Source organism: Candidatus Igneacidithiobacillus taiwanensis, assembly GCF_031962545.1.
Classification (GTDB): Bacteria; Pseudomonadota; Gammaproteobacteria; order Acidithiobacillales; family Acidithiobacillaceae; genus Igneacidithiobacillus; species Igneacidithiobacillus taiwanensis.
Genome location: NZ_JAVRKK010000004.1, coordinates 1 through 55,163, shown reverse-complemented (window position 1 = coordinate 55,163; position 55,163 = coordinate 1). Strand labels below are relative to the sequence as shown.

The 55,163-nt window shown below is 60.6% G+C and carries 56 protein-coding genes and 3 tRNA genes; 40 read left to right on the top strand and 19 right to left on the bottom strand.

Annotated features, from left to right (window positions below):
• Positions 1-143: 143 nt before the first annotated feature.
• Positions 144-217 (top strand) — tRNA-Gly (locus RTI30_RS01470).
• Between the two features lie 14 nt (positions 218-231).
• Here the strand turns inward: RTI30_RS01470 and ubiD are convergent.
• Genes ubiD through RTI30_RS01455 form a run of 3 tightly spaced genes read right to left on the bottom strand, consistent with a single transcriptional unit; the run spans position 232 to position 3,235 of the window.
• Positions 232-1,704 (bottom strand): 4-hydroxy-3-polyprenylbenzoate decarboxylase, encoded by a 1,473-nt coding sequence (ubiD, locus tag RTI30_RS01465; RefSeq protein WP_312261514.1) that lies wholly within the window; start codon positions 1,702-1,704, stop codon positions 232-234.
• On the bottom strand, positions 1,701-2,471 hold the full coding sequence (locus RTI30_RS01460; protein WP_312261513.1) for a tRNA threonylcarbamoyladenosine dehydratase: 771 nt from the start codon (positions 2,469-2,471) through the stop codon (positions 1,701-1,703). Before RTI30_RS01460 ends, ubiD begins: the two co-directional genes overlap by 4 nt.
• A complete protein-coding gene (locus RTI30_RS01455; protein ID WP_312261512.1) occupies positions 2,453-3,235 on the bottom strand; it encodes a TatD family hydrolase in 783 nt (260 codons plus the stop codon). The genes RTI30_RS01460 and RTI30_RS01455 overlap by 19 nt, the downstream gene beginning before the upstream one ends.
• Positions 3,236-3,288: 53 nt before the next feature.
• Here RTI30_RS01455 and RTI30_RS01450 point away from each other — a divergent pair, with 53 nt between their 5' ends.
• The 4 genes from RTI30_RS01450 (at position 3,289) to RTI30_RS01435 (ending at position 6,759) form a co-directional block, all read left to right on the top strand.
• Complete coding sequence (locus tag RTI30_RS01450) at positions 3,289-3,915, top strand: TetR/AcrR family transcriptional regulator (RefSeq protein ID WP_312261510.1); 627 nt, start codon at positions 3,289-3,291, stop codon at positions 3,913-3,915.
• A gap of 72 nt (positions 3,916-3,987) precedes the next feature.
• Positions 3,988-4,716 (top strand): dienelactone hydrolase family protein, encoded by a 729-nt coding sequence (locus RTI30_RS01445; protein ID WP_312261509.1) that lies wholly within the window; start codon positions 3,988-3,990, stop codon positions 4,714-4,716.
• Complete coding sequence (locus RTI30_RS01440) at positions 4,713-5,783, top strand: NADH:flavin oxidoreductase/NADH oxidase (protein WP_312261508.1); 1,071 nt, start codon at positions 4,713-4,715, stop codon at positions 5,781-5,783. The genes RTI30_RS01445 and RTI30_RS01440 overlap by 4 nt, the downstream gene beginning before the upstream one ends.
• A gap of 67 nt (positions 5,784-5,850) precedes the next feature.
• The gene (locus tag RTI30_RS01435) at positions 5,851-6,759 is read left to right on the top strand and encodes a DMT family transporter (RefSeq protein WP_312261506.1); all 909 of its coding nucleotides are present in this window, start codon (positions 5,851-5,853) and stop codon (positions 6,757-6,759) included.
• On the opposite strand, the gene RTI30_RS01430 is transcribed toward RTI30_RS01435, so the two are convergent.
• On the bottom strand, positions 6,680-7,354 hold the full coding sequence (locus RTI30_RS01430) for a nucleotidyltransferase (protein WP_312261504.1): 675 nt from the start codon (positions 7,352-7,354) through the stop codon (positions 6,680-6,682). The two genes, RTI30_RS01435 and RTI30_RS01430, sit on opposite strands and share 80 nt — an antisense overlap.
• A gap of 52 nt (positions 7,355-7,406) precedes the next feature.
• Here RTI30_RS01430 and RTI30_RS01425 point away from each other — a divergent pair.
• The 3 genes from RTI30_RS01425 to RTI30_RS01415 all read left to right on the top strand — a co-directional run bounded on the left by RTI30_RS01425 (position 7,407) and on the right by RTI30_RS01415 (position 8,997).
• Positions 7,407-7,491, top strand: a tRNA-Leu gene (locus tag RTI30_RS01425).
• A 118-nt stretch (positions 7,492-7,609) separates the two neighbouring features.
• On the top strand, positions 7,610-7,756 hold the full coding sequence (locus RTI30_RS01420) for a hypothetical protein (protein ID WP_312283315.1): 147 nt from the start codon (positions 7,610-7,612) through the stop codon (positions 7,754-7,756).
• Between the two features lie 797 nt (positions 7,757-8,553).
• On the top strand, positions 8,554-8,997 hold the full coding sequence (locus RTI30_RS01415; RefSeq protein ID WP_312261503.1) for a YaiI/YqxD family protein: 444 nt from the start codon (positions 8,554-8,556) through the stop codon (positions 8,995-8,997).
• A gap of 69 nt (positions 8,998-9,066) precedes the next feature.
• Here RTI30_RS01415 and RTI30_RS01410 read toward each other — a convergent pair whose 3' ends face one another.
• Complete coding sequence (locus tag RTI30_RS01410; protein ID WP_312261501.1) at positions 9,067-9,942, bottom strand: restriction endonuclease; 876 nt, start codon at positions 9,940-9,942, stop codon at positions 9,067-9,069.
• 199 nt (positions 9,943-10,141) lie between these two features.
• Between RTI30_RS01410 and RTI30_RS01405 the strand changes: the two genes are divergently transcribed.
• The 4 genes from RTI30_RS01405 to ilvA are packed head-to-tail and all read left to right on the top strand — an operon-like array spanning position 10,142 to position 13,242.
• On the top strand, positions 10,142-10,351 hold the full coding sequence (locus RTI30_RS01405; RefSeq protein ID WP_312261499.1) for a (2Fe-2S)-binding protein: 210 nt from the start codon (positions 10,142-10,144) through the stop codon (positions 10,349-10,351).
• On the top strand, positions 10,348-11,304 hold the full coding sequence (locus RTI30_RS01400; protein ID WP_312261498.1) for an alpha/beta fold hydrolase: 957 nt from the start codon (positions 10,348-10,350) through the stop codon (positions 11,302-11,304). The genes RTI30_RS01405 and RTI30_RS01400 overlap by 4 nt, the downstream gene beginning before the upstream one ends.
• On the top strand, positions 11,291-11,677 hold the full coding sequence (locus RTI30_RS01395) for a winged helix-turn-helix domain-containing protein (RefSeq protein WP_312261496.1): 387 nt from the start codon (positions 11,291-11,293) through the stop codon (positions 11,675-11,677). The genes RTI30_RS01400 and RTI30_RS01395 overlap by 14 nt, the downstream gene beginning before the upstream one ends.
• Positions 11,674-13,242 carry a threonine ammonia-lyase, biosynthetic gene (ilvA, locus tag RTI30_RS01390; RefSeq protein ID WP_312261516.1) on the top strand — a complete coding sequence of 523 codons (1,569 nt, stop codon included), beginning with the start codon at positions 11,674-11,676 and terminating at the stop codon, positions 13,240-13,242. Before RTI30_RS01395 ends, ilvA begins: the two co-directional genes overlap by 4 nt.
• On the opposite strand, the gene RTI30_RS01385 is transcribed toward ilvA, so the two are convergent.
• The 11 genes from RTI30_RS01385 to secB all read right to left on the bottom strand — a co-directional run bounded on the left by RTI30_RS01385 (position 13,213) and on the right by secB (position 21,578).
• Positions 13,213-13,623: a group III truncated hemoglobin gene (locus RTI30_RS01385; RefSeq protein WP_312261495.1), complete on the bottom strand. Its 411-nt coding sequence runs from the start codon at positions 13,621-13,623 to the stop codon at positions 13,213-13,215. The two genes, ilvA and RTI30_RS01385, sit on opposite strands and share 30 nt — an antisense overlap.
• Positions 13,624-13,692: 69 nt before the next feature.
• Entirely contained in the window at positions 13,693-14,343 is a 651-nt protein-coding gene (locus RTI30_RS01380) for a uracil-DNA glycosylase family protein (RefSeq protein WP_312261494.1), read from the bottom strand.
• Between the two features lie 551 nt (positions 14,344-14,894).
• Complete coding sequence (locus tag RTI30_RS01375; protein ID WP_312283314.1) at positions 14,895-15,221, bottom strand: type II toxin-antitoxin system PemK/MazF family toxin; 327 nt, start codon at positions 15,219-15,221, stop codon at positions 14,895-14,897.
• Positions 15,218-15,442: an antitoxin MazE family protein gene (locus tag RTI30_RS01370; protein ID WP_312261490.1), complete on the bottom strand. Its 225-nt coding sequence runs from the start codon at positions 15,440-15,442 to the stop codon at positions 15,218-15,220. The genes RTI30_RS01375 and RTI30_RS01370 overlap by 4 nt, the downstream gene beginning before the upstream one ends.
• Positions 15,443-15,490: 48 nt before the next feature.
• A complete protein-coding gene (locus RTI30_RS01365; RefSeq protein ID WP_312261489.1) occupies positions 15,491-16,150 on the bottom strand; it encodes a hypothetical protein in 660 nt (219 codons plus the stop codon).
• A gap of 76 nt (positions 16,151-16,226) precedes the next feature.
• Complete coding sequence (locus tag RTI30_RS01360; protein ID WP_312261487.1) at positions 16,227-16,778, bottom strand: hypothetical protein; 552 nt, start codon at positions 16,776-16,778, stop codon at positions 16,227-16,229.
• Positions 16,779-17,114: 336 nt separating this feature from the next.
• Positions 17,115-17,205 (bottom strand) — tRNA-Ser (locus RTI30_RS01355).
• Positions 17,206-17,280: 75 nt separating this feature from the next.
• Positions 17,281-18,687, bottom strand: a complete 1,407-nt coding sequence (locus tag RTI30_RS01350) for a sigma-54 dependent transcriptional regulator (protein ID WP_312261485.1) — start codon at positions 18,685-18,687, stop codon at positions 17,281-17,283.
• Entirely contained in the window at positions 18,680-20,143 is a 1,464-nt protein-coding gene (locus RTI30_RS01345) for an ATP-binding protein (RefSeq protein ID WP_312261484.1), read from the bottom strand. The genes RTI30_RS01350 and RTI30_RS01345 overlap by 8 nt, the downstream gene beginning before the upstream one ends.
• A complete protein-coding gene (locus RTI30_RS01340) occupies positions 20,144-21,124 on the bottom strand; it encodes an NAD(P)H-dependent glycerol-3-phosphate dehydrogenase (protein WP_312261482.1) in 981 nt (326 codons plus the stop codon).
• Between the two features lies 1 nt (position 21,125).
• Entirely contained in the window at positions 21,126-21,578 is a 453-nt protein-coding gene (gene secB / locus RTI30_RS01335; RefSeq protein ID WP_312261480.1) for a protein-export chaperone SecB, read from the bottom strand.
• Between the two features lie 185 nt (positions 21,579-21,763).
• On the opposite strand from secB, the gene RTI30_RS01330 reads away from it, so the two are divergent.
• From RTI30_RS01330 to RTI30_RS01295, 8 genes are read left to right on the top strand one after another with little or no spacing between them, the layout of a single operon-like run.
• Positions 21,764-22,126 carry a DsrE family protein gene (locus RTI30_RS01330; protein WP_312261478.1) on the top strand — a complete coding sequence of 121 codons (363 nt, stop codon included), beginning with the start codon at positions 21,764-21,766 and terminating at the stop codon, positions 22,124-22,126.
• A gap of 2 nt (positions 22,127-22,128) precedes the next feature.
• Positions 22,129-22,989: a symmetrical bis(5'-nucleosyl)-tetraphosphatase gene (locus RTI30_RS01325; RefSeq protein WP_312261515.1), complete on the top strand. Its 861-nt coding sequence runs from the start codon at positions 22,129-22,131 to the stop codon at positions 22,987-22,989.
• Positions 22,982-23,803: a hypothetical protein gene (locus RTI30_RS01320; protein ID WP_312261476.1), complete on the top strand. Its 822-nt coding sequence runs from the start codon at positions 22,982-22,984 to the stop codon at positions 23,801-23,803. The genes RTI30_RS01325 and RTI30_RS01320 overlap by 8 nt, the downstream gene beginning before the upstream one ends.
• The gene (gene recQ / locus RTI30_RS01315) at positions 23,781-25,361 is read left to right on the top strand and encodes a DNA helicase RecQ (protein ID WP_312261474.1); all 1,581 of its coding nucleotides are present in this window, start codon (positions 23,781-23,783) and stop codon (positions 25,359-25,361) included. The genes RTI30_RS01320 and recQ overlap by 23 nt, the downstream gene beginning before the upstream one ends.
• Positions 25,362-25,371: 10 nt before the next feature.
• Positions 25,372-25,689, top strand: coding sequence for an iron donor protein CyaY (gene cyaY, locus RTI30_RS01310; protein WP_312261473.1), 318 nt, complete (start codon positions 25,372-25,374; stop codon positions 25,687-25,689).
• 2 nt (positions 25,690-25,691) lie between these two features.
• On the top strand, positions 25,692-26,150 hold the full coding sequence (locus tag RTI30_RS01305) for an EVE domain-containing protein (protein WP_312261471.1): 459 nt from the start codon (positions 25,692-25,694) through the stop codon (positions 26,148-26,150).
• The gene (locus RTI30_RS01300; RefSeq protein WP_312261469.1) at positions 26,143-26,808 is read left to right on the top strand and encodes a glutathione S-transferase; all 666 of its coding nucleotides are present in this window, start codon (positions 26,143-26,145) and stop codon (positions 26,806-26,808) included. Before RTI30_RS01305 ends, RTI30_RS01300 begins: the two co-directional genes overlap by 8 nt.
• Positions 26,809-26,821: 13 nt before the next feature.
• Entirely contained in the window at positions 26,822-27,160 is a 339-nt protein-coding gene (locus RTI30_RS01295; RefSeq protein ID WP_312261467.1) for a hypothetical protein, read from the top strand.
• An 82-nt stretch (positions 27,161-27,242) separates the two neighbouring features.
• Here RTI30_RS01295 and lptG read toward each other — a convergent pair whose 3' ends face one another.
• A complete protein-coding gene (gene lptG, locus RTI30_RS01290) occupies positions 27,243-28,313 on the bottom strand; it encodes an LPS export ABC transporter permease LptG (protein ID WP_312261465.1) in 1,071 nt (356 codons plus the stop codon).
• A complete protein-coding gene (gene lptF / locus RTI30_RS01285; RefSeq protein ID WP_312261463.1) occupies positions 28,310-29,446 on the bottom strand; it encodes an LPS export ABC transporter permease LptF in 1,137 nt (378 codons plus the stop codon). The genes lptG and lptF overlap by 4 nt, the downstream gene beginning before the upstream one ends.
• Positions 29,447-29,535: 89 nt before the next feature.
• On the opposite strand from lptF, the gene RTI30_RS01280 reads away from it, so the two are divergent.
• The 16 genes from RTI30_RS01280 to RTI30_RS01205 all read left to right on the top strand — a co-directional run bounded on the left by RTI30_RS01280 (position 29,536) and on the right by RTI30_RS01205 (position 47,881).
• Positions 29,536-31,038, top strand: a complete 1,503-nt coding sequence (locus RTI30_RS01280) for a leucyl aminopeptidase (protein WP_312261462.1) — start codon at positions 29,536-29,538, stop codon at positions 31,036-31,038.
• A gap of 9 nt (positions 31,039-31,047) precedes the next feature.
• Positions 31,048-31,479, top strand: coding sequence for a DNA polymerase III subunit chi (locus RTI30_RS01275; protein WP_312261460.1), 432 nt, complete (start codon positions 31,048-31,050; stop codon positions 31,477-31,479).
• A gap of 11 nt (positions 31,480-31,490) precedes the next feature.
• Positions 31,491-32,342, top strand: a complete 852-nt coding sequence (locus RTI30_RS01270) for a hypothetical protein (protein WP_312261458.1) — start codon at positions 31,491-31,493, stop codon at positions 32,340-32,342.
• Positions 32,343-32,352: 10 nt separating this feature from the next.
• Positions 32,353-35,187 carry a valine--tRNA ligase gene (locus tag RTI30_RS01265; RefSeq protein WP_312261456.1) on the top strand — a complete coding sequence of 945 codons (2,835 nt, stop codon included), beginning with the start codon at positions 32,353-32,355 and terminating at the stop codon, positions 35,185-35,187.
• Positions 35,184-36,563 carry a Na+/H+ antiporter NhaA gene (gene nhaA / locus RTI30_RS01260; protein ID WP_312261454.1) on the top strand — a complete coding sequence of 460 codons (1,380 nt, stop codon included), beginning with the start codon at positions 35,184-35,186 and terminating at the stop codon, positions 36,561-36,563. The genes RTI30_RS01265 and nhaA overlap by 4 nt, the downstream gene beginning before the upstream one ends.
• Positions 36,550-37,377: a carboxylating nicotinate-nucleotide diphosphorylase gene (gene nadC / locus RTI30_RS01255; RefSeq protein WP_312261452.1), complete on the top strand. Its 828-nt coding sequence runs from the start codon at positions 36,550-36,552 to the stop codon at positions 37,375-37,377. The genes nhaA and nadC overlap by 14 nt, the downstream gene beginning before the upstream one ends.
• 79 nt (positions 37,378-37,456) lie before the next feature.
• On the top strand, positions 37,457-38,881 hold the full coding sequence (gene pcnB, locus RTI30_RS01250) for a polynucleotide adenylyltransferase PcnB (RefSeq protein ID WP_312261450.1): 1,425 nt from the start codon (positions 37,457-37,459) through the stop codon (positions 38,879-38,881).
• 4 nt (positions 38,882-38,885) lie between these two features.
• A complete protein-coding gene (locus RTI30_RS01245) occupies positions 38,886-40,169 on the top strand; it encodes a CCA tRNA nucleotidyltransferase (RefSeq protein ID WP_312261448.1) in 1,284 nt (427 codons plus the stop codon).
• Positions 40,139-40,687 (top strand): 2-amino-4-hydroxy-6-hydroxymethyldihydropteridine diphosphokinase, encoded by a 549-nt coding sequence (gene folK, locus RTI30_RS01240; RefSeq protein WP_312274617.1) that lies wholly within the window; start codon positions 40,139-40,141, stop codon positions 40,685-40,687. Before RTI30_RS01245 ends, folK begins: the two co-directional genes overlap by 31 nt.
• Positions 40,681-41,274 carry a deoxynucleoside kinase gene (locus tag RTI30_RS01235; RefSeq protein WP_312261444.1) on the top strand — a complete coding sequence of 198 codons (594 nt, stop codon included), beginning with the start codon at positions 40,681-40,683 and terminating at the stop codon, positions 41,272-41,274. Before folK ends, RTI30_RS01235 begins: the two co-directional genes overlap by 7 nt.
• Positions 41,271-42,056 (top strand): 3-methyl-2-oxobutanoate hydroxymethyltransferase, encoded by a 786-nt coding sequence (panB, locus tag RTI30_RS01230; protein ID WP_312261442.1) that lies wholly within the window; start codon positions 41,271-41,273, stop codon positions 42,054-42,056. Before RTI30_RS01235 ends, panB begins: the two co-directional genes overlap by 4 nt.
• Entirely contained in the window at positions 42,053-42,889 is an 837-nt protein-coding gene (gene panC / locus RTI30_RS01225) for a pantoate--beta-alanine ligase (protein WP_312261440.1), read from the top strand. The genes panB and panC overlap by 4 nt, the downstream gene beginning before the upstream one ends.
• On the top strand, positions 42,886-46,713 hold the full coding sequence (locus RTI30_RS01220) for a DUF3683 domain-containing protein (protein WP_312261438.1): 3,828 nt from the start codon (positions 42,886-42,888) through the stop codon (positions 46,711-46,713). The genes panC and RTI30_RS01220 overlap by 4 nt, the downstream gene beginning before the upstream one ends.
• A gap of 15 nt (positions 46,714-46,728) precedes the next feature.
• The gene (locus RTI30_RS01215; protein WP_312261437.1) at positions 46,729-46,896 is read left to right on the top strand and encodes a hypothetical protein; all 168 of its coding nucleotides are present in this window, start codon (positions 46,729-46,731) and stop codon (positions 46,894-46,896) included.
• Positions 46,897-46,903: 7 nt separating this feature from the next.
• Positions 46,904-47,260 (top strand): Smr/MutS family protein, encoded by a 357-nt coding sequence (locus tag RTI30_RS01210; RefSeq protein WP_312261436.1) that lies wholly within the window; start codon positions 46,904-46,906, stop codon positions 47,258-47,260.
• A 9-nt stretch (positions 47,261-47,269) separates the two neighbouring features.
• Positions 47,270-47,881 carry a class II aldolase/adducin family protein gene (locus tag RTI30_RS01205; RefSeq protein WP_312261435.1) on the top strand — a complete coding sequence of 204 codons (612 nt, stop codon included), beginning with the start codon at positions 47,270-47,272 and terminating at the stop codon, positions 47,879-47,881.
• Positions 47,882-47,883: 2 nt separating this feature from the next.
• Here RTI30_RS01205 and RTI30_RS01200 read toward each other — a convergent pair whose 3' ends face one another.
• Positions 47,884-48,156, bottom strand: coding sequence for a hypothetical protein (locus RTI30_RS01200; protein WP_312261433.1), 273 nt, complete (start codon positions 48,154-48,156; stop codon positions 47,884-47,886).
• A 107-nt stretch (positions 48,157-48,263) separates the two neighbouring features.
• On the opposite strand from RTI30_RS01200, the gene RTI30_RS01195 reads away from it, so the two are divergent.
• The 4 genes from RTI30_RS01195 (at position 48,264) to RTI30_RS01180 (ending at position 55,022) form a co-directional block, all read left to right on the top strand.
• Entirely contained in the window at positions 48,264-51,326 is a 3,063-nt protein-coding gene (locus RTI30_RS01195; RefSeq protein WP_312261431.1) for a PilZ domain-containing protein, read from the top strand.
• Positions 51,327-51,374: 48 nt separating this feature from the next.
• A complete protein-coding gene (gene murJ / locus RTI30_RS01190) occupies positions 51,375-52,901 on the top strand; it encodes a murein biosynthesis integral membrane protein MurJ (protein WP_312261429.1) in 1,527 nt (508 codons plus the stop codon).
• Between the two features lie 93 nt (positions 52,902-52,994).
• Positions 52,995-54,395 carry a sigma-54 dependent transcriptional regulator gene (locus RTI30_RS01185; RefSeq protein ID WP_312261427.1) on the top strand — a complete coding sequence of 467 codons (1,401 nt, stop codon included), beginning with the start codon at positions 52,995-52,997 and terminating at the stop codon, positions 54,393-54,395.
• Between the two features lie 318 nt (positions 54,396-54,713).
• Positions 54,714-55,022: a hypothetical protein gene (locus tag RTI30_RS01180; RefSeq protein ID WP_312261426.1), complete on the top strand. Its 309-nt coding sequence runs from the start codon at positions 54,714-54,716 to the stop codon at positions 55,020-55,022.
• Positions 55,023-55,163 lie beyond the last annotated feature (141 nt).

The following is a 55,163-nucleotide window of genomic DNA, read 5'->3' as shown; positions in this document are numbered from 1 at the left end:
TACAACGCCGAACGGCCACACCATCGACTCGGACAGAAACCACCGCTATCCTTCCTCCTCCAACATCTACCACAGTGCCAAAGGTGGTGGACGCATACACAATGTTGCCTTTTCTCCAGTTCTTTCTATAGAATGGAGCATTCGCGGGTGTAGTTCAATGGTAGAACCTGAGCTTCCCAAGCTCATGACGTGGGTTCGATTCCCATCACCCGCTCCAATTTTTGCCGCCTATCAAAACAGCGGCTTCTCCAAACGGCCCAAAATCTCATCTACCCGGCGCTTCACCTCGGCATCCATACGGATGGGCGTGCCCCATTCCCGCTGCGTTTCGCCCGGCAGTTTGTTGGTGGCATCGAAGCCGATCTTGCCCCCGAGCCCCGCTACCGGCGAGGCAAAATCGAGGTAATCGATAGGGGTGTTCTCTACCAGTAGCGTGTCGCGCACCGGATCCATCCGTGTCGTCATCGCCCAGATGACGTCTGCCCAACTGCGGGCATCGATGTCTTCGTCTACGACGATGATGAATTTGGTGTACATGAATTGGCGCAAAAAGCCCCAAACCCCAAACATGACCCGCTTGGCGTGGCCGGGATATCCCTTGCGGATGCGTACCACCGCCAAACGGTAGGAGCAGCCCTCCGGCGGCAGATAAAAATCGAGAATTTCTGGGTACTGCTTCTGCAACAGGGGCACAAATACTTCGTTGAGCGCCACCCCAAGAATGGCTGGCTCATCCGGGGGGCGGCCGGTAAAGGTGCTGTGGTAGATGGGATGCTGGCGATGGGTGAGGCGCTCGATGGTGAGCACCGGAAAACGCTCGGTCTCGTTGTAGTAGCCGGTGTGGTCGCCAAAAGGCCCCTCTACGGCAAAATCATCGGGGTAGATGTGCCCCTCGAGGACCAACTCCGCGCGTGCCGGGACCTGCAAGGGCACGGATACGGCAGACGCCAATTCCGTGCGGCTGCCGCGCAGGAGCCCGGCAAACTGATGCTCCGAGATGGTGTCGGGAATCGGAATGACGGCGGCGAGGATAGTAGCGGGGTCGGCACCAAAGGCCACTGCCACCGGAAAGGGCTCGCCAGGATGCTGCCGCTGGAACTCCCGCAGGTCCTGCGCCCCACCCCGATGCGCCAGCCAGCGCATGATGATGCGATTGGGGCCGATCAACTGCTGCCGATAGATACCCATGTTCGCGCGCTTTTTGAGCGGCCCCTTGGTGATGGTCAGCCCCCAGGTGAGCAGTGGTCCTACGTCCCCTGGCCAGCAAGTCTGGATCGGCCAGCGTTCGAGATCGATTTCCTTGCCCTGCAAAACTACCTCTTGGCAAGGAGGACGCGACAGGGTGGTCGGTGCCATGTGCAACACCTTGCGCAAGGTCGGCAGTTTGGCCCAAAGATCGCGCAGCCCCTTGGGCGGGTCGGGCTCCTTGAGGTAGGCGAGCAAGCGACCGATATTGCGCAAATCTTCCAATGACTCGCCGCCCATGCCGCGCGCCACCCGCGCCGTGGTCCCAAAGAGATTGCCAAGCACCGGAATTTCGTAGCCCTGGGGATTTTCAAAGAGGATGGCGGGGCCCCCGGCGCGCAAGCTACGGTCGCAGATTTCCGTCATTTCGAGGCGCGGCGAGATGGGTTCGCGCAGGCGCCGGAGTTCGCCGCGAGACTCCAGGTCGGCCAAGAAGGCGCGTAGATCGATATAGCTCATGGCTCGATAGTAGCGGAACTGGGCGGCTCTTGTCGCTCCTCGGCGAGGAGATGCTGCACGATGGCGCCGGCGAGGTGGATACCGAAGAGCGCAGGCATGTAGGAAATGGTGCCGTTGACCGTTTTTGGTCGACCGCCGGGGCCTTGATCCGGCGCCTCTCGGGGTGCTGGTGGCCGCGGACGCTCGCGGGAATACACCGCCCAAAGATCGAGGCTGGCACCGGCATGGCGCAGCAGGCCGCGTAACTCCCGCGCCAAGGGGCAACCCTCGGTTTGGTTGAGGCGGGCCACGCGCACCTGACTCGGGTCGAGGCGATTGCCGGCGCCCATGCTCGAAAAAATGCGCATTCCCAGCGTTTGTGCGGCGCGGATCAGGGCGGCCTTGCAGGCAATGGCGTCGATGCAATCCGCCAACACCGTCGCGCCGCTGGCGGCCAATAGGGCATGCACATTGTCGGCCTGCAGAAAGACTTGCTGGGCATCGATCTGGCAGTTGGGGGCAATATCCGCTATCCGCTCGGCCATGACTTCGACTTTTGGCCGCCCCAAGGTGCTATGCAGTGCGACCAGTTGACGATTGAGATTACTCATCCCAACGCAATCGTGGTCCACCAAGGTCAGGCGCCCAACACCAGCGCGGGCGAGGTTTTCCGCCACGTAGGCACCAACGCCACCGAGCCCGGCCAGGAACACATGGCTCGCGGCCAAGCGGGAAATTCCCGCATCACCCAGCAAAATTTGGGTACGAATCAGGGCTTCGTCCAGCACAGCTCTCGCTCCAAACGGGGAAAGGCGATCAGGGTATTCTTTACCGTAATTTCTGCAAGTTTCTCCGGGGCAATGGCGAGCAACTCGGCCACTGCGGCGAGAATTTCGCGGAGATAGGCGGGCTCATTGCGCTGCTGCGGGTGGGCCGCGGGAGGCTGAAAGGGGGCGTCGGTCTCGAGCACCAGGGCCTCGAGGGGCAAGGCTTGGAGTACCCGTCGCAAGCGGGCCGCCCGCGGGTGCGTGACGGTACCGCCAACCCCCAAATGCAGTCCTAGGTCGAGGGCTTTTCGCGCCTGCTCCCAACTACCGGAAAAGCTGTGCCAGACCCCGCGCAGCGGCGCCCAAGCGCGCAGGGCCTGCAGGAGATCTTCGCTTGCCCGTCGGGCATGCAGAATTACTGGTAATTCAAGCTCCTGCGCTAGGTCGAGCTGGCGCCCGAGGACCGTGAGTTGGAGCTCCAGGGGCGGCGCGTCCTCGCCGCGGTCGAGGCCAATCTCGCCCAGAGCAACGGCCTTGGCGAGGAGAGTTGGCAATCGGCCCCAGTCCTGTTCCGAAAGCTCTCCCAAGTACAGGGGATGCACGCCGTAGGCGGCAGCAACACCCGCCGCCGACTCTGCCAAGTCTTGCAACCGGCTCCAGTTGCGAGGGCTGTAGGCGGGGACCACCCAGGCGTCGACACCGGCAGTACGTGACCGCTCCAAAACCGCGGCACGATCGCTGGCAAATGCTTCATGATCGAGATGGCAGTGGCTATCTATAAGCAAATTCTACGCCCATCCATTTGACAAGATACCGATTGGTTGGTAATACATGCGCCATGAACGCTGTACAACCTATCGCCACTCGAAAGACCCGAAATCCGGAGCAGACCCGTACCGATCTGCTCGCGGCGGCCTACAACGAAATTTTGGAAAGCGGTTTCCAAGCAGCGAGTTTGGATCGCATTCTCGCCAAAACTTCGGTCAGTAAAGGCGCACTTTACCATCATTTTGGCACCAAGCAGGAACTCGGCTTGGCGGTGGTGGAAGACGTGATCGCGCCGCAGCTCAGTGAGCGCTGGTTCACGCCGCTACAGCAGAGCAGCGATCCCATCGCCTGCCTACAGCAACTGTTGGCGGAAAAGATTGCCGCCGCCGACGAGCGCATTCTGCGCTATGGTTGCCCCCTCAATAATCTCATCCAAGAAATGAGCCCCCTGGACGAGAACTTCCGCCAGAGCTTGCAACGCATTCTCGATCAGTGGGTACAGGTCATTGCTGCCGCCCTGCGTCGTGGCCAGGCACAGCAAAACGTGCGTAGCGATGTCGACCCGGCAGAGGCGGCCCTCTTCGTGGTTGCTGCCATCGAGGGTTGCGTGGGTCTGGGCAAGAACATGCAATCTTTACGCAGCTATCAAACCTGTCTCGGACAACTGCAGCAATTTATCGCTAGCCTTGCCCCCTAAGGGCGGGATTTGCCCAGATACCGATTGGTCGGTATGCTTTCTGCGTCCTTCCCCCAACCGGAGAGCAATGCCATGACCTCAATCCAATCGGAATGGTTGCAAGTTCGTCCCGATCTTCGTGCCTACTATTCTCGCCCTACCGGCAACGGTCCCTTCCCCTTGGTTTTGGTATTCATCGAAGCCTTTGGCATCAATGAGCATTTCAAGGACGTCGCCCAGCGCCTGGCGGCGGAAGGGTACGCCGCCATCATCCCCGACATTTACCACGGCAAGGTCTACGCCTACAGCGACTTCGAGAACGCCATCGCGCATCTTCGCACCCTGCAAGATACCGTGGTAATGGACGAGGCGCGGGAGACCATTGCGGCCGTGCGCAATCGCCCAGAAGTGGTAAAGGGAAAGTTCGGTGTGGTCGGCTTCTGCATGGGCGGACGCTACACCTTTTTGGCCAATGCGGCGTTGGCTGCGGATGTCGCCTGTGCCGTTGCCTTTTATGGTGGGGGGATTGCACCGGAATCCGACCCCGCCGGTCGTCCACCGCTGCTCGATCACGTGCCGGCCATGCAGGCGCCCCTAACCCTTTTCTACGGCAGCGAAGACAACTCCATCACGCCAGCGGAGCACGCTCGCATCGTTACTGCCCTGAGTACGGCGGGCAAGCGCTATACCCTGAGCGTCTTCCCCGGAGCGCCCCATGGCTTTTTCAGCGATCGTCGCGACAGCTATCGCCCCGAGGCGGCAGCCGAGGCTTGGCAAATGACCTTGCGCGAATTCGCCCAGCACCTGCGGTCTGAGCAATGAGCAAGCTCCTCTTCAGCCCGTGGCAACTGCGCAGCGTTACCCTGCGCAATCGCATCGTCATGGCCCCGATGTGCCAGTACTCCACCCCCGACGGCGTAGCCAGCGACTGGCACCTGGTGCACCTGGGCAGCCGCGCCGTGGGTGGCGCCGGCCTAGTCATGGTCGAGGCGGCGGCAGTAAGCCCCGAGGGAAGAATTTCTCCCGACGATCTCGGCATCTGGACCGACGCCCAGGCCGAAGCCCTACGCCCCATTGTCGATTTCGTGCATCAGCAGGGGGCAGTGGCTGCCATCCAGATTGCCCATGCCGGACGCAAGGCGTCGACGGCCGCACCCTTTCATGGGGGAACGCCGCTACCGCCGGGCTCGGATCGCGGCTGGCAGCCCATCGGTGCCAGCCCCCTCCCCTTCAGCCCGCAACATACGGTTCCGCTGGAGATGTCGGAGGCAGAACTGGATCGGGTGCGCGCTGACTTCGTTGCGGCTGCCCAGCGCGCCCGGCGTGCCGGTTTTCGTATCCTCGAACTGCACATGGCCCACGGCTATCTGCTGCATAGTTTTCTCTCGCCCCTGAGCAATCAGCGGCAAGACGGCTATGGTGGCAGCCTGGAAAAGCGCATGCGCTTTCCCCTCGAAGTGGCGCGGGCGCTGCGTGCATGCTGGCCGGAAGAACTGCCCTTATGGGTACGCATCTCGGCAACGGATTGGGTGGACGGCGGCTGGGACATCGAGCAGTCGGTGGTTCTCGCGCAGGCCTTGCGGGAGATTGGCGTAGACGTGATCGACTGCAGTAGCGGCGGCATGACTCCCGACGCACGAATTCCTGCCGGCCCAGGCTTTCAGGTGCCCTTTGCCGAGCGTATTCGACGGGAAGTCGGACTGCCCACGGTTGCCGTCGGGCTCATTACCGAACCGATGCAAGCGGAGCAGATCCTGGTTACCGGCCAGGCCGATGCCGTGGCCCTGGCGCGCGAGCTCTTGCGCAATCCGTACTGGCCGCTGCAGGCGGCGCAGGCTCTGGGGGTAGACTGGGCTTGGCCCGCCCAGTACGATCGCGCCAAGCGCTAACGTCGCTGCACTCTGTACCGGGGGGCCAGCCCCCGGCTTTTTTTAGGCAACACAAGGATTTTTACCAATGCAGTCGCGCGAAACCGCTTGGGCCTTTGCCTCGGTTCTGCTCCTCGGTGTAATTTGGGGGTACAACTGGGTGCTGATGAAAATGGCGGTGGCGGACTGTGCGCCCCTCCTCTTCGCCGCCCTGCGCGTCAGCCTCAGCGCCCCCATCCTGCTGCTGACCCTGCTTTTGCTCAAGCGCAGTCTGCGTCTGCCGCCCTTGGTCTACATCGTGCCCTACGGCCTGCTGCAGAGCACGGGCTTCATTGGTGGCAGCCTCCTGGCGCTGCACTACGCCGGGGCGGGAAAGACCGCCATCCTCGTCTACATGATGCCCATCTGGCTCATGCTCTTGGCTTGGCCGGTGCTTGGCGAGCGTTTACACGGGCTACAAAAGCCGGCAGTGCTCCTGGCATTTTTGGGGCTCGTGATCGTACTCGAGCCGTGGAAAGCCAGCGGGGGCTCGTGGTTGGGCCCCTTCTTTGCCATCATCTCGGGTTTTTCCTGGGCGGCATCGGCAATATGGCACAAACGCTTTGCGCCGCCTGGCCAGGATCTCATCAATGCCACCTTCTGGCAGGCCTCGATTGGCGGCTTGGTGCTGCTTGCTCTGGCTCTGGGTCTCGAGGGCTGGCAGGTGCACTGGACCCCGGTCTTTATTACCGCCCTCAGTTACAATGTGATTTTGGGTACCGCTCTGGCCTATCTATTGTGGCTCTTTGCCCTGCGTGTTCTTCCCTCTGGGGTGGCGGGCATCGCTACCCTCATCGCCCCCATCATTGGCGTCTTGGCCGCCTGGTGGCAGCTACAGGAGCGCCCCGACCATTGGGAATTCCTCGGCATGCTGGGCATCATCTCGGCATTGATCCTGGTGAGTTGGCAACATCTTCGTCCCAAGGATGCGAGCTTGCCGTTTCCGGCGCAGGAGTAGCCTCCGCCAACAAACGGCGCAGTTGGCCAACGCCCGCCCGCCGCAACGGCTTGCCATCGCGGGCAGAGGCAGGGCTGCGGCGATCCTCGTCGAGGGAAAACACCACCAAGCGGAGGGGGACGCCCTGGTAGTCGAGGGTAAAAAGGGGATAGTCGCGCATTGGGCCATCACCGAAGTGCAGGCGCTGCCAGCCTTCCTCGTACTCCTGCTGGGCATCGAGGAGAAAAAACATCACCGACTCCGGCGCATCGGCAAAGAGATGTAGGGTGATCTTGCTGTGCTCCGTAGCATCGCCTTCGAGCACCGAACCCACTAGGCGCGGTTGGAAGGCCTGCAACCACTCCATGGCTTGCAGGGAAATTTCGCGTAGATGTCGCAAGGCGAGGGGCTGGGTGTCGGCATGGAAGAGTTGCAATCGGGCCTGCAGCTCGGAATGGATCTCGGTATTGCTGGGCCAGTGCTGTTGCGCATCCACCCCTAGGCGACGCGCTGCCTTTTCCTTGGCACTGCGAAAATCCCCCACGGCTTCCTCGACCATGATGCGGGCGGCTTCTACCGCCAAGAGGCGGCGTACTCGTTGTGGAGACTTGGCCATCTGTGACTCCGTCGTTGTCCAGGAAGTCCCGAGAGGATAAGATAGCGCAGTCGCGAGGATGGCGGAATTGGTAGACGCACTGGATTTAGGTTCCAGCGGTTTCGACCGTGGGAGTTCGAGTCTCCCTCTTCGCACCAATAGAGAAATGCTGCACCTTCGGTTGATTTTTTGGGACACTGGCGGGACATTGAAGCCAGAAATCGACGGAAGCTTTTCGAGGATACCTTCCCGATGGCGACCATCCCCTCTGGAGGGATGAGCAGGGCAACCGGATCGGCTCGCAAGCCTTTGCTGGCGTTGCGCGGGGAGCACATCAACCTGCAGAAGCGCACTACCCTGGTCATCGATCCGAAGAACGGAGAGGATCGCATGGTTCCCCCGTCCAGCCGCGTCATATACTGAGAAGGCTCTCCCGGAGTTTGAACGGCAAGCTTTTTCAGGGGCGTTGGTGTCTCGCGCTCCTTTTGCCGAAGAGCAAGGCTCTTGCCCACGCAACAGAGCGGACTAAAAAAGATCCTCGGCAGTAGCATTTGCTTGTGGTTGGCAGGACCTATCGCCCCGCCTTGAATTCAATAGGTTCAGAAGGGGAAAGCGTCCCCAGTTATGCGCTGTCTGAATGATTTCGTGGTGATGTGTTAGGCGATCAAGCTATAGCGTTGATGTTCTTAGCGTTGCGGAAGGCTCGGGTCCATTGCTCGAAAGGGGTGGTCATGATGGCGATCAGGTTGGCGTGAGGGTAGGTACGCAGCAGAGGCAGCTGTTCTGCGGCAGAGCATACAACGCCACTTATTGGACGTTAATGACTGTACGAGTTCGTGGACACCGTAAGCCTCCTTTCGAGGCTCGTCGGTGTCCAGAAAGCTGGAGTTAAGGAAAGGTTGGTTTTCTACCGGCTAAAACTAACTCCAACATTGACTTCGGTGTTTTTCCCTCCTCCGTTTGATGATAGGGCCAATGTGGCCGCCCAATTTTTAGAAAGCTCCCTCTGATAAGCGACTCCAAACGCAGGTTGCCCGTTCTATTCACCAACATCCAAAGTACTTTTCTCTCCTATCTCCTTGGCAGGTGGTCGAATTTGACAACGCCCAAATCCGTACCGGGCTAGGTGCGCCAAATGACGAGTCATCAGGAACAGCCATTGTTACGGTGACCCATCTGTGACAAGGTGTTTCTACCTAGGAAAATTCGACGAGAATGCAATGCATATTTGGGTTGATGCCGACGCGTGCCCCAAGGTCATCAAAGAGATTCTCTACCGCGCCAGCGAACGTCGGCAAGTGCCGCTGACCCTGGTTGCCAATCAGGCGCTGAGCGTACCCCGCTCGGCATACATCCGCACGGTAGTCGTAGCGAAGGGCTTCGATGTGGCAGACGCGGAAATCCTTAGGCAAATTATGGCAGGAGACTTGGTAATCACCGGCGATATCCCGCTCGCCGCCGCCGTGTTGGACAAAAATGCCCATGCGCTCAGCCCGCGTGGAGAACGCTATTCTCCCGACACCATCCGCGAGCGCCTGCGGGTTCGTGACCTTGTGGAGCAACTGCGGGACTCCGGCGTGCATACCGGCGGGCCTGCCACCCTGAGCCAAGCCGATCGCCAAGCATTTGCCAATGCGCTCGACCGGCTACTAGCCCATGCCTGATTTTTTGGAGCGCGGGATGACAATATATACCCTGTTTGACGCACTTCTTTACGCCCAGAGATCGCATATTCATCCCCACTCCTTACCAACTTGCAACGTCATTTTACATTTCGGAAAGTTGCGACATCCCCAAAACTTGCTGTACTTCTTTCGGAGAATCATTTTAACCCCGCAATGGGGGCAAGTGGGGGTAGAATAATCCCCAGCTGTGGCGAATTGTAATAATTTTTCTTGTTCATTTGGTGGCAGTTTTTTGATTGCCGAAATAAACCCTGGGCCATCCAAAAGAATGATTCCATTTTTCTCTGCGAAAGTAACCGCTTCTTTTGTAAAAGCGCTGGTGGTTATGAAGACTCCGTGCGGTACTTTTTCGCTTGCCATTACCCCCGCGAGCTCACGAATCAGCCGCACGCCAACCTCTTTCGTTCGCCACGCCTTGCATTGCACGATGCCCATGAGAACGCCATCCTCGCGATAGATGCGGATATCTACGCCACCGTCGGCGCCAAGGCAGGTAGTCTCGGTGCGCATTCCTTTCTGTCGGGAATACTCGTTACACAAATCCTCGAAGCGCTTCCACTCCAGAGACTTCAGTAGGTCGAGGGACCAGCCATCGGATGGAGTGGAAGGGGGCTCGTACTGGGCGGCCGGCGTACTTTGCTTTTTGGTTGCAACTGCCCGCTGTGCCTCGCTTGGGGTGGGATCGAATTTCAACGGCGCATCCGCTTGTATTGGCCTCTCCAAGTATGATTTTAGCGCCCCGATGACTGCCATCGCAGCGATGAGGCTTCCTGCCATTTCGAATGGTTTTTGCAAAGCATCTGCAAGTGGGCTGCCGGTAAGGACCGCGGGTACCACAATCCATGCAAATAGCAATGCAACTGCAGCAACGGCAAGCGCGAGCAGCCAAGCATGGGCGCCACCGGTTCTTTGCACTCTGTTCATCCGCCGCCTCAATCCCTCGGGGTTATATACCGGTAGATAGTGGAAATACCTGTGCCGTCAAGTACCGCGTGCCGGATCTAGCCCTAGATACGAGGTAAGAAAAACCGCGCACGCGAGCCGGTTTTCCTTGCTGCCGCCTGCTGGGGTCGGTAATATCGTCGACCAAGTTTTCCTCTTGATCATGAGGTATGCAGCACGAATGTCAGCCGAAGCTCAGGAAGTCGACGACAGCCCCTATTGTTGTTGCTCGGCGGCCACATTCCAGGAAATTCTCGCGCGACAGCGGGCGCAGCCCTTGCCGTTTATGGAGTTGCTGATGGTGCATGCCGGTTGCGGCAGCGGCTGCGGTAGCTGTATCGAGGAATTGGAACAGTATCTGCGGGCGCACGACGCCTACATTGAAGATTGACCCTGTCCTGCGACTTCCGACCGCCTTTCTGGCTGCCCAATGGCGACGCCGAAACCCTCTGGGCTCCCTTTTTCTCGCGCTCCGAGCGGGTGCCCCTGCGGCGAGAACTCTGGACAACCCCCGATGACGACCAAATAGCCGTCGATTGGGTGGACGGTGATCCCCAGGCTCCCGCAGTGGTGCTTTTTCACGGACTGGGCAGCAGTAGCCGTGGGCATTATTCCCTGGCCTTGGCTGCTGCCTTGCAGGCACGCCGCTGGACGGGATGTTTGGTCAATTTTCGCGGTTGCGGTGGTCTCGACAATCGCAAGCCGCGCGCCTACCACGCTGGCGACAGTGACGAGATCGCCTGGATTGTCGAGCGCTTACAGCGCAGCTTCTCCACCCTCTACGCGGTGGGGGTATCCCTTGGCGGCAATGCCTTGCTCAAATATCTGGGCGAGGAGCGGGGAGATCATCTGACTGCGGCAGTAGCCGTTTGCGCCCCCGTAGACCTGGTCGCTACCGCCGCCCATATCGCCCAACGCCCTCTCTACGAGCGCTATTTTGTGCGCACCTTGCAGCGTCAAATGGGTCACTATGCCAGCCGGTATCCAGACTTGGTCGATTGGCAGGCAGTGCATTCCGCCCGTACCCTGCGCGCCTTTGATGACGCCTTCACCGCGCCGGTCCACGGCTTTCGCGATGCCCTGTCATACTGGCAACAGGGCTCTTCCGGCCCGGGGCTCGCGCGGGTGCGGGTGCCCACCCTGTTGATCAATAGTCGCAATGATCCTATCGTACCCTTGGCGGATGTCGCCAAATGGCAGCGCAGCGCGGCGGTGCAGACGTGTTTTACGGATCGGGGAGGCCACGTGGCCTACGTGCAGGGATCTTTTCCTGGCCATACCCGCTATTTGCCGCAGCAAATTCTGCGCTTTTTTGATGGGGATACTCCAGATGCAAAAGCATAGTCATGTCGTTGCGCCGCGGCTGCGCATTCTCTTGGCCGAGGCGATCGCCATGGGACCGGGTAAAGCAGAGCTGCTGCAACGCATTGCCGAAACGGGCTCTATTTCCGCCGCGGCGCGGGCTATGCAGATGAGTTATCGCCGCGCCTGGCTTCTTGTCGACACCATGAACCGTTCCTTTACCTCGCCGCTGGTGGGGACGGCCACTGGCGGCTCGCGCGGCGGTGGTGCCTTTCTCACCCCCCTCGGCAAGGAAGTGCTCGCCCACTACGAGCAAATGGAGGCCAAGGCGAGCGCCCTCTTGGAGCCCGACATCCAACGATTCCGGCAATGGCTGCGCCCCGATGGCCCCTTGCCCGCCAGCCACAGCCAATGAAGGACTTACTGCGCGAAATCCTCTGCAGTCGCGTCTATGACGTCGCCCGCGAAACCCCCCTCGAGGCTGCTCCCAAACTGAGCGCTCGTCTGGGCCGCGAGGTGCTTTTTAAACGCGAAGACTTGCAGCAGGTGTTCAGCTTTAAACTACGCGGGGCCTACAATCGCATCGCGCAACTTAGCAGCGAGGAGCGCCAGCGCGGCGTCATCGCCGCCAGCGCCGGTAATCACGCCCAGGGAGTGGCGCGCAGCGCCCAGTTTCTCGGTATTCGCGCGCGCATCGTCATGCCCCGCACCACCCCGGAAATCAAGGTGCAGGCGGTACGTGCCCTGGGTGCCGAGGTCGTCCTCTTTGGCGACAGCTATTCCGATGCCCAGGCGCATTGCCAGCAACTCATTGCCGAAACCGGCATGGTCTTCATCCACCCCTTCGACGACCCCCTGGTGATTGCCGGGCAAGGCACCGTTGGCGCCGAGATACTACGCCAGCGTGGCACCGGGCTGGATGCGGTCTTTGTGCCCGTGGGGGGCGGTGGCCTCATCTCCGGCGTGGCCGCCTACTTGAAGAGCATCGTGCCCGAAATTCGCATCATTGGCGTCGAGCCCTTCGAGGCTGATGCCATGTATCAGTCCCTTGCTGCGGGGGAGCGTATTGAGCTGGAGCAAGTGGGTATTTTTGCCGATGGTGTGGCGGTGCGCCGGGTGGGCGAGCATACCTTTGCCCTTTGCCAGCAATATGTCGATCGGATTGTGCGGGTAAGCAACGACGAAATCTGCGCCGCCATCAAGGATGTCTTTGACGAAACGCGCACGGTGATGGAGCCCGCTGGTGCCCTCGCGGTTGCGGGACTGAAGCGAATGGCTTTGGAAGACGGCGAGGCGACGCGGCACGGTGCCTGGGCGGCGATCCTTTCGGGTGCCAACATGAATTTTGATCGTCTGCGTTTCATTGCCGAGCGCGCCGAGATCGGCGAGGCTCGCGAAGCCCTCTTTGCCGTCACCATTCCCGAGCGGCCCGGGGCCTTTCGCTCTTTTTGCGCAGCCATTGGCGGGCAACGGACCATTACCGAGTTCAACTATCGCCTGCACCGCCGCGATGAGGCGCACATTTTTGTTGGCGTTGCCGTGCAAAACCGCGAAGATGCCCAACAGCTGCTGGCGGGACTACGTGCAGCCGGGCACCGCGCCATGGATTTGAGCGACGACGAAATGGCCAAGCTGCATATTCGCCACATGGTCGGTGGCCATGCGCAGCAAGCCCGCCACGAGCGCATCTTCCGCTTTGAGTTTCCGGAGCGTCCGGGAGCGCTGATGGAGTTTCTCGATAAGGTAGGCGGGCGCTGGAACATCAGCCTCTTTCATTACCGCAACAATGGCGTCGACTTTGACCGTGTCTTGGCGGGATTTGAGGTGCCAGACGAGGACGATGCAGAGTTTCGCGCCATGCTCGACCGCATCGCCCTGCCCTACGCCGAAGAGACGGCCAGCCCCGCCTATCGCTTCTTTCTCGGCCCCGGAGAGGAGCAGCCGGCGCGCCTACGCGTCGCGGGCGAACATCAAGCGTAGAGATTCGCCAATGCCCCGAGCCAAGCCTAGCCAGCGCTGGGCGAGCTCGGGGGAGAGATGGTCGAGCATGGTCTCGTGGAAGAGCTGCAACCAATCGTCGACAAGGGCATTGGTAATGCCGACGGGAGCATGGCGATCCCCAAGGGCATAGCGAAAATCCTGATAGGGCAGCCCGCCCATCACCGTCCACCAATAGTGGGTAAGACGTTCTTTGTGCAGGTCCCAGTCGCCCACAATACCGAAGGGGCCAGACAGGGTCGGGTGCTGCTGGATGCGGTTATAGAAGTCGTCCACCACCGCGCGTATGGTGGGCAGGCCGATTTTCTGGCACAAGGGTTCGAGCCGGCGCTTGGCCGGTAGTACGGGCAATTCCTCAGCCATACGATGTTACCTCGTGATGAGTGCGTCAGGGCCTAGGATACGCCCCTCGCTCGTCACCACCAATCCTTCTCAACCCATCAGGAGCATTTGCGCGTAGCGGCGCACCCAAGACTGCGCCTCGCGCAGGCGATAGGTCATGATCCAGGAGGGATGGGGTAGATGGGAGATGCGCACCGATCCGTCGGGAAAGAGTGCCTGGGCGCTGGCCTCCACCTCACGCCCGAGAGCGATGATGCGCTTGGGGCGCAAAAGGCCCATTTCTTCGGCAAAATTTCGAGCCACGGTTGGTCTTGCCAGTTCGGGGAGATCGGGGTAATTGCAGTTCTTGCCATCGCGCAGATACCCCACCGCCGAGACGTTGCTCACGTAAAACATGCGATAGAATTTTTCCGCACCAATGTGCTGGACAACGCGGTGGAAAAAAGTTGCCGAGGGCTCACTGTCTTGCTTGGGTAGACTTGCCTCGGGCAGCAGAGCCGAGAGACTGCGAAAATCGACAAAGGGAATTCCCGTCTGCCCGGCGCCAAAACGGCCGGGGTTCAGACCCAGAATGACGGTTTGCGGCAAAGGATCCGGAACGTAGTGCTGCCAAAAGGCCTCGAGCCAAGAGCGATTGGCGAGACAGTCCTGCAGGACTTGAATTCCGTGGCTTTCGAGGAGGGCAAGAAAAGCCGCATCCTGCAGATAACGATCTTGAACAACGGTGAGCAGATTGGGCATGGCAAGCTTTTGACGGTTTGGCGGGCGATGAGGCGCAGGTGGCCGTAAGCTAGCAGAGAGAGCGGTTTTTTTCTAGCCGCTGTATAAGTCCACCACCTTTGGCACTCGGAGTGATGTTGCATGAGGAAGGACAGTGGTGACTGTGATTGGAGGATTCCATGGATCGATTGCAAAAATCCTTTCACTCCGGGAGCAGGGTCCCCGCCGCGGGCCTTGGTTGGACGAAGCCTTGTACTGGAAGAGGCCAGCTTCTTGGTTGAACGGGGCGCCTCGTAGGTTGCTCCCCCAGTTCGTCGATCCGAGTTTGGTCAGTCGGTTACGGCCATCAATGAACAGGGTCGAGCGCGCTCCCGGCTGTGCGCTTCTGCAACAAAGCAGCCAGCCCGGCATTCTTTTGAATGAGCTGCTCTTGGCCAAATATTCACTATAGTCGATAGGTTAGCCGTTATCCTCAGTTTTATGGACTATAGTGAATACGCGAACCTTGATGGCATTGGGTGCCACCGTAGCCGGACTACGGCGCGAGCAGATAACCTCATTCTTGGTAGTTTTCATTTCGCAATTCCCAAGAACACGGCCAAGCGACGCTCAACCTCCACCATGGTGTCCGCGTTGAGTTGCCCGAAAATTGGCCCCACCTTCTCGCGCTTCACCGTCATGGCCTTGTCCACCATCACCTGCGATGGTTTCTGCAAGCCGTTCTCCGCACTCGGATGAACCGTAACGCGCAGCAATGGCGCATCCACAAGCGTGCTGGTAACGGGCAACACGGTAACACTGCTGTGCTCGCTATACAAGTCGGCCTGAACAACAAGGGCGGGGCGTGGCTTGCCAAAGTCACCCTGCAGGGCGATGGTCACTAGGTCCCCGCGCATCATTCCGTCCAGCCATCCACGTCCGCCAAGGCTTCATCCATGAACTGCTGCATGGTGGTGTCGGCACGGTCGGCCTGAGCTACCAGCAGGCATTGGCGGCGGCACTCCTCTGCGAAGTCAGGGCGGCGCGTGTCAGGCACCCAGATTTGAATCGGACGAAGCCCGGCCATGCGCAAGGCATCGCGGTGCTTTTTGACCCGCTGATTAACGTGTGCTGATGCCATTTGAGAGCCTCCAACAATGTTACATGCAACATCATATCAGATCGGAAGTTACATGCAACAACTATTTAACGGCCCAATGAGGCCCCACCCATTTTGATCTTCCCCGCCCTCAGTCCACCTGCCATGCGCCTCACTAATCGGATGCAGGGCGCTTCGTCCGCGCAGCTCGGGCCACAAACGCTCGTGTCCGGCTCGCTTTATGGCCTCGTCGTAATCGAGGAACCCCAGTTCTAGCAGCTGCGGGTGCAGAGGCACAGAGCGCAGGCTCTCGCTGTTCTTGCCCCGGCGAATGCGAAAGTGCGGCACCGGTTGCTGCAATACATCGTTGACCATGAGGCGCCCAAGTTCGTCGAGCCGCGCCCCCGTGAAAAGCCCTAGCAAGGGGAGCCAGACGCGAGCGTAGTGCCCTCCCCCACCCCGTCCCGCGGTCTGCGCGAAAAGAACATCTTCTGCGAAGAGCATTTGCAATTGAGACAAGGTAAATGGCTCCCGGGCGGCGTCGGACTCGATTCCGATCTTTTGGGATAAGCGCTTGTAATCAAAGCCCGCGAAGGGATTTTTGGGGAGAAGCTCATCTTTTACGGCCAGAGAGAAGGCGGCTCCGACCAGTATGCCCTTCTTCTCCAGGGTCTTGCCACAGTTGCCGCGCGTTTCGCGCTGATTGCGCAACCAGGCGGTCACATCTGCCTTCGCAACCTCCGCTGGCATTTTCTTCCCGAGAAACGCTTGGAAAGATCGCACCAGGCTCTGCATCTCGCGTGCCGTGCGCGGATCGCGCTCGCAGTCACGCAGCTAGTAATCCACCAAACCGCCCCACCCAAACGCGGACGACGAGCGGGGCTTCTCTTCGGACATTGTAGGGGTCGGCGCAGCAGGTCACGCGAAGCCGCCCGAAACGCCTGCACAAAAAGCACGTAGCCCGCACCAAGACGCCAAAACGAGACGTTGCGGCCCGTCGCCCTGCGGAGATAGTGCGGAAGAACTTGATAGAGAACAATATCTCCAAATCCCCTTCGGGTCCCGGCGGGGGCAAATCCTCGACGAAGTTAGGATTATCCCGAAGCGGCAAGGCGGGATCCTCATCGTCCTCGCACTCCCTCCTTCGGGGATCCAGCAAACTGGCCAGCAGCTTTCCGTATTCCTCCTCATCTATCCGAAGGACGTCGGCATAAAAAAGTTGTGCGGCCGCCTGGATTTCTTCCCGGGAAAAACTGGGCCGTGGCACCGGTCGAGCTACCAGCAGTATCCGGGTCTGCTCCTCTGGCGACATGCGGTCGTAGACGTCCTGCAGGACTTCGCCCGCCGGTTGATCACCCTGCGCGTAAAACGGCGCCACGATCCGTTCCCGGGCCGACTGCCGCTCCGCCAGGAAATCGTCGATCTCGACGGCGACGCGTCGGCCCAGGCGCTGGGCCTCCTAGCGATTACCGGCCCCGAGGGAAAACCGCAAATAGCCATTACTTCCTACCTTGTGGGGACCAGAAGGGAGGGGGAATCTCCTGACCGCGAAAACGATCCGGGAGTTTGCGGGAAAATTGATACAGCGACCAGCGTTTTAGGATATACATAGGGTTCTCGACCTCACGTTTAGCTACACGTCTAGCCACAGTGTTTAGTCACAACCCATTGAAATAAAAATTCCTTTTTTGTTTATCAGGAATTTATCTGTCATTGGCGGAGAGGGTGGGATTCGAACCCACGGTACCCTTTTGGAGTACACAGCATTTCCAGTGCTGCACCTTCGGCCGCTCGGTCACCTCTCCATGAGGCACGCAGTGTAGCCCAGCTACCTGCGCCAAGCAATCGAAGCAGCAGTCTCAGCCCCTTTGATTTTCCGCCTATCCTTCGTCCGAACCCAGCCCGTACTTGCGGATGCGGTAGCGCAGGGTTTCCCGCGTTGTGCCAAGAATCCGTGCCGCTTGGGTGACGTTGTGGTCTGTAGACTGCAGAACGCGGGCGATGATTTCCCGTTCCATGCTGTCGAGGTCCATGCTGCCATCGAGAGGCAAAACCACTTGCTGGCGATTATCCAAGGGACAGGCCCCCGGTGCTGGACAATGCGCCACGGTTGCCATTCCCGGCAGTTGCAGCCATTCCAGGGGGAGATCTTCACCCTCGGAAAAGAGCACCCCACGCTCGACCACATTGCGCAGCTCACGCACGTTTCCCGGCCAATCGTACTGCTCCAGGCTCTGCCATACCGCCGGGCTGATGTGACGCACCCGTTTACCCGCCTGGGCATTGAATTCCGCAACAAAATGCGGAACCAGCTCCTGCAGGTCTTCCTTGCGCTCGCGCAGCGCCGGCAGAAGCAAGCGCACCACGCTGAGGCGATGGTAGAGGTCGGCGCGAAAACGTCCCTCCGCGACCATGGCGTCGAGGTCACGGTTGCTGGCGGCCAGAAAACGCACGTCTACCTGTATGGTGCGATCGCCACCCAGGCGGCGCAGACTGCGATCTTCGATCACCTTCAGCAATTTTGCCTGCAAATCGAGATCCATTTCCGAAATTTCATCGAGAAACAGACTGCCGCCACTGGCCTGCTCCACCAAACCCCGGTGGCGGGCGGTGGCGCCGGTAAAGGCACCGGCTTCGTAGCCAAAGAGCTCGGACTCGAGCAGCTCCCGCGGCAGGGCAGCGCAGTTGATCTCGACCATTGGCCCATCGCTGCGCAGGCCACTGTAATGCAGGATGCGGGCAGCCAGCCCCTTGCCGGTGCCGGTTTCTCCAGAAATGATCAGGCCCGAGTACGGAACCTGCGCCAACCGCTGCAAGATTTCTCGCACCCGCTGGGCCGCTGGACTGGTACCAAGAAAGGCGGCGGGACTGTAGCGTCGACTGTGCTGGTTGGTGTCATCCGCGACCCGACGTTGGGCCCGCGCGGCGCGCCCGGCCGAGCGAACGACCATGGCGAGGCGCTCCATTTCACAGGGCTTTTCGAGGAAATCGTAGGCGCCAAGGCGGAGAGCGCGTACCGAATCCGGTACGCTGCCGTAGGCGGTAAGGAAGATCCATTCTCCCTGTTGCCCCCGTTCTCGCGAGCGCTCCAGCAGATCGAGACTGTTTCCATCGGGCAGATTGAGATCCGCGAGGGTCACCAAGGGATTGAGCTCCTCGGCCAAAAGCTGTTCGGCATCGGCCAGGCGTTCGGCCCAGAATACCTGCCAGCCTTCTTTTTCAAAAAAGCGCCGCATCTCGCGACCGAGGAAAATCTCGTCTTCGACGATCAGTAGGGGATCACCCATGCGTTGACTCCTCTAGGGGCGGCGGACAGGGGATGAGCAGGGTAACCGTGGCCCCGCCCTGGGGCCGATTGGCGAGTTTGACTTCCCCCCCAAGACTGCGCACGAAGCGCCGCACCATGGCAAGTCCGAGGCCAGTACCCTGCTCCCGGCCAGTAGCGAAGGGGCGGATTCCGTCGCGCAACAGGGTGGGCGGGAAACCCGGGCCACTATCGGCCACCTGCAGGCTTATGCGACCATCATCGCGACGCCGAAGTTCCACGAGAATTTCTCCCGGCCGGTCGTCGAGGGCCTGGCGCGCATTGAGCACCAGGTTGAGCAACGCCTGACGGAGCTGGTCGACCGGCAACATACACGGCCCCAACTGCGCATCTACATCAAAACGCAAGGAAATTTCTGGCGGCAGTTGATAGCGCAGCAGATTGAGCAATGCCTCGATCACTTCCCCCGGCTGCACCCACTGTCCCGACTCGTGCGCGTGGCGCGCGCCGCGCAGCTGCTGGTCGAGCAGGCGACTCACCCGCCGCAATTCCTCTTCCATGAGGGCCAGACGAGCGTCGAGCTCGCCGTCGGTAATTTCCCGCCGAAGATTGGCGCAGCCTACCTGCAAGCCTGCCAAGGGATTGCGCAGCTCGTGGGCAAAGGCGGCCGCCGCCTCACCTACGGCCGCCATGCGCTCGGAGCGCGCCATGGCCGCCTGCTGCGCCATCAGGGTACTGGCCGCCTCGTGCACTTCTCGCTGCAAGTCCTGCAGATAGCGACGGCGTTGGTGTTCGAGTTCTTCCAAACGACCAACCATCTGATTGTAATAGCGCAAGAGCGGCGTGATTCCGGGGTCCGCCCGGCCCTCGTCGACGCGCTGAAAAGCCCCGAGTTCGAGGGAGTACATGGCCCCCTGCAAACGACGCAGGGGACTCAGAATACGGGTGCGAAAAAAGATCAGGGTGACGATGACAAAGATCATGAACGCCACCAAGGCGATCACGGAGCCGATGAGGGTGTAACGGGAATCGTGGCCAGCGGCGAGGACGAGTCCACGCCCATGGAGATGGGCAGCAAGATTCCAGGCACTGAGATCGGCAAAGACCTGGGGGAGATCGGCAGGATTACCTCGCGCTGCCAGGGTCTGCAGCCGACGCAACTGTGGTTGCTCGCCGGCGGCGGCAAAATCTGGGGGTAGGTGTTGTAGATCGACGGCCAAGACCTGCATCGCTGCCGCGGCACCATGCTGCTTCCACGCCTCGCTGCAGTCGCGATTGATCTCGGCGATGCGGATCATATTGGCGGTGTAGGTCTTCAGGGTGCTCAAGTCCTGATTGGTATGCACCAAGAGCACGCCCAGCAGGAGCAGGGCAAAGACCACAAACTGCACCAAAAGGATGCCAATGGTACGAAAGGGGGCGAAAGGAATTCGCCGCGACGGCGAGCTGTCGTCTTTCGGCAAACCAAGCATGGCCATTCAGTCGGCCTCGGCCAAGCCGCGCTGCATCAGCGCTGCCGAGGCCGCGCGCGCCGAACGTCCTTCGTACAGTACCCGGTACACTTCGCGCACAATCGGCATCTCGATCCCTTTTTCTTCGGCCAGATGATAGAGGGCATGGCTGCTGCGCCAACCTTCCACCTCTTCCCCCAATTCGCGGAGCACCTGCTCGACCGGCTTTCCCGCACCAATGCCGAGGCCAAAGCGGCGATTGCGAGAGAGATCACTGCTCGCAGTAAGAATCAAATCGCCCGCCCCTGCCAGCCCAACGAAGGTGTCTGCCTGGCCACCCAATGCCACCCCCAAGCGACGCAACTCCGCCAAACCGCGGGTGATCAGGGCCGCACGGGCGCTGTCGCCATACCCCAAGCCATCGGAGATACCAGCAGCGATGGCCAAGACGTTTTTGATGGCGCCCGCCAGGCACACCCCGGCCACGTCGGTGCTGGGATAAATGCGCAGCTGTTCGGAGCGCCAGGCTGGCACTTGCATCGCCAGATAGTCGGGAAAGTGGCTGGCCAGGGTCATGGCCAGGGGTCGCCCGGCGACGAGGTCGCTGGCAAAACTCGGACCCGAGAGCACCCCCCAGGGGCGCCCCGGCAACTGCTCCGCCAAAATCTCGTCGAGACGAGCCTGGGTATCGCGCTCGAGCCCCTTACTGGTGAGGGTAATGGGAACGGAACGGGGCAGGCAGGCAGGAAGCCTGGCAAGAAGCTCGCGCACCCCATGGCTGGGGACGGCAATGACCAGTTCGGCGGCATCGTCCAGGGCTTCTTCCCAGGCACAGCTCAGGGAAAGCGTAGGGGGTACGGGAACATCAGGAAAGTGCGGCAGCACCGACCGGGGACCGGCCGGCTGCAAGGCGCGGCCCCACAGGCAGACCGCTTCGCCGCGACGCGCTAAGGTAACGGCGAGGGCCACGCCCCAATGACCGGCCCCAAGCACCGTCCGCTTCGGCATCTTACTGCGTGGTGTGCTGACTCTGCTCGAGTTGCGCCTGTTGATAGAGGGCCTCGAAGTTCACCGGGTGCAGGTGCAGAGGCTGGAAACCGCCGCGCCCCACCAAATCCGCTACCGCCTCACGGGCATAGGGAAAGAGAATGGTCGGACAATGTACGGCGAGCAGCACCGGCTGATGCTCTTCGGGGATGTTCTGCATGCGGAATAGGCCGGCTTGCTGCACTTCCACGGCAAAATACGTGCTATCGGCACTTTTGGCGTTAACGGTAACGGTCAATACCACCTCGACGAGATCCGACACGCCGGGGACCTCGTGGGTTTCGGTGTTGAGCCCGACATCCACCGATGGCGCTTCGGTCATGGTGAAGCTCTGCGGCGCGTTGGGAGATTCGAAGGAGAGGTCCTTGACGTAGATCCGCTCGATCATGAAAACCGGTTCTTGCATATCTGCCATGGGTAATGCCCTTTGTGGTGGTTAAAAACTCGCGTCGAGTGTACCTATTTTCCACCGTTATGACCACGGAGCGAGAATGTTCGAGTAAAGCAAGTTGCGCTTGGGCAACTTTGCGGCGCCCTTCTGCTACACTGGGAGGATATGGGCTACGGTCATGGCGCTCTCCGCATCCATGCGGGGCGACGGTGAGTACACAAATGCAGAACGAGGAAAAAATCCATTGGACGGTGATGATTCGCAGTGCTCCCGGCAGCGAGGGCGCTCCGGTGTTGCACGCCCTGCGCACGGCCATTGCCGCGTTGGCCGACGAAATTGCGGTGAGTGTCTTCTTTGTGGAGGAGGCCGTTGCCGTGTTGCGCCAGGAGGCCAGCGTCACCCATCCGGTACACCAAGATCTATTGGCAGAAATTCGCGAATTGCAGGGCGAGATCCTGGCTATTGTGCAACCCGGCAGCAATCCCGGGCCCTTCCTCCCCGGAGTAAAGATTGGCAATATGGCGACTCTCGTGCGCAGCATGAAGGCCAGTGATCAGGTGATCAGTTTTTGAACATGGCAAGTAAGGGAACCTACGCCATTGGTGATGTGCAGGGGTGCTTCACGGCCCTGCAGGCGTTGTTGTCGGCGCTTGGGGAGTACCGTGAGTTGTGGTTTGCCGGCGACGTGATCAATCGCGGCGCGCAAAGCCAAGCTACCTTGGCCTGGGCCTACGATGAGCAGGATGCCTTGCGCTTGGTGCTCGGCAATCACGATCTCTATGCGATTAGCCGCTGGGCGGGTATTGCCAAAGCAAAAAAGAGCGATACCCTCGCGGCCCTTTTGGCTGACCGCCGCGCCGACGAGTACTTTCAATGGCTACGCGAGCGCCCTTTTTTGTACCAAGACGTCGAACTGCCCTGGCTGATGGTACATGCAGCGCTCGATGCCGACTGGTCGCCGGCCGATGCCGCCGGGCATGCCGAGACACTGCAGCAGGCCTTACGCGGCAAAAATTGGAAGGCTTTCCTACGACGTCTCTGGGAGGCCGAGGCCCCGCATCGCTGGCAGGACTGTCGTAACGAGGACGATGCCCAGCGCTTTCGCGTTGCCGTCTTCACCCGCGCCCGCTGGGTACGCGAGGACGGCTATTATGCCTGGACCAACGAGGCGCCAGACGCCAGCTTTCTGCCCTGGCACCAGCGCTATTTTGCCCATCAGGACGAGGGCGCCATCGTATGCGGCCATTGGGCCACCCAGGGCCTGCGCGTGGAGGAACGGCTGCTGGCCCTCGACTCGGGCTGCGTTTGGGGTCGTCAACTGACGGCAGCACGCATCGATCAACACCCCATTGCCTTGACCCAAATTGACTGCCGGGCCGCCTCCCTCGGCTCCCTCCTTACGCCTAACCAACAGGATATTGCTGCCCATGCCTGAAGCCTTATTCCAGCCCACTCGCTACCCCGTTGCCCAAATTTTTTCTGGCGCTTGGCTGATTCTGCGCACCCATTTCTGGCCCCTCTGCTTCAGCCTGCTGGTTACTGGTCTGGTGGCACTGCTAGGGATGCTACCCCTCGGGATTCTCGTCGCGCAAGCGCCGTCGTTGCACCTACTTTGGATGATTCTCGATAATATTTGGATCAATGTGCTGATCATCGGTTTCTTCCGGGTAATTGCCCTGCGCAGTGCCGGCCAAAGCGCTGATTTCTTGTCTAGCTTGTGGAGCCTGCAACAACGCGATGCCTGGTTGCTAGCGCTTGTGCCGGCAATTCTTGGCGTTTTGCTGCTGCAAAGCAGCGGCTATCTCGCCATGACGGCACATCCCAATGATCCGGCGGCAGTCATACGGGTCATAGAACAACCGCGGCTGTGGATCTCTATTCTTGTCAGTTTTCTCGTTAGCTCTTTTTTCCAGTATGCTTTTGCCCTGTTTGCGGCCTATGGCGACTCTCCGCGAGAAGCTTTACGCGGCGCGCTGCGTCTTTTTGGGGATCGTCTGCCTTGGCTTTTTTTTCCTCTCCTGGTCGGATTGGTCTGCGGTATCGTGCTCTTCGTATTCTTTCTCGTTATTGCCGTGCTTGCCGGTCTGTTGTTGGGTGCAAATGCCGCCCACGCCCCGGCACTGGCAATTGCGTTCACGCTCCTCCTCTTGCTGCTGCTGTTCCCGATCGCAATCTGGATGAATAGCTGTATCCTCCTGGCGGCTGCCAACCTCAAGCGAGCCGAAGGTGACGCCCGTTTCCTCCCCTGAGCAGCGCTTCGCCCAGGCGCGGCACATCCTCACCCAAGTCTTCGGCTTTCGGGATTTCCGCCCACCCCAAGATGCCATCATTGCGCACCTGCTGCAGGGCGGGGATGCCCTGGTGCTGATGCCCACCGGCGGTGGCAAGTCCTTGTGTTATCAGATTCCTGCCCTGACCCTACCGGGCACGGCAGTGATCGTTTCCCCCCTCATCGCGCTCATGGAGGATCAGGTCCAGGCCCTGCGCAAACGCGGGGTTGCTGCAGCCGCCCTGCATTCGGGTGCCAGCTCTGCCGAGCAGGAGTCTATCGACGAAAATCTGCGCGCCGGCCAGCTCCGCATCCTCTACTGCGCCCCAGAGCGGCTGTTGCAGGAGCGTACCCTGCGCTTGCTGCGGGAGCTTAGCATTAGCCTCTTTGCCATTGACGAGGCCCATTGTGTGGCGCAATGGGGCCACCATTTTCGCCCGGAATACCGGCAACTCGGGCGGCTACGCAGTCTGTTTCCAGGGGTTCCACGCATTGCCCTCACCGCCACTGCCGATCTACACAGCCGCCAAGAAATCCAGGACTCCCTCGCCTTGGGCGACGCCAAGATCTTTGTGCAATCCTTCGATCGCCCCAACATCCGCTATCGGATGGAGCAAGGCAGCAATGGGAGGGAGGCACTCGCGGCATTTTTACAGCAGCAGCGCGGTGCCGGAATTGTGTATTGCTTATCGCGCCGCAAGGTCGAAGAAACGGCAAACTGGCTGCAAACCCAGGGTTATTCGGCGCGACCATACCACGCCGGCCTCGATGCGGAGGAACGCAGCGCCCACCAACGCGCCTTTCTCGCCGGCACCTGTCAGATCATGGTCGCCACCATCGCCTTTGGCATGGGCATCGACAAGGCCGATGTGCGTTTCGTCGCGCATCTCAACCTCCCCAAAAGTATCGAGGCCTACTACCAGGAAACCGGCCGTGCCGGGCGCGATGGCAAGCCTGCCGAGGCCTGGCTCCATTACGGACTGCAGGATCTTTTGCTGCTGCGGCAGATGATTCAACAATCTGGTGCCAGCGCCGAGCAACAACGTGCCGAAGAGGAGCGCCTGCAGGCCATGCTCGATCTTACCGAAGAAATCGGCTGTCGGCGGCAACGATTACTGCGCTATTTTGGCGAGACCCTGGCCAAGCCCTGCGGCAATTGCGATAACTGTCTGCAACCCCCGCCGCTCTGGGACGCCAGTGAGGCGGCGCAAATGGCTTTGTCGGCGGCTTATCGCAGCGGCCAGCGTTGGGGGGTACAGCATCTGATCGATATTCTCATTGGCCGCGACACCCCCCGCGTGCGCCAAGCCCAGCATCATCGCCTGGGAATTTTTGGCATTGGTCGGCAGCTTCCGCCGCGGGACTGGCAACAAGTCTTTCGTCATCTCGTTGCCCGCGGTCACCTGCAACCGCACCCCGAGGGTAGCGGTCTCATTCTACACCAAAGCAGTCGCCCCATTTTGCGTAAGGAGCAACGCGTTTGGCTGCGCGCTGCTGGCACTTGCTCCGTCCGCCCGAGACAGCGATCATGGAGCTAAGGAGGCAGTCATGACCCAGAGCTTTTCCGCAGCCGTAGAAGCATCTTTGCAGAAACTCATGCAGCAAATCGAGGATTTGGCCCCCGAAATCGAGGCCGATCTGGTCGACAGCGTCCTCACCCTGCAGTTGCCCGACGGCAGCACCGTCATCCTCAACCGCCAAGAAGCCGTCTCGCAAATCTGGCTGGCCTGCAGTGACGGCCCAGCGCGTTTCGATCGCGATCCCGGGGGAGCATGGCGCGATCCGCGCTCCGGGGCCACCCTGCAGGAGCATCTCGGCGCGATTCTCAGTCGGCGACTTGGTCGTCCCATCACCCTGGAGGACTGAGCATGGCCTACTGGCTCATGAAGACCGAACCCGAGGCCTTTTCCCTCGACGACCTCGAGCAACGCGGTCAGGAACCTTGGGATGGCATTCGCAACTATCAGGCACGGAACTTCCTACGCAGTATGCAAGTTGGTGACGGCGTGTTGTTCTATCATTCCCGGGTTCCGGTGCCCGGGGTGGTGGGGCTCGCGGAAGTACGCAGTACCGCGTATCCAGACCCCACCCAATTTGATCCGCAACACAAGTATTACGACCCGGCATCGCGCCGCGAGGCACCGCGCTGGGATTTGGTAGATGTGGGCTTTCGCGCCCGTTTCGCGACGGTAATTTCTCTCGACGAGCTGCGCCAGATACCGGAGTTTGCGGGCAGTCCACTGGTTCGCAAGGGTAATCGCTTATCGATCCTACCGATCGACACGGCGCAGTGGAATGCGGTCATGGAGCGCGCCGACATTGTCTGAACCGACCCTCTATTTTCACTGGTCGGACCCACAGGCCCTGCGCCTGCGGCTCTTGCTCGGTGCGAAAGAAGTTTCTTATCGTCAGCAACCCTGTCGCTTGCAAGACCTGGAAACCCCCTTTGATCTGGGTCAGGCGCGGCTGCCGGTTCTATGCATTGGCGAGCAACGTTGGACCGGCAACCTGGAAGACCTGCCAGCCCTCGATGCCACCCTCCCCAGCCCCGTCCTTGCCGTTGCCGCCGCCGAATGGCAAGCCTTCTGTGCGTGGCGGCAGGATCTCGATGCCCTTCTGCAACGCTTGATTGCGCCGGTACAGCCGGCCTTTGCCGAAATTGCCGATGATCCTGAAGACCTCCGGTATTTTCGGCAAGAGAAAGAACGCCAGTTTGGCCAAAGCCTAGAGGCCCTGGCCAATGATCGCTACGGCGCCTACCAGCAACTCGCCCGCCGCGGACGCTTGCTGGAGCTGGGCAAGCTTCTCGCCAAAAACCGCTTTTATGTCGGGACATTATCGCTAGTCGATATTGCACTTTGCGCCGATTTGCAGTTGCTGCGGCTCCTCGACGGGGTCACCTTACCCATCGACTTGCAATATTATTTTCAGCGCGTTGCCGAGCATTGTCGGGTTTCTCTACAAGACGGCATGCGCCCCAACTAACCGGAGGATGATGATGACCTATAGCGAACTGATCCAATTCTTGGAAAATCACCTGAGCTATTCCCTGCTCCACGGCAGCGATGTGGCCAGCGCCCTGCAGGCGGCGGAGTCTGGCACCAACAACGACGCCTTGGCCACGGAGGTATTGCTGAGCATCTACCGCAGCAACCACTGCAACGGGACGGAGAGCGAGGTAAACCGCGCCGATAGTTTTTCGGGTCTGGCCCCCCTACGGCTGCGCAGCCAAGCAGACGATGCCGATGCCGGTCTCTTTCGCCAAGTATTGCAGTTGTCTGAGAATCTCGACCGCGCTTTCGATGAGGAGAGCCTGCGGCAAAAAAGAGGCGGCTAAACTGGCAGCGACGGGGCGCATTACTGCGCCCAACTCAGGGATTTTTTCGGAAGAAATCCGTCATCATGCTTTGCAAGGCCGTCTATCCATGTCGAGAATGCAAAAACCAAGCAAAACCGGCAAATAGGGCGATGGGCGCCAAGGTCGCCAGCGACGGCGGAATACCACCGGCAACGCTAATAAAACCGGACATCTGGGTGAGAAAATGAAAGGCGATACCGAGAGCCAAGCCTGCCGCAATCCAATAGTAGGCACCTCCGGCGCGGGGATTGCGAATGACCATGGGCACTACGAGCCAAATCATCACCAATCCCACCCAGGGGTAGGTGATGCGCTGCCAAAAAGCGAGGGCAAAGCGGTTCATCGCCAGCACCCCGCCCTGCAGATCGCGATCGTTGTGCCACAGAGATTGTAGGGTCATGGTCCGGGTGCGGTGGGCAAAACTACGCAGGGTCTGCGGGCGCAAGGGCACCGTCCAAACCTGCTCGGCGGCATGAGAAATACCGATGGCGGTTGTGCCGAGGCGATACTCTTGTACGTTCTGCAACACCCAATGACCGTTTCGGAACGCCGCCGATTGGGCATCGACCTGTTTTTCGATGCCAACCATGCCGGGATAAGGAGTGTAGATTTGTAGCTGACGCAGCTCAGTCCCACTGCTACTCACGGCCTGGATACGTAACAGCGTTGCCCCTTGGCGCAGCCATAGGCCGGCATTACCCATTTCCTGAAAACTATTGCCGCTGGAGTTGGCCCACAGCATTTCCGCTTGCAAGGAACTGTAGGGAATGACCCACTCCGCGAGAACAAACATGATCAACGCCCCCAGCAGGCCGACCAAAAATAAGGGTCTTTGCAGGCGACCCAAGGACCAGCCTGCCATGCGCAGCGCCGTGATCTCGGAATGACTGTTGAGCATGCTGATCCAGATCAACGCACCTATCAGCAAGGCCAGTGGAATGGTAGCGTACGCAGTTTCCGGCACCTGCAGGCAAACATAGCGCAGCAACAAGCCGGTATTCCAATGCCCGTGACCAGGGCCCGAGGCCTTGGCAATGAGTTGCGCAACAAAAACCGTAGACAGCAACACGAGCAGAACCAGGCTGCTGTAGAACAGCATTCCGCGAAACAACCAAGCATCGGCGCGTTTCATCGCCACGCTCCCCGCGCCGGTACGAGGGGAAGATCCGCCTGCCGACGGTAGAAGAGATAGAACGCCAGCGCGGCAAGCAGGAGCCAAGTCCAAAAGAGACCGGGAAAGGGGGCAATTTTTCCGGCGATGAGATTATCTTTCAGCGCTACCAAAAGATTATTAGCACCCAACAACAGCAGAACTCCGGCCAAGAAGCCGCCCGCCCGGCCAGGCCGACGTGGCTCGGTGTGAGCCAAGGGAACGGCCAGGAGCACCACAATCGGTAGCAGTAAGGGCCAGAAAAAGCGCCACTCGAGCTCGGCAACGGCATGGGCATGGGTCGTGGCATCCGATATCCGTGCCAACAACTGTGACAATGGCAAGGCGTTCCAGGATTCTCCTGCGGCGGCGCCAGCCGGTGGCGCTGCCAGATCGACGCGATAGCGGGCAAAACTCCAGACCTTGTACCCGGCCTGCCCCGGCTGTCCAAGGTAGCGTTGTCCGTTGATCAAGAGCAGGGAAACACCCGCTTGCTTGTCGATCTCAATCTGACCGAAAGCGGCGGTGGCATAGTCCGGTGCCCCGCTGCGAGCAAGATCGATAAAGATTTCGCGATAATGCCCCTTGCCACCGATTTCCTGACCAACATAAATGACTCGCCCATCTGGGAGATGGGCAAAACTCCCGGGTTGGATCAGCGATTGTGCTGCCGCTGCCGCCAGTCTGGTGCTCTCCGCCTGCAGGTAGGCTTCTGCCGCCGGAGCCCACCACACCGAGAGCAGCAATTCAACGACGATCAGGAGCAAAACGAGTGGTGCAAGCCCCCGCAACAAGGCCTGTAGACCGATCCCAGCGCCTTGAATGGCCATCATTTCGTTGTGGCGATAGAGGTTGGCAAAAACCAGGAATACCGCAAAGAAAAGTGCCAGGGGTAACACCACGACCAGAAGTGCGGGAATACTCAGTCCCAGCAGTTGCAGCACCACTCCCAGGGGCAGCTGCCCGGAGGCGACCTGTTGCAAAATCTGGGTGAGTTGCCCAATGGAGAGCAAGGCGAGCACGACGACACAAGCGACGAGAAAATAGACCAGTACCGAGCGGAGAATATGGGCGGGAATACGCCCCAACGATCCAAAACGGCGAAGTATCAGCACGAACACACCCGTGATGGCCTAGAGGCGGGGCCCTGGTGTACGCTATGAAGCAAAGCGATGGATCGCGAAGCTGACACAGGAGACAGGCTTTGGAAATTTGTATAGAACAGAATCGTACCCTTTCGGAACCCTGTGCATGCCTGGTAGTCGCTTGCCAAGAGAACGGGCAATTGACCGCCAGCGCGGAAAAAGTGGATGAACTCAGTGGCGGTTTCCTACGCCGATTTCTTTCGTATGGAGATTTTACGGCGGAGGCGGGACAATGTCAGCTACTTTATGGAATTCCGGGTATCGGCGCCGAGCGCCTGCTCCTCGTCGGTGTGGGCAGCGAGAAAAAATTGAGTGAAGGAAAGCTGCAGAAGGCTGCGCGCGCCCTCGGTCGGGAAATTGCTCGATCGGAACTGAGCGAGATCCATCTCGCACTTGCGGATGTTGCCGTTGCCCACCGCAGCGGTGCGGCTGCCAACGAGCTTTGGCTACGCGGCATTCTCGATGGTCAGTATCGCTTCGATCAGCATCGTCAGCCAGCCAAACGTCCCCGGCGTAGTCTCCGCAAAATCAACATCCTGCTTCCCGAATCTGGCAGCGAGGGTGAACGTCAAGAATGGCAGCAGAGCTGCGACCTCGCCTTGGCCATCTCCCGCGCCAGCGACTGGGCCCGGGATCTCGCCAACCAGCCCGGCAATATCTGTACGCCCACCTGGCTGGCCGACCAAGCCGTTGCCATGGCCCAAGCACGGGGCATTGCGTACGAGATACTCGGCCCCGCGGAAATGGAGGAGCTGGGCATGCATCTCCTGCTCGGGGTTGCCCAGGGCTCGCGCCAGGAGCCTCGCCTGATCGTGTTGCACTATCGCGGCGGTGCCGAGGGTGCCGCACCCATCGTTTTGGTGGGCAAAGGCCTGACCTTCGATGCCGGTGGCATTTCCCTCAAGCCCGCTGACAAGATGGACGAGATGAAATACGACATGTGTGGCGGTGCGGCTGCGCTGGCGGCCATCCAGGCCGCTGCCGACCTAGCGCTACCCCTGAACATTACCGCCATTGTCCCCGCTTCGGAAAACCTCCCCGACGGCAAAGCGACCAAGCCCGGCGACATCCATCGCAGCATGGCCGGCCTTACCGTCGAAATCATCAATACCGACGCCGAGGGCCGCCTGATCCTTGCTGATGCCCTCACCTATGCCAAACGTTTCAACCCGGAAGCGGTAATCGATATGGCCACCCTCACCGGTGCTTGCGTCATCGCCCTCGGACACCAGACAGCAGCGGTGCTCGGCAACCACGAAGGCTTGGTGAGCGAGCTCCTGCAGGCGGGTCGCAGCAGTCAGGATCGCGCCTGGGAACTTCCCCTCTTCGAGGAATACCAGGAGCAGTTGAAAAGCCCCTTTGCCGACCTGAGCAATGTGGGAGGACGTCCGGCCGGCACCATCACTGCCGCCTGCTTTCTCTCCCGCTTTACCGAGGACTACCGCTGGGCGCATCTCGACATTGCCGGCGTCGCTTGGCAAAGCGGCGACAACAAGGGTGCTACCGGCCGACCAGTGCCCCTGCTGGTGCACTTTCTGCAGCATCGCGCCAAGGCTCACTGAGGTTTACGCGTGGGCGGCACCGCCAAGTTTTACCAGCTTCCGGCGCCAGCCCTGACCGTGGTGGAAAGTCGGCGCGCCATCTGTCGGGTTCTTGCCAAAGCCTGGCAAGTCCTTGGCAAGGTGGATGTGCTCGCCCCCGATGCCGAAACCCAAAGCGCCTTCGATGATCTGCTGTGGACCTTTCACGCCGGCGCCTTTGTGCCCCATGGTGGCTCTGCCAACGAACCCGTCTATCTATTCCATGATCCGGCGCTGCGTCGGCAGGAAGCGTCGGCACTGGCTTTGGTCGAATGGCGGGAGCCGGTTCCCGGCGGGCAGAACATCGAGCACCTCATCGATTTCATTCCCGCCGCCGAGGCGGAACGGGAGCCGGCGCGGGAACGCTACCGCCAATGCAAACGAGCAGGATACAGTATCCAGCTCTTTCCTTTAGAGCTTTGAGGGAGAATGCCATGACAGCCAATGATCGCCGCGAGCCGGTTCTCGAGGAAGCCGAGTTACCCAGCGAGGAAAAACCTTTCTTGCTTACGGAACTGCTCCGCGAGGGATTACCCCGCCCCCTCTGGCGTCGCCCCAAGGGCGAGGAAGAGACGAGTGTGGCAGAACCGCTTCGCCAGCAAACCACGGAACGAGCAGAGCCACAGTTCACCCCGACACCCAGCACCCCGCCAAGCCGCAGAAGCGAGCCACAGATCAGCATCGACGGCGCCTGGGAGGATCATCCGCAGGCTGCAGCCCCAACTGCTCCTGGCGAGAGCATCGAAGCGACCGAACTGACCCAAGCCTTGCAGCGGATTCGCGGACTCTCGGCCGGCACGGCCGATGTCGCGCCGCCGATGCCGTCTCCCGAAAGCGCTGCTGCTCCCAGCGCTACCGCGGCAGATACCGCGACGATGGCCGAAGAAACCCACACAGCCACGGCAATGCCGGCATCTTCTGTTGCTGCGGAGGTGCAGAGGCAGCCAGAAGTACCGGCCCCCGACCCTACCCGCGCTGAGAACCATGCCGAGCCGCGCTTCATGGAACCCGGATATCTGCGCGATCTCGAGACGCTTTTGCGCCGGGAAGTGGAGCGCCGCGTCGTTGCCGAAATGGAAGAACAGATCACCCAGCACCTGCAAAAGGTCTGGAAAGAGCAGGTGAGCTTGACCCTGATGCGCAGCATCGCCCTCGAGGGTATCCGTCTGCGCGAGGGCGTGGCGGAGCTCGTACACAATGCGCTTCCGGAGATACTGCAGCGCGTGGTAACCGAAGAGTTGCAAAACGCCCGGCAGACGATCGACTTCGCAGACAGCAACCCCTGAAGGATCTCCCATGACCGATTCCCTCGACCGCCCCTTCGCGCCGGCCGATATCGAGGCCTCCTGCTATGCCCTGTGGGAGCAACTCGAGGTATTCCGACCGGCGGGCACCGGCGAGCCCTACTGCATCATGCTGCCGCCGCCGAATGTGACCGGCACCCTGCATATGGGCCACGCCTTTCAGGACACCCTCATGGACATCCTCATCCGCCGGGCGCGGATGCAGGGCAAACGCACCCTTTGGCAGCCAGGTACCGACCATGCGGGTATTGCCACCCAGATGCTGGTCGAGCGCCGGCTGGAGGCCGAGGGGCAGAAACGTCACCAACTCGGTCGCCATGCCTTCTTGGAGAAAGTCTGGCAGTGGAAGGAGGAATCTGGCGGTAAGATCAGCCAGCAGATGCGCCGTCTTGGCGCCTCCTGCGATTGGCAGCGCGAACGCTTCACCCTCGACGACGGCCTCTCCCAAGCGGTGCGCGAGGTCTTCGTACGCCTGCACCAGGAAGGTCTGATTTACCGCGGCAAACGCCTGGTAAACTGGGATCCGGTACTACAGACTGCCGTCTCCGACCTGGAGGTGCTCAATAGCGAGGAGCAGGGGCATCTTTGGCACATCCGCTATGCCTTGAGCGATGGCTCCGGCGCCCTGGTGGTGGCCACGACCCGCCCGGAAACCCTGCTCGGCGACGCGGCGGTGGCGGTGCATCCCGAGGATCCGCGCTATCGCGACCTGATCGGCAAGACCCTGCGCCTGCCCATCACCGGCCGCGAAATCCCCATCATTGCCGACGAATACGTCGAGATGGAATTTGGCTCCGGATGCGTAAAGATCACCCCCGCCCACGATTTCAACGACTATCAGGTCGGACAGCGGCATCAACTGCCCCTGCTCAACATCTTTACCCCGAGTGCGCACATCCGCGATACGATCGAGGTGGTCAGCGGCAGCATCAGCGATGTCTCGATTCCCGAGGCGCTGCGCGGCCTCGATCGGTATGCGGCACGCAAGCGTCTTTTGGCCCTCCTCGAGGCCGAGGGCAGCCTCGTCGACACCCAAGACCATCGCTTGATGATCCCGCGCGGTGATCGCTCGCAAGCGGTGATCGAACCCTACCTTACCGACCAGTGGTATGTGCGCGTCGAGCCACTGGCAGCAAAGGCTCGGCAGGCGGTGGCCGATGGCCGGATCCGCTTTGTGCCGGAGAACTGGAGCCGCACCTATTTCGACTGGATGGAGCGCATCGAGGACTGGTGCATCTCGCGGCAACTCTGGTGGGGACACCAGATTCCTGCATGGTATGGCCCGGATGGCAAAATCTTCGTTGCCCATAGCGAGGAAGCGGCAGAGCAGGCCGCCGCCAAACACTACGGCATGCCGGTCGTCTTGGAGCGCGACCCCGATGTTCTCGACACCTGGTTCAGCTCGGCCCTCTGGCCCTTCAGCACCCTCGGCTGGCCGGAGCAGACCGCCGACCTGCAGACCTTCTACCCCACCTCGGTACTGGTGACCGGCTTCGACATCATCTTTTTCTGGGTCGCCCGGATGATCATGATGGGCCTGCACTTTACCGGCGAGGTGCCCTTCCGCGATGTGTATGTGCATGGTCTCATCCTCGATGGCGAAGGCCAGAAGATGAGCAAATCCAAGGGCAATGTCCTCGATCCCATCGACCTCATCGACGGCATCGGCGCCGAGGAGCTGGTGAGCAAACGCACCCAGGGGCTGATGCAACCGCAGATGGCGGAAAAGATCGCCAAGGCCACCCGTAAGGAGTATCCAGACGGCATCCCCGCCTTTGGTACCGATGCCCTGCGCTTCAGTTTTGCCAGCATTGCCACCCAGGGGCGGGATCTGCGCTTTGACCTCAAGCGCGTGGAAGGCAACCGCAATTTCTGCAACAAGATCTGGAACGCTGCCCGCTTTGCTCTCTTGCAAACCCCCGCGCCCGAACTGCTGGAGGGAGAACGCATCCTGCTGCCGCCGGAGCGCTGGATCATCGCCCGACTGCAGGCTACCGAGGCAAGCATCAACGAGGCCCTCGACCAGTATCGCTTTGCCGACGCGAGCCAAGCCCTCTACCAGTTTTTCTGGAATGACTATTGCGATTGGTATATCGAATTCAGCAAAACGGTACTGCGGCCGGAGGCGGCCTTCAGTGCTGCGGAAATTCGCGGCACCCGGCGCACCCTCCTTGCCGTACTCGAGGCTGCCCTGCGCCTCGCCCATCCCTTCCTCCCTTTTCTGACCGAGACCCTCTGGCAGCGCGTTGCACCTTTGCTAGGCAAGACCGGGGAAACCATCGCCCTCGCCCCCTATCCCATTGCCGACGCCAGCAAGCGGGATGCCGAAGCCGAGGAGGATCTCGCCTGGCTCATGGATTTCATTCGCGCCTTGCGCTCGGTGCGGGGAGAGATGAACATTGCCCCGAGCGCCACCCTGCCGGTGCTGCTGCAGGGCGGCGATGCCACCGACCGCGCACGCTTGGCGCGGCTCTCGCCCTGGTTGCAACAGTTGGCGCGCTGCAATGCGCCGGTCTGGCAAGAGGGCGAAGTTCCTCCTGCTGCCCTGCAACTGCTGGGAGAACTGCGCATTTTGGTGCCCTTGGCGGGTCTCATCGACGTTGCGGCGGAATTGCAGCGCTTGGTCAAGGAAGAAAACCGTCTCCTTGGCGAACGGGAAAAGGTGCAGGCGCGCTTGGGGCAGAGTAGCTTTCGCGACCGCGCCCCGGCGGAGGTCGTTGCCCGCGAAGAGGCCCGGGTCGAAGAGCTGAACAGCGCCTTACGCGAGCTGGCTACCCAGCAGGCACGACTGGCAGAAATTGCTCGTCTGGAGGAAAACCCCGCGTGAGCAAGGGGCGAGAGGGCAGATTTCCGCAAGAACGGCTCTACCCCCTCGAGCCCCTCTTTGGCCGCTTTCTTACCCCGCTCGAGCAATTCTTCCGCCGCGCCACCACCGGCGGCATCGTACTGATTGGCGTAACCCTGGTAACCCTGCTGCTCAGCAATTCGGCCCTGCAGGCCAACTATCAGCACTTTTGGCATCAGCATTTGTCCCTGCAACTCGGGCAATGGCGTCTCGATCACGATCTGCAGGAATGGGTCAACGACGCCCTCATGGCGGTCTTTTTTTTCGTCATCGGCCTCGAGCTCAAACGCGAGTTGCTGGTGGGAGAACTAGCCCGTATCAGCGATGCAATTCTGCCCATTGTCGCGGCGCTGGGGGGCATGTTGGTGCCGGCGCTGCTCTTTACCGCTCTCAATGCCGGGACTGTCGGCGCGCCGGGGTGGGGGATTCCCATGGCCACCGACATCGCCTTTGCCATCGGCATCCTGGTTTTGCTGGCCTGGCGGATACCGCGCAATCTCCTCATCTTTCTCACCGCCCTGGCCATTGCCGATGATCTCGGTGCGGTCCTCGTCATTGCCATTTTCTATACCGCCCATATCGCTTGGTGGGCCCTGGCCAGTGCCGGGGGAATCTTTGCCTTGCTCCTCCTTCTCAACCAAAGCGGTATTCGCCAGCCCCTGCCCTATCTCTTGCTCGGGATCCTGCTTTGGTATTTTCTTCTCGTTTCCGGTATCCATGCCTCCATCGCCGGCATTCTCGTCGCCATGACGCTGCCAGCGCGCGGCTCCATCAGCCCCGCGCAGCTACGCGTTACCCTGCGCGAGCGTGAGAAAGACCTGGCCCGTCTGCTCGAACAGGACGCTCCCCTCGATCCCCTGGTGCACCCCGAACTGAGCCATCTTGCCGAGGAACTGCGCCGCACCAGTCGCGCCATGCTCTCGCCGCAGCAACGTCTGGAGCACACCATGGGTCCCTGGGTCACCTTCGTCATCCTACCCATATTTGCCCTTGCCAATGCTGGTGTGGATTTTTCGCAAGTGAGTACTGCCATGCTGTGGAGTTCGGTAACTCTGGGGGTAATACTCGGGCTCGTGCTCGGCAAGTTTGTCGGTATCAGCCTCGCCAGTTGGCTCACGGTGCGCATGGGTCTTGCGCAATTACCCCGCGGTGTTGCCTGGCGCCATCTCCTCGGTGCCGCATGGCTCGCAGGTATCGGCTTTACCATGTCGCTCTTCATCAGCCAGCTCGCCTTTACCCAAAGCGAATTACGGGAAGAAGCCAAAGTCGGTATTCTTCTTGCCTCGCTGCTGGCTGGTATCATTGGCTTACTGTGGCTGTGGCTAGCCAGTGGAGAAAAAACCCATGCTGCCTGCTGATCTCGATGCAACCGTTGCCCGCGCCCTGGCCGAAGATATTGGTAGTGGCGATCTCAGCGCGGCCCTGATCGATCGCGAGCAACTCTTACGGGCCCACATCATCAGCCGCGAAGCTGGGGTGCTCTGCGGCAGCCCCTATGTCGATGCGGTCTTTGCCCGGCTAGCGCCGGGGCTCAGGGTAGAGTGGCAGCTACAGGAGGGCGATGCCATTGCTCCCGGGCAAGAGCTTTGCCGCCTGCAGGGGCCAGCCGGAGCCCTGCTCAGCGGCGAACGCAGCGCCCTCAATTTCTTGCAGCTACTCTCGGCCACGGCAACGCAGACCCGGCGCTTTGTAGAACGCTTGGCCGGCAGCTCCACCCGCCTCCTCGATACCCGCAAGACCCTCCCGGGCCTGCGGCTGGCGCAGAAATATGCGGTGCGGGTGGGCGGCGGCCACAATCATCGTCTGGGCCTCTTCGATGGTATTCTCATCAAGGAAAACCATATTGCCGCCATTGGCGGCATTGGCGCGGCCATCGAGCGTGCCCGCCGCCTCGCGCCGGTGCTCACCCGTATCGAGGTCGAGGTCGAGACGCTGCAGCAGCTGGAAGAAGCACTCGCGGCGGCTGCCGACATGGTCCTCCTCGATAATTTTTCCCTTGCCGACCTGCGTGCAGCCGTGCAGCGAGTAGGCGGACAGATCCCCCTCGAAGCGTCGGGGAATATTTCCCTCGACACCGTGGCTGCCGTGGCCGCAACCGGCGTCGACTATCTGTCCGTCGGCAGCATCACCCGCAATGTGCAGAGTCTGGATCTTTCTCTGCGCTATTTGTGAAGACAATTTTGCCCTTCGATCCTACGCAATTTTTCGTATACACTGTCGCCGCTAACCACCGTCGGAACGGAATCACGCATTGGTCTCCCTGAAAAATTTCATTGCGGCACAACTCGCGGAAATCGAGTCGCCCGAGAGCGAGACGAAGGCCGTCGACCTGCCCGCCGGTGCCCGGGTCATTCCCCGCGAACAGCACAACGTTTCGCGCCGGCAAATCAGCGACGCCGCTTTGCAAGTGCTCAATGGCCTGCATCGTGCAGGTTACCAAGCCTATCTCGTGGGCGGCAGCGTACGCGACCTGCTCCTTGGCCGCGAACCGAAAGATTTTGACGTTTGCACCAGCGCCCGCCCCGAGGAGGTGCGCAAGCTCTTTCGACGCAACGCCCGCCTCATCGGCCGGCGGTTTATCTTGGTGCATGTGCAGTTTGGCCGCGAGATCATCGAAGTTGCCACCTTTCGCGGTGGTGCCAGCACCGACCAGGCACGTAGTGCCAGCGGCCGCATCCTTGCCGACAACGTCTACGGCAGCCTAGAAGAAGACGCCCAGCGCCGCGACTTCACCGCCAATGCGCTGTATTACAACATTGCCGACCGTAGCATCATCGACTTCTGGGACGCCTGGACAGACATTCAAGCCCAGCGCCTGCGCATGATTGGCAACGCCAGCGAGCGCTTTCGCGAAGATCCGGTGCGCATGCTCCGCGCCGCTCGCTTTGCCGCCAAATTAGGCTTCTCCCTCGACCCCGAAATCGAAGCGGCGATTCCCCTTTGTCAGCCGCTGCTGCAGGAGATCCCTGCGGCACGCCTGTACGAAGAAGTGGGCAAACTCTTTCTGGCCGGCTTTGCCCAGGCCTCGCTTGCGGTTTTACAACGATATGGACTCTTTGCCGCCCTCTTCCCGCAGCTGGCTGCCGTCGTCGACCAAGGCGAAGGGGCGCTGGCCCTTGTGCAGCTTGCCTTGGGCAATACCGATGCCCGGGTAGCGGCGGGCAAATCCGTGCATCCCGCCTTTCTCTTTGCCGCCCTGCTCTGGCCGGTGCTGCTTGCCGAGCGGGATCGCTTGATACAAGAAGACAAGCCCGAAGTAGTAGCCCTGCAGCAAGCGGCCAGCGCCGTGCTCGAAGAGAATCGGGGGCAGATCGCCATCCCGCGCCGCTTTACCCTGACGATACGGGAGATTTGGGATCTACAGGCGCGTTTTCATCGCCGCGGTGGACGCCGGCCCTACGCCCTCCTCGCCCATGAGCGCTTCCGCGCCGCCTTCGATTTTCTTGCCCTGCGCCGCGACGCCGGCGAGGATATCGCCCCTCTCGTGGCGTGGTGGCAACAGTTCCAGGATGCCGACAGCGACGGGCGCAAGCAGTTGATTGAGCAGGCCCGCCAAGAAGTGCAAGAGCCTGATCAACTGCCCTTGGGGCCGCTCCCCGTCAGCGACAAGCAGGTGGGCCGTCGGCGGCGGCGCCGACGGCGCTCGCCCAAGCGCCAGCAGGCTGGGGCCGACTAGCATCGTGACCTTCGATCGCCACCTTGCGGGCATCGAGGAGCGTATTGAGCATCTCTGGCCAGCGGCCCGCCTTGCCCGACTGCAGCGGCTCGGTCGCCTGGCAGCGGATGCCGGCGCCGCCCTCTACCTCGTCGGTGGCGTGCCCCGGGATCTCTTTCTCAACCGCCCCAGCAACGACTGGGATCTCACCCTTGTGGGTGACTTCGAGGGCTTCCTGCAGCGCTTGCTAGAACAGGGCTTTCGCGTCGAGAAGCGCTCCGCCTTTGCTACCGCGACTCTCCGGGATCCAGAAAATCTGCCTTGGGAATTGGCCCTCTGCCGAGCCGAGCGCTATCCCCGGCCCGGTGCCCTGCCCGAAATTTCTCCCGCCCCCGCCATCGACATCGATCTGCGGCGCCGGGATTTTCGCTGCAACGCCATGGCTCTCTCCCTCCGGCCAGAGGATTTTCTCCGGCTCGTCGACCCCTTCCACGGTCGCGACGACATCCACGCCGGTATCCTCGAAATTCTGCACCCCGAGTCCTTTCGCGATGACCCCACCCGCCTCCTCCGCGGTCTGCGCTTTTCTCTGCGCTTTGGCTTCCGTCTCGGGCCTCTCGCGCAAGCGCAGCGGCAAGGTCTGCTCGCCGCGGATGGCTTTGCGACCCTGAGTGGCACCCGTCTTTTTCGCGAACTCTGGCTCTTGCTCCAATTGCCCGATCTCGCTGCAAGTGTCAGCGCCTTGCGTGCCTGGGGTTTGGCCGCTCTCCTTCCCGGCGCGCACTTGCCCACCGAATTCGTCGTCGCCAAATTGCGGCGGCTGGCGGCTGTGATGCAGCAATTCCGTCAGAATTTACCAGAGGAGCCTCCCGAGCAGCCTGCCGTAGCCCTGCTTCTGCTCAGCGCTCTGGGGACGGCGGCGGAACGCGCCACCCATTGGCAGCGCTGGCAGTGGCGGGGCGTGGCAGATTGGCAGCGCGCGCTCGATGCCCTGCCGGCCAAGCTGCCCCCGCAGTCCGATGCCGCGAGCCACGCCCGCTATTGGCAGGACTGGAGCGTGGCGGGTATTCTGTGCGCTCTTGCCCTGCAGGACGACCCCGAACTGCAGCGCTCTGCTTGGCAATACCTGCAGGTGCAGCGCCGGCAGAAAACGCCGGTGGATGGGCGTGATCTGCAAGCCTGGGGAGTCGCTCCGGGGCCAGGCCTTGGGGCGCTACTGGCGCGTGTGCAGGATGCGACCTGGAACGGCGTGATTACGAACAAGGACGAGGCTTGGCGTTGGCTGAAAGAACAGAATCTGCTGCCGTGATCGCCTGGATAGGCATCGGCAGCAATCTTGCCGAGCCGCGCCTGCAGGTGGCACGCGCGCGCTTGGCCCTAGCGGAGCTACCCGACTCGCGCCTCGATTGGGTCTCCGACGACTACTGGTCGGAGCCCGTTGGCGGCGTCGTCCAAGATCCCTTCGTCAATGCCGTTGCCCGCCTCGAAACGCGCCTGCCGGCAGAGCAACTCTTGCCGGCCCTGCATCTGATCGAGGCCAAGGCAGGACGACGGCGTGCCCAAGAGCAGGTCTGGGGGCCACGCATCCTCGATCTCGATCTCCTGCTCTACGGCGAACTGCAGAGTCAGGAGCCCCGTCTGCGCCTGCCCCATCCCGAGATTGCCCGCCGCGCCTTCGTCCTCCGCCCTCTGGCGGACTACGATCCAGAACTGCTGATTCCGGGACTGGGCAAGGTAAGCGCGCTGCTACCGGCGGTGGCCATGCAGCGATTGTGGCGCATCTCCGGCGAGGCCGGGGCAAGCGCCAGGATCGGCCAGGCATGTTGATCGTTTGCGAAGGCCCCATGGGGGCGGGCAAAACCAGCCTTACCCGTCTCCTGGCCAAGCACTTTTCGGCGCCGACTTATCTTGAACGGCCGCAAGACAATCCCTTTTTGGCAGATCTCTACGCCGCCCATCGTCATGGCTTGGCTACCGAACTGCATTTCCTCCTCGAGCGCAGCGAACAATGGCAAACCCTACCCGCCGGTCTTTGCTGCAGCGACCACGCCCCGGACAAGGACCTGCTTTTTAGCGCGCAAACCCTCGACCCGCTCGAGCGCGAGCTCTACCTGCGCCTGCGCGCCCGGCTCATGCCCACGCCGCCCCCGGTAGCTTTGATGATCTTTCTCGACGCGCCCCTCGACCTGCTATACGCACGTATTGCCGAGCGCGGCGACCGCTGGGAAGGGGCGCTGCAGAAGAGCTATCTGGCGGGGATTCAGGCCCGCTATACCGACTACTTCGCCGCCTATTCCGGCCCCCATATCGACCTGCGCGGCAGCTCTCTGGATTTCGTTGCGCGGGAGAAGGATGCTATAATCTTGACCGATTTAGTCGGAAATAAACTACACGAGCTGGGGTGGTCCTTTTGAGCAAACGCATCGACTCCTGGATACAGGCCAAGCAGCGCGGCGAGAAGCGCGCCCTGATCACCGCCTACGACTACCCCTTCGCGCAAATGGCCGACGCCGCCGGGCTCGACGGCATACTCGTTGGCGACTCCCTGGGCATGGTCGTGCAAGGACGCGCCGACACCCTCGGGGTGAGCCTCGAGCAGCTCGCCTACCATACCGAGATGGTCGCGCGCGCCTGCACCCGCAGTCTGGTCTTTGCCGATCTACCCCTCGGCAGTTACGAAGAAAGCCCCGCGCAGTGCTGGCGCTCTGCCGTCACCCTGCTGCGCGCCGGCGCCGAAGTCATCAAGTGGGAGGGCGGACTGGAATTTCGCGCGCATCTGGAGTTCTGCGCCGCCCGCGGCCTCAATGTTTGCGTGCATTTGGGCCTGACGCCGCAGCGTTTGCGCCAATGGGGCGGATTCCAGCGCCAGGGTACCAGCGCCGCGGCCGCCGAGAAGCTCGAGGAGGAGGCCCTCACCCTGGCCGACTGCGGCGCCCGCTTTCTCCTGCTCGAGGCAGTCCCGGCGGAGCTTGCAGCGCGCATCAGCGCCCGCAGTCCGATTCCAGTGATCGGTATTGGCGCCGGCCCGGATACCGACGCCCAGGTCTTGGTGTTGCACGATGTGCTGGGTCTGGGCAAGGCGCCGCCCTTTGCCCGCGCCTTTGTCGATGGTGCCGCCCTGGTTGGCAAAGGCTTGGCCGACTACGCGGCGGCAGTGCGGGACGGCAGTTTCCCAGCTGGGGGGCGCACGCGTTGAACACGGTATTGCGCGATCTCGATGGCCTGCACGCCTGGCGACAGCAGCTGCCGGGTAGCCTGGCCCTGGTACCGACCATGGGGCACCTCCACGCCGGGCACCTGTCTCTGCTTCGCCTTGCCCAAGAGCATGCCGACCACGTGCTGGTGAGCATTTACGTCAACCCCTTGCAATTTGGCGCTGGCGAAGACTTTGATCGCTACCCGCGCAGTCTCGATGCCGACCTTGCCCAGCTCACGGAGGCCGGCTGCACGGCAGTTTTCGTTCCTGATGACCGCATCCTCTATCCCCAGGGTAGCGCGGCCATCACGCAGGTCGTGCCGCCCGCCACCTTGTGCGCGATCCTCTGCGGCGTACAACGGCCGGGGCATTTCACCGGTGTCGCCACGGTGGTGCTCAAGCTCTTGCAACTCACCCAGCCCGATCTACTCGTGCTCGGCGAGAAGGATTATCAACAGTACCGCATCGTCCAGCAGATGCTGGCAGACTTTCACCTGTCCACCCGGCTCCTCTGCGGCCCCACCCAGCGCGCCGCCGACGGTCTCGCCCTCAGCTCCCGCAACAGCCTGCTCACCACGGCAGAACGGGCATTGGCTCCGCGCCTGGCTGCCGAGCTCGACCGCCTCTGCCAATTACCCGCAGGCAGCGACGCCGGCTTCGCCGCTGCGGCGGCTCGCGAAAACCTAGAAGCCGCAGGCTTCGTCGTCGACTATCTCGAATTGCGCGACAGCGAAACCCTGCAGTCCCTTCCTCGCACTCAGCCCGGAGGGCGCTGGTTTGTTGCCGCCCGTCTCGGCCAGGTGCGCCTCATCGACAATAAGGTGATGCCGTGAGCGAGCGACGCGAGATTCCCTATAACTACACCTCCTTTTCCGATCGGGAAATCGTCATCCGTTTTCTTGGCGAGGAGTCCTGGCGCATTCTCGACGAACTGCGCGGACAACGGGTTACCGGCCGTTCGGCGCGGATGCTCTTTGAAGTCCTTGGCGACCTCTGGGTGGTGGCGCGTAACCCCTACCTGCAGGAAGACTTGGCCGCCAACGGCAAGCGTCGGCGCGCGCTCTGGCAGGCGCTCGATCATCGCCTCGACGAGATTGCCCGGCGCGCCGATGCCAATCCCTTGGTCATGCGTCTACTCGAGCAGTGCCGACAAGCCAAGGCCAAGTTCATTGCCGATTTTGCCGAGGAGCAGGCCCTGCGCCGTCGCGCTGCCCAGGCCTTGGGTAAGGTCAGTCACAAGGATCACATCGACTTCAGCCCCTACGCCCGCGTCGCCCACATTACCGATGCCTCGGACTGGCGCGTCGAGCTGCCCTTGGTGGTGCTCTATCCCGCCAGCGAGGAAGAACTGGCTGCCCAGGTTCGCGTCTGTCGCGAACTCCAGTTGGCCATCATTCCCCGCGGCGGCGGCACCGGCTACACCGGCGGTGCCATCCCCCTCACCCCGCGCAGCGCCGTCATCAATACCGAAAAGCTCGATCAACTCTCGGCCGTGCAAGAGGTGATGCTCCCCGGCTGTGCCACCCCGGTACCGGTGGTAGAGGCCGGCGCCGGGGTGGTAACCAAGGCGGTGGCGGACCTCGCCGAGGCGGCGGGCCTGGTTTTTGCGGTCGACCCCACTTCCCTCGATGCCTCGACCATTGGCGGCAACATCGCCATGAATGCCGGCGGCAAAAAGGCGGTGCTCTGGGGTACCGCTCTCGACAATCTCGTCTCTTGGCGCATGGTCATGCCCGATGGCAACTGGCTCGAGGTCGAGCGCCTCGACCACAACCTGGGCAAGATCCACGATCAGGAACGGGTGCGTTTTCGCGTCAGCCGCTACGCCGCCAACGGCAAAACCCCCATCGGCAACCCGGAAACCCTCGAAATGCCGGGTTCGGCCTTCCGCAAGGTCGGGCTTGGCAAGGATGTCACCGACAAGGCCCTGGGCGGCCTGCCCGGCATTCAGAAGGAGGGTTGCGACGGCATCATCACCTCCGGGCGCTTTTTGCTGCATCGCATGCCCAAGCATCTGCGCACCGTGTGCCTGGAATTCTACGGCAAGGACCTCGAGCCGGCGGTAGCGGCCATCGTCGAGGTCAAAAACCATGTCGAGTCCCTGCCCGGAGTGCTGCTGACGGGGTTGGAGCATCTCGACGAGCGCTACATCAAGGCCGTGAAATACAGCAACAAGGCACCACGCCGGGAGCGCCCGCGCATGCTGCTCTTGGCAGACATCGCCAGTGACGATGCCGATGCCGTCGGCGCGGCTGCCTCGGCGGTGGTGCGCCTAGCCAACGCCCGCGGCGCGGAGGGCTTCATTGCCACCACACCAGAGTCGCGGCGCCGCTTTTGGGCCGATCGCAGCCGCACCGCAGCCATTGCTGCCCACACCAATGCCTTCAAAATCAATGAAGACGTCGTCATTCCCCTCGATCGTCTGGGCGACTACACCCGCGCCGTCGAACGGCTCAACATCGAGCAGTCCATCGCCAACAAGCTGCGCATCATCGAAGCCCTGCAGCAGTATTTGGCGGGTGAGCTGGCGGAGCTGCGTCAGGTCAAAGACTTTGAAGACAGTGAAGAAGAGCGCGCCATCGTCGCCCAAAAGCGGCAAGCGGCCCTGCACCTGCTCGCCGAGGTGCAGCAACGCTGGCAGGGCTATCTCGCCCGGCTCGACCAGCCAGTGCGCGATCTCCTGCCCACCCTGCCCGCCGCCGAGCGAGTCGGTCTCGATCCCGAGCAGAGTCTTTTGCGTCTCTTGCTACAGCGCGACCTGCGCATCAGCTATCGCGAATCCATCGGCAAGCCCCTGGAGGAGCTCTTTGCGGGCGAGCGCTTCACCGCCGTTCTTGCGGAAATTCGCCGCATCCACGAGCGGGTGCGCCGCACGCGGATCTTCGTTGCCCTGCACATGCATGCCGGCGACGGCAACATCCACACCAATATCCCGGTCCTCTCTTCCGATCGCGAGATGCTGCAGGAAGCCGATCGCGTGGTCGATCGGATCATGGCGGTGGCCAAGGAGCTGGGAGGGGTGATTTCCGGCGAGCACGGCATCGGCATCACCAAGATGCGCTGGCTGGAGCCGGAAAAGGTAGCCGCTTTTCAGCGCTACAAAGAGGCCGTCGACCCCGAGGGCGTCTTCAACCCCGGTAAGCTGCTGCCGGGATCCGGGTTGGAACATGCCTACACCCCCTCCCTGCAACTGGTGGAGCAGGAGGCCCTGATCCTCGAGGCCAGCGCCCTCGATGCCCTTAACCGCGAAATAAAGGACTGCCTGCGCTGCGGCAAGTGCAAGCCCGTGTGCATGACCCACATCCCCCGCGCCAACCTGCTCTATTCGCCGCGCAACAAGATCCTCGCCACCGGCCTGCTCATCGAAGCCTTCCTCTACGAGGAGCAGACCCGGCGCGGGGTGTCGCGACAGCATTTTCGCGCCCTCGAGGATGTGGCGGAACACTGCACTACCTGCCACAAATGTCTAACCCCTTGTCCCGTCGATATCGATTTTGGCGAGGTTTCGGTACACATTCGCAACCTGCTGCGTGCCCGTGGCGAGAAGCATTTTTCCCCCGGCACCCGCCTCGCCCTGCACTATCTCAACGCCAGTGAGCCGCAAACGGTGCATTTTATGCGCCGCGCCGTGCTGCAGCCCGCCTACCAGGCCCAGGCCTTGGCGCACCAAATCGTCAAGCCCCTGCTGCCCAAGGGCGAGGCGCCGGCAACCACAGGCAAGGCGAACCTGCGCGCCGAGGTCATTCACTTTCTGCGCAAGCCGCTGCCCACCGACATGGGGGCACAGACCATGCGGCAGATCCTTGGCATCGTCGACAACGAGACCGTCCCCATCCTCCGCGATCCCCAATGCGCACCCGACAGCGAAGCGGTGTTCTATTTTCCCGGATGCGGCAGCGAGCGGCTGTTCAGCCAGATTGGTATGGCAACCCTTGCCATGCTCTATCGCAGCGGCGTCCAGACGGTGCTTCCCCCGGGGTATCTCTGCTGCGGCTACCCCCAGAGCGCGGCAGGGAAGGAAGACGAGGGACAGGAGATTTCCGTTCGCAATCAGGTGCTCTTCCACCGGGTTGCGAACACCCTCAATTACCTCGACATCAAGACGGTGATCCTCTCCTGCGGCACCTGCATGGATCAGCTGCTCAAGTACCAATTTGAGCAGATCTTTCCGGGCTGTCGACTTCTCGACATCCACGAGTTCCTCCTCGAGAAAGGCGTCAGCCTGCAGGGGGTATCGGGGGTGCAGTATCTCTATCACGACCCCTGTCATAGTCCGATGAAGACCTACAAGCCCCTGCAAGTTGCCGAGACTTTGCTCGGGCAGCCGGTCCGCGCTTCGGAACGCTGCTGTGGCGAGGCCGGTACCCTGGCCACCAGCCGCCCGGACATCGCTACCCAGCTGCGGGCGCGCAAGGAAGAGGTCCTGCATCAGGACATCGAGGCCCTCACCGGCGCTCCCGTAGCCAAGAAAGGCGAGGTCAAGCTCCTCACCGCCTGCCCCGCCTGCCAGCAGGGGCTGGAGCGCTACCGCCTCGATACCGGTCTCGATACCGATTACATCGTCGTCGAGCTCGCCAAGGCGCAGATGGGCGCCGACTGGGCCCGCCAATTTGCCGATGCCGCGCGTAACGGCGGCATCGAACGCGTGCTGCTCTGAGGGCAATGCGGCAGCATGGGTTTTCTCCGCGCTGATCTTCGCATTCAGCTCCTTTCGGCCATTGCTGCCTGCGCCGTCCTGGTTACCGTTCTGCTGGGTTGGCAGCCTGCCATTGCCGTCAATCTACCCTGGATGCTACTCCTGCTCGTCTGGGCCCTGGGCTATCGTGACGTATCCCACTGAGCAAAAAATGCAGATCCTGTCCCTCGATGGGGTCCTCGATCTGCATCAGTTTCGTCCCGCCGAGGTCGACGATTTGGTACGCGAGTACTTGCGCGCCTGCCGCCAAGCCGGCGTGCTGCAATTGCGCATCATCCACGGCAAGGGAAAAGGAGTGCTACGGCGACGCGTGCAACAGATCCTTGCCGAAGAACCAGCGGTGCGCAGCTATGGGCTGGCCAAAGACCGTAGCAGCTGGGGAGCCACCTGGGTCGACCTCTACCCAGCAGACGTCACTCCTCCTCGCAAAGCGACCCGGCTACCCGTGGCACCCATCCGGCCCCCTTTCTGGTATCGTCTGCTGCAAGCCATTTTTTTGCGACGCTAGGTACCACGCATGGAAACCGAAGGGGTAATCAAATTTGACCTACACTGGCAGGCTGGCCCGGCCGCCGATGCCGATTTTTTGCGCCCCCTCGAAAGCTGGCGCCAACGGCTATACGCCATCGACGGCATCGGTGCCAACCCGCGGCGCTACGGCGGTATCGGCTATGGCAATCTGAGTCGTCGCGCCGCGGGCGGCTTCTGGATCACCGGCACGCAGACCGGAGATTTAGAGTGCCTTGTTCCCGAGCACTATAGCCTAGTGGAAAACTGGGACCTAGGAGCGAACCGTGTCGATGCCAGCGGCCCTGTTAGACCTTCTTCTGAGTCCCTGAGCCACGCCGCCCTCTACGCAATACGGCCGGATATTTGCTGGGTATTTCACGCCCACTTACCAGAGCTATGGCGGCGGGCAAGTCAACTCGGCCTGCCGCAGACACCTGCAGCCGTGGAATATGGCACACCAGAAATGGCGCGGGCAGTGCAAGCCATTGCGGCGGACGCCACGCTACCCTTGGTGCTGTCCATGACCGGTCACGAAGACGGCATCCTTGCCGCAGGCCGCAGCGCCGATGACTGCGGCACCGCCTTGCTGCTCGCCTTGGCGCGATCGGCTGCTCTGTAACGCTATTCCTGAATCACTTGTAGCGCGCCGGCTTCCAGAAAAGCCGCCTCAACGATGGCTGCAGCCTGTGGGTCAAAGCCTCCATAGACGGCGGCAATCGCCGGCTTTTCGGCAAACTCGGTGCTCTCTATCCGGGGCTCTTCCTGCAGTAGTAGGTCGAGGGCGGCCGGGATTGCCGGTGGCGCATCTCCCAGGGTCTGGCGTTGGGAACGAATGTTTTGTAGGGCCGCCTGCAGAGCAGCGGTGTCGGTGAATAAGACTTTTACAATAAACACGGTCTCTCCAGTGTGGGGATTTTGGTGGGCATCTCGCTGGTCAGCATTCAGAAAAGATGCTACCTTGATGCCGCTTTAATGGGAAGGAAAGCGTAGACGCAATTCCGATGACTTCGGATACCCAAATCAATCCACTGGAGAGTCAAGACCTGCCGGATCTGCGTAGCATGTTGCCCAACCGATCGGGCCTCGACCTATCGCTCTTCCATCTCTTACTGACCAGCGATTTTTCCAGCGATGTCATTCACGATCCGGCGGATATCTGCAAGACACCAGGAACGGCTGCCATTCTCTTTTCGGAAGACGTGGGCGATGATGGTCGATTAGCAATAGTCGACCATTGCACCACCGAGCAGATATTTTTCCAGCCACAGGAGAATTTATCCCACCGACGCTATGAGCAGAGCCTCATCTGTGTCGACGGGGACGGATTCATTACCGTCTTCCTCACCGACTTCATCCGCCAGGAGAACGGCCTTTACGTCTTTGCTCGCCCGAGTGCCATCTACTCGCGCAAAAAGCGGTTCCGCGATCGTATACCGGCGAATGGGGAAATCACCATTCATCGCAGCAATCGCGAGAGTATCGTTGGTAAACTCAAAGATCTCAGCAACAGCGGCGTGGGTCTGCTGGTCGACGACTGCGATCTGCAAAGCGGGGAAATGATTCTGGTCGATTTCACCCTGCCGGGTTGCGATCCCTTTACCAGCACTGCCCTGGTGGTGCGCCAGGAAAAGCACCTCAACCGCCGCTACGGACTCTTCATTGCCGCGCGTTTCCTGCTTACTCGTTCGCAGAAATCCGCTCTGGATACCATTTTGCGGCAATTGAATCACGAAATGACCCACCCCAACCTGGATCTCGCACCGCCTACACCCGACTTTCCGGAGATGCCTACTCCTACAGAAAAGTCAGAACCGGCCCCCGAGCAAACGGATAGCCCCCGCGCGGCGGCAGAATCTGCGCCCCTCGAAATGGAGCCTGCAACTCTGCCGCGGAAAACCCCGCGCCCAGGCGTCAGTCTGATGGCCAATCTCAACATGGCGACTACCTATCAAGCCAACTTTTCGAGCACCCTGCAGCAGGCTGAACCGCCCAGTCATCCACGAATCGCCCAAAACACCGAGCATGAGATGCCTGGGGAAGCGGCCGACGCACCTTCGGCGCTCAGGTTTGACGCGGAGCCAGATAGCTTACCCACGACGCAATCGCCCGTAGCGGAGACAATGGCGGGTTTCTCGCCCGTGGAGCAGGATGTCGAGCTCGCACCGGACACTATGGACGATGCCGAGCGGGTAGAAGAGGAAGAACTCGCGCAACCCCATTACGAGGAAAGCGAGGCAGTGGCCGAGCCGCATGCGCCGCAAGGCATCGACTCTGCGGAGGACAACTGCGTGTTGGCTAGTGAACTGCCAATAGCTTCCGATACCAACGCGGAACTCTCGGAGATCCCAAGCACAACGCGCGATGAGGAAATGCTGGAAGACGATGTAGAATTGCCGCAGCCCCTCCCCCATACCGAAAGTGCCGAGGCGTCTTCCGAGCCACATGCGCCGCAAGGCATCGACTTTGCCGAGGATACCGGAATGTGGCAAGAGGCGGAGCTGCCAGCCGAGAGCGCTGCGCTTGCGCCGGCCCATCACGAGGAAAGCGAGGCGCTTGCCGAGGCGCAGACGCTTGCGCCCGATAGCGGCACTGCAGATTATCACCTTGCGTTTGATGACGAGGCGGCGGCCAGCGCACCGACGGAAACGCCAGACGGCATTCTCCAATCTGCCACCGAAACATCAGCATTGCAGGCGCCAGAGATCAGTCACAGCGCAGACGAGCGAAGCATGTTTAGCACGGTTTCGACGGTTACTACCGAAGCGACGCCACAATCTTTTGAGTCTTCTTTTTCCTCGCCCTCCTTCGTCCAGGGAAGTACCATGCCAGAGACCAGTTCCTTCGAAGCCACCTCCGTCAGCCCCGAAAAGCCGGCCCCAGGCATTCCCGGTGCTGGAATTCAGCGAGTTCGTACCCAGGTGGAGCTCGCCAGCGTTCTGTGCAGTAAGGCCGAATTGCTTGCCGAAACCGGCGACCATCGTCGAGCCGTCGAATGTTTCGACCATGCGCTCACCGTTCTTGGACACACACAAGATGCAGCGCATCTTGCGCCCAAGGTTTTGGACATCCGAGCACGTTCCCTTCTTGGTCGGGCGCGGTCTCTACATACCCTTGGCGACGGCAGAGCGCTGGAGGCGGCCAACCAAGCCATCGATGTCGTCGGTGCCCACTGGAATGACGACAAGGCCCTACGGCCGCAGCTGGCCATCGACCTGGCACAGGCGCACATGATTCGCGGTACTGCCCTCGCCACGCGCGATGCCGCAAGTGCTGTTCCGGAATATCAACGAGCCCAGGAAATTCTCAGCGTCATCCAAAAACGCTATGGCGAGCAAGTCGCTCCGGGTCTGTTGCATCAGAGTGCACGCACCGCTCTCTGCCTCGGCAATCTCTATGCCGACCAGGGTCTCTATGCCGGCGCTCTACCTTTCCTCGATCAGGCAATCGAGCTGAGCGAGAAAACCGCCAGCACCCTGCCAGAGTCGGTGAGCTGGGCATTGCTGGCGACCAAGGCAAGCGCCCTACTGCAAAAAAGTAATATGCTCTTTCTCCTTGGTCGGGAGGATGAGGCCATGCAACTCACCACCGCTGGTATCCAAGCCTGGCAGCATCTGCAGAATAAGCTGGGCGAAGAATTCACCAGCGATCAAAAGGCAGAGCTTGGCGCAGCACACCTCTTGCAGGCCAAACAGCTTGCCAATTTGGGGCTCTACACCCTGGCCAACCAAGCTGCGGAGCAGGCGCGCCAAGTCTATGTGCAGCTCGAGCATGCCCTGGGAGAGGCGTTCTCGCCAAAAATGCGCCTAGTGCTTGCCGATATTCATCTGCAGGAATCCAACGCGACCCTCGAACAAGGGAATGCGCCAAAGGCCCTCCAGCACGCCCAAGAATCCGTCGAGATCCTACAGAAGCTGGAAAAGCAGCTGGGACAGCAATTCTCCCTCGCCATGCGCGATGTTCTGGGTGCCGCCCTGCTGGCCCTCGGCAAAGCGCAGGGCGCACTAGGCAACAATCGAGCTGCTTTTGAGGCCATGGAAAAAGCGCAGAAGCTATTGCTTGGCTAATTTGACTTACCGCAGCTTGGTCCGCGACCGGGCTGGGTTCTTCCGTCGATGAACAACCTGTTCCGCAATGTCGTCCGGGTGGCAAGCAATACTTTTTTGTCCCGCCTCCTCGGCTTTGTCCGCGACGTCGTGCTCGCACACCTGTTTGGCGCCGGGATGGCCGCTGACGCCTTCTTCGTAGCCCAACGCATTCCCAATCTGTTTCGAAGACTCTTTGGCGAGGGGGCATTTTCTCAGGCCTTTGTTCCCGTTCTCAATGAGTACGTGCGGGAACGCGAGGCAGAGGAGACCCGAGATTTTCTCGCCGACGTCTTCGGCTGGCTGAGTCTCGCGTTGCTTGCCATCACGATCATCGGCATTCTCGGGGCCAGCGTCTTGGTCTATCTCTTGGCTCCCGGGTTTGCCAGCGATCCCACTAAATTCCACTTGGCGGTCTCGCTAACCCAAATCACCTTTCCCTATCTATTCCTGATTTCCTTGGTCGCCCTGTCGGGTGGCATTCTCAACACCTTCGGTCATTTTCAGGTTCCCGCCTTTACCCCGGTATTTTTGAACCTTGCCATCATTTTCAGCGCCCTCCTCTGGGCCCCGCATCTTGCTCAACCTGTTTATGCCGTGGCCTGGGGAATGCTCATTGGTGGCATCGTACAACTACTCTTCCAGATTCCCGCATTGCGAAAAGTTGGGCATTTGCACTGGCCGCGTTTACGACGCCGAGACCCGGGCGTCGCACGCGTGCTCCGACTGCTGGGTCCTGCCGCTTTTGGTGCCTCCGCAGCACAGGTCAACCTATTTCTGAATACCGTTCTCGCGTCCCTCGTTGGCGCCAATGTGGTTTCCTATTTGTACTATTCTGACCGCTTGGTAGAGTTTCCCCTCGGCGTATTTGGCGTCGCCCTCGGTACGGTCGTCCTGCCGACCTTATCCCGTTTACAAGAGGAAGAAACCTTTGCACAGACCCTCGATTGGGCGTTGCGCTGGACTTGGCTGATTGGCCTGCCAGCCACCGTCGGCCTCCTCATGCTCGGACACCCTCTGCTAGTCACCCTCTTTCGCTATGGGGCCTATAGCGCACATGACGCCGCCGAGAGCTTTCGCAGTCTCATAGGCTATGGTCTGGGCATCATTCCTATCATTGCCGCCCGCGTTCTCGCTCCCGCATTCTATGCCCGTCAAGACACCACTACACCCATGCGCTTTGCCATGATCAGTGTCGCCGTCAACATCATCTGCAGCCTGATTCTGGCTTGGCCTCTGCAACAGCTGGGGCTCTCCCTCGCCACCACCATGGCGGCCGTGGTCAACCTGCTACTTCTCTACTGGCGCCTGCGCAAAGACAAGATCTATAGCCCACAACCTGGGTGGGGAGCTTTTCTCGGCAAGACCGTATTGGCTGCCCTCGTGTTGGGAGTTGCCCTCTATTCCCTGCGTGGGTCGAGCGCATCTTGGCTGCGTTGGAGTGCCGAGATGCGCATTTTCCACCTGATGTATCTGGTGTTGGGCAGCGTCGGGCTTTACTTTTTCTTGCTGCGCGTTTTCGGCGTAGCCGAACTCAAGTCGCTTCGGCGACGTTGACGCTACACGTAACGAGAATCTCTGCGCCGATTTTGGCAAAGCCTGTGATTTTCGGCTATCCTGCGGCGACAAGAAATGGTATCCGGAGGAAAAATGCCAAAAAAACGTACCCCAGAAGAAGAAACCATCAATGTCGCCCGCAGTATTCTCTACATAGGTTCACCGTCGATCATCTCCGGTTCTCTCAATACGCTTGAGTTGTCAGGCTGGGCAGTTACCTTTGCAAGCAAGATCGATGATGCTCCCAGTATCCTGAGTCAAACACGCCCGGCCGCGGCACTTGTTGGTTTCGACGAGAGAGATCTGCTCATCAGCGGTTATAAAATCGAGACTATCATTGCGAAATATCAACACGTGCGCTGGATCGCCTTGCTACCCCCCAATGCCCTGGAGGAGACCAGTATCCGAAAGCTAGTCGGGAGCGTTTTCTACGACTATCACACCCAACCGATTCAGAGTGAACGGCTCTTGGTAGTTCTTGGCCACGCAGCGGGCATGGCCGATATTGCTGAGGAGGCACTTTACATCGCACCTCACGAGGAAGGCGCTGGAAAAGAGGTTGAGATGGTGGGCGCCAGCGAGGCTATGCAACGCGTATATCAGGATATCCGTAAAGTTGCATCTACCGACGCGCCGGTGCTCATTACCGGCGAGAGTGGTACTGGAAAAGAGTTAGCTGCCCAGGCCATACACGAACGCTCCAATCGCAAGAATGGTCCATTCATAGCCGTCAATTGTGGTGCTTTGCCGGCTAATCTCATCCAGTCCGAGCTTTTCGGGCACGAAAAAGGATCGTTCACCGGGGCTCATGAACGTAAAATTGGTCGTATTGAAAGCGCTACCGGCGGCACCCTGTTCCTCGATGAAATTGGCGACTTGCCCCTAGAGTTGCAAGTAAACCTCCTGCGCTTTTTACAAGAGCAAAAGATCCAACGCATAGGTGGGCACGAGGATATAAAAGTAAACGTGCGTGTTCTGGCAGCCACCCACGTCAACCTCGAAAAAGCGATCAGTCTTGGAAGCTTTCGCCAGGACCTCTATTACCGTCTCAACGTCTTGCAAATTCGCATGCCCCCCCTGCGCGAGCGCGAGGGCGATATTCCGCTGCTTGCGCAATATGTCTTCCAACGCTTTGCGGATGAGCGCGGTCATCGAGTAAAAGGTTTCAGTGAAGATGCTTTGCAGATCATGTGCAACTACGATTGGCCCGGCAACATCCGAGAACTTATCAATCGCGTGCGCCGAGCGATGGTGATGTGCGATAAATTTCTGATTACTGCCGCAGATCTAGGTCTTGAACGTCGACGCAATTCCCGCCTACGGCTAACCCTAGCGCAGGCGCGAGATGCGGCCGAGCGCGATGCCATCCGCGCAGCGCTCGCAGACAATCTCGGTAGCGTTACTAGAGCTGCTGAGCAACTGCAGATATCCCGGGTTTCACTCTATCGGCTCATGGAAAAACACGGTATCGCGATGCCAACAGCGAAGAGTTAGCAGGTGCTCAAACCCTGTAGTATCTCTGGTTGATGGACAGAATTATTTTTCTTTCAATACATTACCTAAAAAACCGCAAAACTGTAACTCCTGCTTTACAAACACCCCTCTCCGAACTTATCTAATTGATTGGTAAAGGTAACTTACCAACGATCGAGTCGAGGGAAGAGCTCGTCGCGGTCCAGCTGTACCAAGCATCTTACAGCCAGCCTCTGTCCATCCCTATGGTATTTTCGCCTGCGACATGTTTTTCAGTAGGTTAGACTATTGGCACGCGCATTGCTTATAGGACAGTCGTAATGCTTTGAGGGCACCGCCATGTCAACCGAACCACGTCGCTTTACTGTTTGCTGCAGTGCACTCGCGGTAGCGATCGTAGTGGCTCTAGCAGCCACCGGCGCATCCGCAGCCTCCCTAATCCCTGGGGTGCAAACCCAGACCGTTAGTAATCGAGGCTTGGCTGAGGTCAGCGGTAAAGGCATCCCCGTAAACCTTCCCAAGGTCGCCAACCAAAACGGTAGCAGCGTTGTCCTCTGGGATGAGTTGCAAGGCAAGGGCGGCAAGAGCACTAACATCCAGATCGGGAGCGCCAACCTCCAGAATACTTCCATGGCTGTTGGTCGATGAAACCCTGCATTGTAAAGCGAGGAGATTGCCTCATGTGCCGCCAGACCTTTGTCTTCCTGATCGTAGCCGCCGCCTCCGCATTCAGTGCATCGGTCTTGGCTGCGCCCGATGTTCTTGCCGGTAACACCTTGCAGTCGCAGA

What these genes read in the sequence shown, in the direction of transcription:
- RTI30_RS01295 (WP_312261467.1), top strand. Translation starts at nt 26,822, where the DNA reads ATGACCTATAGCGAACTGATCCAATTCTTGGAAAATCACCTGAGCTAT.
- RTI30_RS01265 (WP_312261456.1), top strand. Translation starts at nt 32,353, where the DNA reads ATGACCGATTCCCTCGACCGCCCCTTCGCGCCGGCCGATATCGAGGCC.
- RTI30_RS01210 (WP_312261436.1), top strand. Translation starts at nt 46,904, where the DNA reads ATGCAGATCCTGTCCCTCGATGGGGTCCTCGATCTGCATCAGTTTCGT.
- RTI30_RS01325 (WP_312261515.1), top strand. Translation starts at nt 22,129, where the DNA reads ATGGCAAGTAAGGGAACCTACGCCATTGGTGATGTGCAGGGGTGCTTC.
- ubiD (WP_312261514.1), bottom strand. Translation starts at nt 1,704, where the DNA reads ATGAGCTATATCGATCTACGCGCCTTCTTGGCCGACCTGGAGTCTCGC.
- RTI30_RS01350 (WP_312261485.1), bottom strand. Translation starts at nt 18,687, where the DNA reads ATGGGTGATCCCCTACTGATCGTCGAAGACGAGATTTTCCTCGGTCGC.
- RTI30_RS01365 (WP_312261489.1), bottom strand. Translation starts at nt 16,150, where the DNA reads ATGCCAGCGGAGGTTGCGAAGGCAGATGTGACCGCCTGGTTGCGCAAT.
- RTI30_RS01375 (WP_312283314.1), bottom strand. Translation starts at nt 15,221, where the DNA reads ATGATGCGCGGGGACCTAGTGACCATCGCCCTGCAGGGTGACTTTGGC.
- RTI30_RS01445 (WP_312261509.1), top strand. Translation starts at nt 3,988, where the DNA reads ATGACCTCAATCCAATCGGAATGGTTGCAAGTTCGTCCCGATCTTCGT.
- RTI30_RS01195 (WP_312261431.1), top strand. Translation starts at nt 48,264, where the DNA reads ATGACTTCGGATACCCAAATCAATCCACTGGAGAGTCAAGACCTGCCG.
- RTI30_RS01185 (WP_312261427.1), top strand. Translation starts at nt 52,995, where the DNA reads ATGCCAAAAAAACGTACCCCAGAAGAAGAAACCATCAATGTCGCCCGC.
- RTI30_RS01235 (WP_312261444.1), top strand. Translation starts at nt 40,681, where the DNA reads ATGTTGATCGTTTGCGAAGGCCCCATGGGGGCGGGCAAAACCAGCCTT.
- RTI30_RS01215 (WP_312261437.1), top strand. Translation starts at nt 46,729, where the DNA reads ATGGGTTTTCTCCGCGCTGATCTTCGCATTCAGCTCCTTTCGGCCATT.
- RTI30_RS01380 (WP_312261494.1), bottom strand. Translation starts at nt 14,343, where the DNA reads ATGCCCAATCTGCTCACCGTTGTTCAAGATCGTTATCTGCAGGATGCG.
- RTI30_RS01385 (WP_312261495.1), bottom strand. Translation starts at nt 13,623, where the DNA reads ATGGCTGAGGAATTGCCCGTACTACCGGCCAAGCGCCGGCTCGAACCC.
- RTI30_RS01320 (WP_312261476.1), top strand. Translation starts at nt 22,982, where the DNA reads ATGCCTGAAGCCTTATTCCAGCCCACTCGCTACCCCGTTGCCCAAATT.
- nadC (WP_312261452.1), top strand. Translation starts at nt 36,550, where the DNA reads ATGCTGCCTGCTGATCTCGATGCAACCGTTGCCCGCGCCCTGGCCGAA.
- murJ (WP_312261429.1), top strand. Translation starts at nt 51,375, where the DNA reads ATGAACAACCTGTTCCGCAATGTCGTCCGGGTGGCAAGCAATACTTTT.
- RTI30_RS01205 (WP_312261435.1), top strand. Translation starts at nt 47,270, where the DNA reads ATGGAAACCGAAGGGGTAATCAAATTTGACCTACACTGGCAGGCTGGC.
- RTI30_RS01405 (WP_312261499.1), top strand. Translation starts at nt 10,142, where the DNA reads ATGTCAGCCGAAGCTCAGGAAGTCGACGACAGCCCCTATTGTTGTTGC.
- RTI30_RS01430 (WP_312261504.1), bottom strand. Translation starts at nt 7,354, where the DNA reads ATGGCCAAGTCTCCACAACGAGTACGCCGCCTCTTGGCGGTAGAAGCC.
- RTI30_RS01415 (WP_312261503.1), top strand. Translation starts at nt 8,554, where the DNA reads ATGCATATTTGGGTTGATGCCGACGCGTGCCCCAAGGTCATCAAAGAG.
- lptG (WP_312261465.1), bottom strand. Translation starts at nt 28,313, where the DNA reads ATGAAACGCGCCGATGCTTGGTTGTTTCGCGGAATGCTGTTCTACAGC.
- RTI30_RS01420 (WP_312283315.1), top strand. Translation starts at nt 7,610, where the DNA reads ATGAGCAGGGCAACCGGATCGGCTCGCAAGCCTTTGCTGGCGTTGCGC.
- RTI30_RS01410 (WP_312261501.1), bottom strand. Translation starts at nt 9,942, where the DNA reads ATGAACAGAGTGCAAAGAACCGGTGGCGCCCATGCTTGGCTGCTCGCG.
- RTI30_RS01340 (WP_312261482.1), bottom strand. Translation starts at nt 21,124, where the DNA reads ATGCCGAAGCGGACGGTGCTTGGGGCCGGTCATTGGGGCGTGGCCCTC.
- RTI30_RS01440 (WP_312261508.1), top strand. Translation starts at nt 4,713, where the DNA reads ATGAGCAAGCTCCTCTTCAGCCCGTGGCAACTGCGCAGCGTTACCCTG.
- RTI30_RS01450 (WP_312261510.1), top strand. Translation starts at nt 3,289, where the DNA reads ATGAACGCTGTACAACCTATCGCCACTCGAAAGACCCGAAATCCGGAG.
- secB (WP_312261480.1), bottom strand. Translation starts at nt 21,578, where the DNA reads ATGGCAGATATGCAAGAACCGGTTTTCATGATCGAGCGGATCTACGTC.
- RTI30_RS01395 (WP_312261496.1), top strand. Translation starts at nt 11,291, where the DNA reads ATGCAAAAGCATAGTCATGTCGTTGCGCCGCGGCTGCGCATTCTCTTG.
- RTI30_RS01345 (WP_312261484.1), bottom strand. Translation starts at nt 20,143, where the DNA reads ATGGCCATGCTTGGTTTGCCGAAAGACGACAGCTCGCCGTCGCGGCGA.
- cyaY (WP_312261473.1), top strand. Translation starts at nt 25,372, where the DNA reads ATGACCCAGAGCTTTTCCGCAGCCGTAGAAGCATCTTTGCAGAAACTC.
- ilvA (WP_312261516.1), top strand. Translation starts at nt 11,674, where the DNA reads ATGAAGGACTTACTGCGCGAAATCCTCTGCAGTCGCGTCTATGACGTC.
- RTI30_RS01435 (WP_312261506.1), top strand. Translation starts at nt 5,851, where the DNA reads ATGCAGTCGCGCGAAACCGCTTGGGCCTTTGCCTCGGTTCTGCTCCTC.
- RTI30_RS01305 (WP_312261471.1), top strand. Translation starts at nt 25,692, where the DNA reads ATGGCCTACTGGCTCATGAAGACCGAACCCGAGGCCTTTTCCCTCGAC.
- RTI30_RS01270 (WP_312261458.1), top strand. Translation starts at nt 31,491, where the DNA reads ATGACAGCCAATGATCGCCGCGAGCCGGTTCTCGAGGAAGCCGAGTTA.
- RTI30_RS01370 (WP_312261490.1), bottom strand. Translation starts at nt 15,442, where the DNA reads ATGGCATCAGCACACGTTAATCAGCGGGTCAAAAAGCACCGCGATGCC.
- RTI30_RS01180 (WP_312261426.1), top strand. Translation starts at nt 54,714, where the DNA reads ATGTCAACCGAACCACGTCGCTTTACTGTTTGCTGCAGTGCACTCGCG.